This window comes from Methanobrevibacter smithii ATCC 35061 (assembly GCF_000016525.1).
Taxonomy (GTDB): Archaea; Methanobacteriota; Methanobacteria; order Methanobacteriales; family Methanobacteriaceae; genus Methanocatella; species Methanocatella smithii.
Map to the genome: position 1 here is coordinate 57,672 of NC_009515.1, position 57,671 is coordinate 115,342.

A 57,671-nucleotide genomic window follows, 5' to 3' on the forward strand; every position below is an offset into this window, starting at 1 on the left:
CAAAATCTTTTCTCATTAATTCATTTTCCTCATTAATAATTAACATCATTTTTTCTAAATTAAGTTTATCCTCATCTGATTCTTTTTTTAAATTTTCAATTTCATTAGAAACTATCTTATAAATTTCATCTTTTGGAGCATAATTATCTGTAACAAACTTGCTTAAATCAGCATTAGAATATTCCATTGTTAAATTGTCAATTTTATCTTCAAGATTTTTTCTTGAAGAATCATATTTTTTTGAAAGATTAAGTAGTTCTTTTTTAAAATTAGCTTTATCTTCACTAGATTGTATCATAGCCAAATTCACAGCATCATTAACTATTTTACCGACATCTTCTTTAGAATAATAATTATCTGCAATAAAATTTACCAATTCTTCTTTATTATTTTCAGAATAATTGATTTTAAGATCATTAAATTTAGATTCAAAACCTCTTTTTAATTCTTCGTTTTCTTTTGAAAGATTAAGTATTTTATTTTCAAGACTAGCTTTATCTTCACTAGATTGTATCATAGCCAAATTCACAGCATCATTAACTATTTTACCGACATCCTCCTTAAGAATATAATTATCTTCAACAAGATTAACTACCTCTTCTTTTTTACGATTTATTTGTTCCATCTTAAATTCTAACATATTCAACAATTTATTTTCAAATTTTTCTATGTCTTCTTTAGATACTTGACTTTCTTTTTCAATCTGGGTTAAAATATTTGTATCAAAATCAGAATTATGAATAATTTCATTATTATAATCCTCCATAAACCATACAGATATATTAAATATAACTTTTAAAAAAGCTAATGCCACTCTTTCATTTGACGAAGAATCACTATGTCTATCATCATTACGGTATTTTCTTGCTTTTTGAAGCAATTTCTCTGATTTGGAATCAATGACTTTCTTATTTTTTAAATCAATTATTTTTTCAACATATGTTTCTTTAGGATGAATTCTGGCATTTTCAAGTAATATATTTAAAATTCTTTCAAAAAATTTAGAACCTGAATTAATAGCTCCATTAGGGTCTTGTTTAACTTTTTTTTCCATGTCATGAGCCCAATCAAATAAATCAGGATAGTCTTCTTTTAAAAATTCAAAATTTGTTGGCATACTGCACCTATAAATAACCTATTTAAAAAATCAAGTAAAAATTTACTTATTAATCAATAAATATACTTTTGTTAATAAATTATTTATAATTAGCTATTTTTTCCTTAAAGAAGGTGTCCATAATTCAAATTCTTTAATTTGAGGAGGAATTCCTTCATCAATGTAAGATTCCAGATGGCCTTCATGAGATTTAAAATCCTTGCAGCTTACACTAGCTGAATTACAAAAATCAACTAATCCTTTATTTCTAATTATTGAATGAACTGGTTTGAATGTTGATGACCAAATGTAAAATACTTTAAAAACAGTGTCAGGATGATATCCTCCACCTAAATCAACAGATAAAACATCACACTTTTGAGTTAACCTAAAAGCTTCCAGAAGAATCTCATGGCGTCTTACATCACCAGATATAAATGTTAAATTGGAATAATCATCAGCAAGTTTTTCCATTTTCCCTACAGCTTCAGGACTATTATCAATAGCTATTATTTTTACATTGTCAAATTTATCCAAAATTAGTTTTGTAGTGTTTCCTACATGACATCCCAACTCAATAATGGTATTTCCGTCATCAGCTATATTAAATAGCTCTTTTCTATATTCCTTTATATTATAGCTAATGTTTATCATATTTTATACCAATATTATCCAGTTCATATATATTTAAGCCTTCAATATCCATGTTTTTAAAAACATCTCTATTAGATGCAAAGGCAAATACAGTATTTCCAAGCATTGCCATTGAAGAACCTAAAATATCATCCAAAGAATTAAAATAATCAATAAGTTCACTTACTTCATCAGACATCAGATTTGTCTTTTCTGAAAATTCAAAAGAAAAGTCTAAAAAATTCCCAATTGACGGATTTTCTACAAATCTGTTTTTTAACTCCAAACCTGCATCTGAAATTATTTTTTTATATTCTGGATTCTGAATAACAGATGCAGTGTCAATTTCACCAAATGTTTTAGTAGCTATTATGATTTCTTCATCAGGAAAAGATTTTATTTCACCAATCCCCGGAGCTCCAGCCTTTGTTCTTAAAACTATGCCTTTACCCATTTGAGCTATTACATCACCTAACCCGGAACCTAAATTAATTTCTGCCCTGTGAGCTATCTGACCGCATTCCTCTAAAGTATATCCTAAACTGAAAAATTCATTTAAAGCAATAGCCAGACCTAATGCAGATGCAGCTGATGTTCCAAATCCCGCTCCAATTGGAAGCTGAATATCCTGAGTGATTTTAACCGGTTTTTCAATCTTTAAAATCTTCAAAACTTCATTAATAACTGTATAATCTCCCTGATTAACTTCAATTTCCAAAGTATCACAAGAAGAAATATCTGTTAAAACACCTCTGTTTACTAAAAAACCAGCTCCACAGGACCCATTTTTTAAAGGATTTGCATTATTTTCAATGCTAAAAAAACCGGTAATGTGACCCGGAACAAAAACTGAAATATCCATACTATAAAATTACTTTTTAATATTATTTAAATCTCATTACCTGTTAAAAAATTTATAATATTAAGATGTTTAACTCCCATATAAGACATATCAAAATCATCTAATGAAAGAACATATTTTGGATAATTGTCATTTACCTTTAAAAGTGGATCAAATTCTCTTTTATGAATTTCTTCATTAGCTAGAATATAAGTTACCTGAATATAAATTTTTTCAGAACCTTTTCTGCAAATAAAATCAATTTCTTTAGTATTGTATTTACCAATATTAACTTCATATCCTCTTCTAAGTAACTCAAAATAAACAATATTTTCTAAAGACTGACCTATATCCAAATCTTTTTTTAAAATAGATTCTCTAAAACCTAAATCCACAACATAATATTTCTCCAAATGATTTAATATTTTTTTACCAATTAAATCCTCTCTTTTCACCTTATATATCAAACAAGCCTCTTCAAGATAAGAAATATAATTATAAACAGTATTTACAGAAACATTTATCCTATCTTTTTTAAGATATTTAACAATACTATTAGCTGAAACCAACTGACCTATATTTGATACTAAAAAATGAGTTAATCTAATTAACAAATCAACATTTTTAATATCAAACCTTTTTACAATATCATTAAATACAATTGAATCAAATAAGTCCTTTAAATATTGGATTTTATTATTCAATTCAAATGATGCTGGAAATCCCCCAAATGTTAAATATTCCATGAATAATTCTTTTTCGGACAAATTAGAATCTTTGTTGTATTCCAAATATTCAACAAATGAAAAAGGAAATATTTTAATATTAATATAACGTCCTGTCAAATATGTTGCAAATTCACCACTTAATAATTTAGAATTTGATCCTGTAACATAAACATCAAAATTATCTAATGAAAAATATGCATTTACAAGTCTTTGCCAACCTTCAATTCTTTGAATTTCATCAAAAAACAAGTAATATTTATCTGTTTTATTAGATTTGCTTTTTATATATTCATTTAAGTCATTTATTGTTGAATAACTAAGAAAGTCTGGTGATTCTAAATCAATGAAAATAATATTTTCCTCTTTTATTCCATTATTTTTTAAATGATTAACAACCTGTTGTAACAATACAGATTTGCCAGAACGCCTAACTCCTGTTAAAATCTTAATAATATCCTTATCAATTAAATCAATTATTTGATTTAAATAATGTTCTCTTTTAATCATATTTTACCACCATTTCTAATAAAAAAAATATTACCTATAGAAAAAATATTTAATTAAATGAAATTTTTTCTTTGTACTGAAAAAATTATTAAAAAATTTCTTTTTTTTCATTAGACAATATAAATTTTATAATTAAAAGTAGTATTTTAAAATATTTAAAATTATTTAAATTATAAAAAAATATTACATAAAACAGCAATAAATAAAAAAAAACTTTAAAAAAAATTATAAATTATCATTAATCCAACATTTGACTTTGTCTTTTGAACCTAAAACATCACTGCCCTTAATTTCAAGACCATTTCTAATATCTGCACCTTTACATAGCTTTTTTAATTGTTTTTTAGATTTTCCAAAACCGGAACCCTCATGAGTAACAAAAGGTTTTACAACTTTACCTTTAAAATCCAATTTATCTAACTGAGATTCAAAAACAATCGGCATTTTTCCCCACCAAATGGGAAATCCTATATAAACCCCTTCGTAATCCCCAACATCTTCAAGGGTTTCCTTTAATACTCTGCCATTTTTCTCATTTTTAGTTACTTCAGTACATTCCATATAATCTTCAGGATAGGGAATTTCCGGTTCTACCTTAAAAACATCCCCATTAGTTATCTCTTTAATATAATCTGCAACTACTTCAGTGTTTCCTTTTTCAACTACTTTCAAATCACCTTCATAATAATTTTCACCTGCACGTGAAAAATATAAAATCAAATCTCCAGACATAAATATCTCCTTATTATCTAAATATAATTTATATAAAAAACCGTTATTAAGTATATTCCATTTTAAAAAAAATAATGGGCAATATTTATTTATTATATTTGATATAACTCAATAATATAACAATTATACTGGGGAGAAAAACTTTGAATAAAAGAATAGATTTACATATGCACAGTTTATTTAGTGACGGAGAATTATTGCCTTCAGAATTGGCCCGAAGAGCTGCTAATTTAAATCACGAAGTTATAGCTATTACCGACCATGTTGATTACTCCAATGTTGAGCAGATACCTCAAATACAAAAAGCTATTGACGATATTAATGCCAATTGGAACATCAAGGTTGTTTTAGGTGCTGAAGTAACTCATGTACCTACAGAATCTATTGACGGAGTAGCTAAAAAAGCAAAAGATTTAGGTGCACAAATTGTTGTTGTTCATGGTGAAACATTAAATGAACCTGTAATTGAAGGAACCAATTATGCGGCAGTCAACAGTGAATATGTAGACATTCTAGGCCATCCCGGTTTGATTACCTATGAAGAAGCTCAAATTGCAAAAGAAAATGGAATCTATCTGGAAATAAGTGCAAGAAGTGGCCATTGTCTTGGAAACGGTCATGTAGCCAACATAGCCAGTGAAGTAGGTAATAAATTACTTGTAAATACAGATACCCATTCACCGGATAATCTAATTACCTTTGAAAAATCTTATGAAATAGCTCTTGGGGCAGGATTAAGTAAAAAAGAAGCTATGGCTGCTATTGTTGATAATCCTCGGGAATTACTTAAATCTAAAGGGATTTTATGAAAGCATCAAAATTACTTAATGAAATAAGAGAAAACCTAAAGGATTATCCAATTGATTATCTGAAAAACAAGGTAACTGATGATAGATACAAAGATCCCCTTACCAAATCACTGGCCAAATATAATTCTGGAGTTTATGATGAAATCTATGAAAAAGAGCTTGAAAATGATTTCAAAATAAACGATGGAGTCGTTCAAAAAATAAAAGGAGACATTAACTTTTATTTTGACAAATATGCTCCAAACGACAATGAAACTAAAGAATTTACAAAATACATTTCACTGTATCTGGCACTAATAGTTAAAAAACCTCTGCATCCTTATGGAAATGACCCTAAAAAGGATGAGGTTTACATGAAAAATAACAGCTATTACTGTAAAGGAAGAGCAAAATTTATAAAAGACCAGAAATCTCTCTGCAGATATTGCATTTGCAAAAATCCGCCATTTGCATTTATGTTTTAAAAAAATAGCATAAGTGAAAAAAATCACTTATTCAAAACTTTATACTGCAATATTAAGTCATCACCTAATTTAAATGAATCAAAAAGCTCCAGTCTTACCCCTTCATCCATTGTGTCAAATCCTTCACCGTCAAATAATGTATGTGAATCCTTACCCCCAACAACAAAAGGAGCGACACAAATTCTTATTTCATCAATTAAACCCTCTTTAATCATTGAAAAGTTTAGAGTTGAACCACCCTCAAGCATCAGTGTTTTAATACCGCTTTCATAAAGATAATTCATTAAATCTTTTAGGTCAACTCTTTTATCCCCGCTGAAAAAGAAGTCAATTCCCCTTTTAGTAAAATTGGCATATCTGTCACTTACAATAAATTCAAGTTTATAGTCATTAGCTCCCGCTATTATGGTTTTTGCATCCTTATTTGTTATGCGTGCAGCTATTGGAGTTCTGCATTTGCTGTCTACCACCACACGAACAGGATTGTCTTCAGGATTTGCATCTATTTTATGAACCGTTAATCTGGGATTATCTGCAATAACCGTATTGATCCCAACCATTATTCCATCAACTTCACGTCTAAGTTCATGAACTCTTTTCAAATCTTTTTCACCTGAAATATTGGAACTGCCAGTTTTAGTGGCTATTTTTCCGTCCAGTGTCATAGCTGCATTTAAAATAACATACGGTTTCATTCAAATCATCCTAACTGATAAAAGAATTCCTTAATCTGCATGAAATTAGCCAATGTCTGGTTTTGAAGCACATCAGGCATTACTATTGCAACAATTATACCGATTAATCCGCAAACAATTCCAATAGCCCAAATTATTTTAACTGCCTGCTTTTCAGGAATCGGTTTTCGCAGTACAAGCCTGATTAAAGATTTGAATCCGACTTCAGGCCTTACCAGATTTCCATTTTCATCTACCTGAGTCGGTTTGAACTGTTGCCTTTCCATAACTCCTGCACTGTAAAATTTAAGGGCTGCATCAATAATGTTAGGCAAAAGCACAATCAAAGCAATTAATTTTACACGACCTATAAAAGCTATTGAAACAATTGTTGCCCCTATAATTAAAGTTCCAGTATCTCCAGGGAAAATCTTTGCAGGATATTTGTTAAAGTACAGGAAAGCTATTAAAGCTCCAAGCATACTCATACTGATAATTGTAACATCATATTTTCCCAAAATAATACAGGATATTGTTAAAGAGGTAAGTGCAATTATTCCAAGCCCTGATTCAATTCCATTTAAACCTGCCAGCATATTGGTTAAATTGGATCCGATTGAAATAGCTATCGGAATACAAATAAGATATACAATTCCAACATTTGGAGGTGCTGCCCATATTAAAGGAATACCTGCCAAAAACAATAGGAACAGCTTTTCTTTTGATGAAAGCACAAGCAAATCATCAGCAATACCTATAATCCCTACAAGAAGAATTACAATTAAAACAATGCATAACGGAAATGTAAGAATGTCATGCATACATATTCCTGAAAAAATACCTATTATAAATCCAAATAGGATACCAAATCCACCCATTTCAGCCACAATCGGCTTCCATGATTTATGCAGGTCCTTACCTACAATATCTGCCTTTTCTAATTTTCTAATAATTCTAGGCATTGATAATCTTGTTACTAAAAAAGATAAAATACCACAAATTATTGCTATTGCGTACAACGGAAGTTGTGGGAATAACATCATAATAATCACTTTATAAATATTTTTATCACTTATAGAATAATAAATTTATGATAAAACTAGCTAAAGTTCACTATTCCAACTAAATCTATTTAAAATAAATCATATACATTTCCCAAAATAATTTAACATCACTATTTCCATATTACAATTATAATATTTATTTACCTTTAAAATTTTATATTAAGACCTAAAAATTGTTATTTTTAAAAACTAACTATTTTAAATACTAGATAGTTCATAATACGGGATATAACTAATAAAAATAAGAGGTGAAAAAATGGTTCATCAAAGTGAAGATCAATTATTCAAGTATGCTACAAAAGAAGATGGGTTTGGATTATTGAAACTTCTTAAAGAATCAAATGCAAATATAAAAGAAATAGACTTTAAATCCGAAAATTTAACATATAATCCTACAGAATTAGTAGAATTAGGTCCTAAAATATACAAAACAGACATGATACTGGAATTAGATCATTTAATTGTATTAACTGAATTCCAGTCAACAATTGTAAAAACAATAGATGAAAAACGATACAGGTTATACACTGCCCTTGTAGATTATGCAAAAAGAAACAATAAACCACTAATACTAATAGTCATCAGTACTGCTGAGAAAACAAAAATAAAACAGTACAAAATAAATAAAGACTGTGTTTTTACAATTCCAATAGTATCACTAAAAGACTTTGATGGTGATAAAATTATAAATAATATAGAAAATAAAATAAAAAATAATCAAAAAATAACCCGACATGAAATGCTAAATTTAGCTTTAGCTCCATTTATGAGCTCAAAAAAACCATTAGACAAACAAATAGAAAAAACCGTGAAAACACTAGATGAAGTAAGAAAATCAATGAAATGCAGCAGTGATTTTGTATTTGGAATAGAATTATTAATAGTGGAAAAATTCATCAAAAATGAAAGACAGCACAAAAAATTAACAAACATACTGAGGGATACCATGAAAATAATAGATGAATGGAGACAAGAAGACTACGAAAACGGAAAACAAGAAGGAAAAGAAGAAGAAAAAATAAATACCGCAAAAAATATGCTAAAAGAAAATTACACCATAAAACAAATAGCAACAATAACTCAATTAAACATTGAATCAATTAAACAAATAAAAGCAGAATTTGGAAAATAAAATAAAAAACTTTTAAAACCAAAAAATAACACAACAAAACTAATTTAAAAGGAGATCTTATTCTCCTAAAACTTTTTTTAATAACTAAAAAAAACCTATTAGTAATACTTTACCAAATTTACACCAGAAAATATTCGTTCACCAGACTTTCGCAGAATATTATTAAATCAACAATTTTTCTTTAAATAAATCTATTAATTCGTTTAAATTTTTATATACTGATTTATATCTATAAACATTGTAATATTCTTTGTACTCATCAGTATTTATGCAATTTCAGAAAGACATAAATGTTTTTCAATTTTATTATTAAATTTCTCTATGAATTACTATATCTCATCATATTCATCGCGAAAAAAATTCAGACTCTCAAAATAATTTTATATACTTATGAATCACTTAATCAAAATCATCACTGTCATCAAAGTCATTCCCCCAATCCAGACTATCTGATAAGTCAGATCCACATTCATCACATATTGCTCTTGATGAATCATTCAGATGGCCACAAACATTACATGTAATCATCATAATACCTCCATTAAATTAGTTTAAAAACTATTTCAGGATATTTATCTATTAAAATAACTGTGAACTAATCAATTAAATAACCTTTCATTTCCCCATAATTATCAAAATATAAAATAATCATAACTGATATTTATAATATTATATATGGAAGAACAAGTTTATATTTATTAAGTTATTGTTGTCCTATTGATTTTAAGATAATTTAAACATTATTTATCTTCATCAAGTCCTTTCCGATTATTAAAAAATAAAATAGCTATTTATTATTTAAAATATAATAAACTGTTCTAAGAGGAATATCTAATTTTGAAGCTATATCCTTTGGTTTTAAACCTTCTTCTTTTAAAGATTTGACTTCCTCATGATCATGTTTTTTAGAATAATTACTGAATTTAATTCCCTGTTTATTTTTTCTAAGGAGATAATAAACTTTATTTTGAGAAATATCCAATAAACCTGCAATCTCCTTTGCCTTTTTACCTTTTTTAACTAAATCCAATACATCTTTTTCCAATGATGAGTATTTAGATTTAGCTCCCCAGTTATACTTTTTAGAAACAGTAATATCAAGCTGGTCCAAAGCATCAATATAATTCTTGGAAATCCTATTAAAAATACTGGGACAACAGGTAATCTCTTCCAGATTGGGATATTCTTCAATTAAATCCAAAATAGTTGAAGAAGTTAATCCTTTTGTTATATGTACAGAAGTAACATCCTCATCCATAAACATCACTTCTTAATTAAATCTAAAAATTTCTTGGATTTTGCACTTTTCGGTTTTCTGATATGATTAATATTTTTAAGTTCCTTTTTAATTTTAGAATCATTAATATTTAATACATTTCCAATAGTTTCTATTTCTATATTACCATGTTCATGTATTAAACCAGCACCTAAAGCAGGATAGTTAAATAAAATATTTGAGTTTTTGGACTGTTTTTCAAACTTGAATTTTTCATATAAAATAAGATCCATATCTGGAATTGAAATTATTTTTAAGTCTGTAAACTCATTTAAAACCTTGATAACCTTTTTAAAAGTAGTCTGGAACACTTTACGTTGTTGACGATCAAGTTCTGCTCTAATATATGGAAATGGACCATTGCTAATCTTACGGTTATTGTGTGATGTTGTTAAGTAATATCTGAAAATATCCCACATCATTAAAGTAGGAGCCATATTTTCAAATATGGTTTTTTCAATATTTTCCCTTATTTTTAAATCTCTTTTTAAAGAACGGTTGTAATTACCGAATTTATCAATGAAATGAAGCTTTTCAAATTCTTCTGTAATCTTTGACTGTCTCCAGGATTCTAACTCTCCAATATCATATTCTTCGATAAATCCTGGAATTTCATTTTCATATTTATATCTGATAGCATCATATTTATTAATTCTTTTAAAATCAGACAGTTTCCTTTTTAAAATAGAATCTTTAATGCTGGAAATAATGTCTTCACTATATTTAACATAACTGATAGCCAGTGCATTTCTGACATATTTATCATCAATAATAGCAGGTTTGGTTCTGTGGAATCTTAAAACTTCAATTCTGACATCTTTTCCGTATCTGTTTCTAACCTCTTCCTCATAATTACTGATATATTCTGAATCCAGAGTTACATTCTTACGAATCCAACGTCCATTTTCATCTCTAAAACGGATAACTAAAGAAATAGTTTTTACAAGACCTTTACGTTCTTGTTTAAGAATATTTAATACTTTTTTAAATGAATTTCTTCCATAACCTGACAATTCACTCATCAACACCAAATAATTGCCGGACAAAGGCAAATATGGAATAATTTCCAATCTGTAGGTTGCATCCTTATTTATTTTAAAAGAGAAGTTTTCATGACCGCAGCTGCATTTTTCACCTTTAAGTCTGAACTCGCTGAGGGAATATTTTTTATAACATGAATCACATTTAAGATAACCGCATTGTTCCAAATGTCCAATTGCAATTTTATGAGCATCAATAGCTGATTTTACTCTGTCCAGAACATTTTTTTTAGCATTAGCTTTCATTCTAAACATCTGATTATGTCTACTGTTTTCACTCATTTCCTCAAGTGAAACTTCAGCTATTGCTTTTGTACCATATTTATTTAAGGATGTAAAAGGAGTGGTGTATCCCTGTGCATCCATACTCTCTTTTAATTCCTGTAAACTGTTTAATCTGTCATCTAGTTTATAGTATAATCTTTTGAAATTTTCAAACTCTTCAATATTATCCAATCTAATACTGTCATTTGAAATCTCTTTGAGATATTTTTCAGCCTTTGCAACTAGAGCAGATTCTTCCATTAAAATCACTGAATTAAATTAAGATTATTGTATTCTTTCACCGACTTCACATTCGTCTGGAGATAATAATGCTGCACTTTCTCCAGTTGCAAGAATCATTCCTTCAGATAAGGTTCCGAATAATTTTGCAGGTTGCAAGTTAACAACAACAGCCACTTTTCTGTCAATTAATTCTTCAGGAGCATACTGTTTTGCAAGACCTGCTACAATTTGTCTTGTTTCATCTCCAATATCCACCTGTAATTTTAATAATTTATCGGATTTTTCTATTTTTTCAGCTTCTTTTACCTGTCCAATTTTAATAACTACTTTGTCAAAATCATCAATACTAATTAAATCACTCATATTTTCATCCTCACTTTCTTTTAAGTTTTTCTGCAATTCTTCTTTTTGCTTGTTAATTACATCATCTTCAATTTTTGTAAATAACGGTTTAGCTTTATTTATTTTGTGTCCTTCAGCTAATGGGACTTTAGCATCTTTCCACTCATCAGGAGTGGTCAGATTAATAATTTTAGCTATAGCATCAGCTTTATTTGGAATATAAGGTTTAAGTACATAAGCCAATGTTTTAGCTAGTTGATTTGATAAATATAAACAGTTGGCTGCTTTTTGCATATCTTCTTTAACAGCTTTCCATGGTTCCTGATCATTGAAATATTTATTACCAATTTTAGCTACCCTATAAATCTCAAGCAAACCGTCTCTAAATTCAAAATCTGAAATATATTCTCCAACAGTATCAGGAAGTTTTTCAATGATTTCTTTGAATTTGTTATCTTCTGCAGAGGGATTTTTATATTCAGGTATTTCACCGTCAAAGAATTTATGGGTAAATGTAAAAGTTCTATGTAAAAAGTTACCTATAACATCTGCCAATTCATCATTGTTTCTTCTCTGGAAATCATCCCATGAGAAATCAGTATCTTTGTTTAAAGGTGCATTTATAGTTAAGTAATATCTAAGTAAATCAGGGTCAAATTTATCAACAAAATCTGCTATCCAAACAACCCAATTTTTACTGGTGGACATTTTTTCTCCTTCCAAAGATAAAAATTCTCCAGCATATATGTTATCAGGCAATTTACATCCGTATGCCTTAAGAAGACCTGGCCAAAAGATGGAATGATGGTAAATAATATCCTTACCAATGAAATGGATTGCAGTATCATTCCAATAATCTTCCCATTTAATGCCAGTTTCCCTTGACCATTGTGCAGCTGATGAGATATAACCCAAAAATGCTTCAACCCAAACATAAAGTACTTTGCCTTTAGCTTCATCAAGAGGTAAAGGTATTCCCCAATCCATATCTCTTGTTAAAACCCAGTCATTTAATCCTTCTTTAAGCCAATTTTTAGCATAATTTCTAACATTGGCAGGAAGATTTTCATTATTATCAATATAATCTTTCAAATCATCTTCAAACTCGCTTAACTTAAAGAAGTACTGATAAGTATCCTTAATAACAGGAGTGGAACCGCAGGTTAAACATTTAGGTTCATCAAGTTCAGTAGGTTCCAAAGCCCTTCCGCATTTTTCACAATGGTCACCGCGTGCTTCAGATCCGCAAACAGGACATATACCTTCAACATAACGGTCAGGTAAAAACTTATTACACTTTTCACAGTACAGCTGCTGAATATCCTTTTTATAAATTAACCCCTTATTATATAATTCTAAAAAGAAATTCTGAGCAATTTCATAATGTAAATCATCAGTGGTTCTTGTAAAGTTATCCAGGGAAATATTCATTGACTCTACATCACGAACAATCATGTCATGATATCTTTTAGCAATTTCAATCGGTTTTTTGTTTTCTTTATCCGCTTTAACAGCAATTGGAGTACCGTGTTCATCAGTAGCACAAACTAACAGAACATCATTATCAATCATACGATTATATCTTGCATAAATATCAGCAGGCAAGTAAGTAGAACGAATATGACCTAAATGACAGGGTCCATTTGCATAAGGAAGCGCACATGAAATAAAAATTTTAGACATTAATTTTTCTCCTAACTTTTTTAAGCATTAATAATTATGTCATTCATATAATATAAAATTAATATATGCGAAGTTAATTAAGAAATATTTTAAAACAAAATGATTTAAAAGATAATTTAAATCCAAATATTGAATTTCCAAATTAGCTATTTTAAAATAAATTCAAATATCCCAAAATCGTTAAAAATGAAAATAGAAAAATGATAAATAACCTCAGGTCAGATATTAAAAATCAGTTATATCTGTTTAACAGTATCATTTTCTTTATTTTTTAAGCGTATCATCCAGAATAGCTACAGCTTTAGATTTGGCATATTTATCTGTTTTTTTAACACCAATCATTTTAGAAAATCCCGGAAAATCCAAATCGGCCTCATCACTAAACCAGACTTTTCTTAAAAAGTACCATGAATGACCTTCATCATCTACAAAACACCATTGATTCATAGTTTTGGGATTGATGTTTTTGAGATATTTAGTTAAAGCTTTTTTATTTGACATATAATCAAAAAACGGACATATTTTCATGGTTTTGGATAAATCCTTAAATTTGTCCCTAACTTTATCTTTATTGAATTTCCATATTCCGCTATCAGTAATTTGACCAAATCCATCATTTACATTAAAAATGGAACTGAAATATTCTTCAACATACTTACATGGGAATTCAGCAGGATTTGAATCTCCGTATCTGCAACAGTAATCCCTAGACAATCCGTTATTTTCTTTTTCCAGAGCACATGAAAATACGTCACAGACCTCATCAAGGATTACTTCTTCCCCGTCAAGCTTAATTAAGATATTTTCATTATTTAAATTGTCTATTTCATTTTTCAGATGTTCAAAATCATTAATCATTAATTTATCTGATTTAAAGTTCTCTTTACCATTTTCATCCAGGTTAAATAACTCCAGTTTAATTTTATTTTCTTTAAATCTGTTTACAAATCTGGACAATGAGTTATTGGATTTATTGAAAGCAAATATTTCAACATTAAAGCCTAAATTCAATAAAAAATCAATCCATAGCACTTCCAAATCATCAAAGTGTTTTTTAGATTCATTCCACATGAAAACAAAAAGTATATCTTCCCCATTGAAAGCTAAAAACGGATTAAAAGAGTTGAAACTTTCCTTATTTAAATTCATTCTGTTGATAATTGACAGCAGTTGGTCTTTGGAAAATTTGGAAAATATGGAGTTTACCACATCCATTGCAGAAAACTTTACCTTGATACCGTGTTTTTCCAATTCCTTATCAATGAATTTAAAAAACTTATTACCGAAATATCTCTCGAACATGATAAAATAATCATACCTTTTTCTTTCATCATAATGGGCTTTAAGATATTTGAAACCGTGGGAATGCAGAAAAGATTTTCTAACCTTTTTATTTTGTTTATCGAAAAAGACTTCCATAAAATTTTCAAACAGGCTCAACTCTTTTACATTTATCATATTGAACAAAGCATGCTCATTAAGATTTGATTGAACAGTGATTATCTTAGAAAATGTGTCAATTCTTTCGGAAATATCTTTTATATCACATGACAGAGGAATCTTATCTTCATAAAACTGAGAAGGAATATTCTTAAAATCACTTTTGGAAAATTCGCTGCCAGTTATATCCTCCCAAAAAATACAATCAAATAGACTTTTCCAAAAAGAACTATTTAAAAAAGTATAATAACCAGAATAAGTATAATAATCAGTTAAAACCTGAACATCATTTTTAATGTCGCCATCAACATCATAAGCCTCATAAACTTCATTATAATCACATTCAAATGATTGAAATGTTATATTTCCTTTACATACCATGTATACTACCCTTAAAAATCTTAATTATTATTTTAATAAACCGTAATATTAACAGTTTTCTATTAAAAAAGCAAAAATGACCTTAAAAATAAGATAATTTTTTAAAACATGAAATAAAATATAAAAAACATGGTTGAAGTTTCATTTATTAATCCATTGTCCAATGAAGGAAGACAAATTGTTAAAGAGTACGGAGACTTAAATAAACTCTTTGATGAAGATGAAACACTTGTAAATGAAATAATGCATACTGCAAATCAGAAAATATCCGACGATTCCTTAATTCCTAAATCCTATAAAGATTTAGCTATAAAAAGAATACAATGGGCAATTGAGAAAAAAAATAATAAAAATTACACTCAAAGTGAATTTGAATACCTGTTAAATAGCAGTTTATACAGACAGGATGTTGTAACATTCCACATCCTATGTCAGGCTATAGCTATTCAGTTTAATGTAACTTCAAGAGAAACCCGACTTTTTATTGAATCCCAGGGAAAAATAATTGAAGAAAGACTGGCTAAAATTCCGCCAGGAAGCAGAAGCGAAATCATTGACGACATCTTAAGAGACATCAAAACCGACGGATTCATTAAATGGAAAGCCCTGAAAGATGTAATAGCCTCTAAAAGATTATCATTAACTGATTTGTTAATCAATAATGGGAATATTATTTTAGAAGAAGATGAATTTTTGGAAGAGTATTCTGATGAGTTTACAGATAGAAACCCTGACAGAATGTATAATATACTGGTCGGAAATAATATTAAAGAACTGATTCTTTCCAGACTTATTATGCAAAAAACAGAAGAATACATTAAAAGAATCAAAGAAATGTCATCCAGAATTGAACTCCACCCTGCCATTACTGAAATCGGAGAGGAACTAAAAGAGTTCATTCCTGAAGAAATCAGCAAATACAATACTTTCTATGCAGGCAGCGGAGGTATTTACGGTACAGTTAAAGGTGGAAAATTACTTAGAGAAGCATTTCCACCATGTATTAGAAATACCATTGAAGGAGTCTCATCCGGTGGACGTAACGACGCTATTGTACTATTATTAACTTCATTTGCATCATATGCAAGACTATATCCGAGAATCTTTGCAAGTGATGAAAGTGTTAAAGTATCAGATATGGATCCCGATTTATCAATAACAGAAAATGAAATCCTGCCTCTGATTTATGAAGCCGCAGATAACTGTTCACCACCGTTATTTGATGACCAGCCTCAAGAAAAAATCAATATCATATCAAAGTTGGGTTTTGGTATGCACAGTGAAGTTGACATCAATCATGAAGGAGAAACCAAATGGTATACTCCAATGAGCTGTGAAAAAATTAAAATTCATTTACCCCAGTTATGTAAACCTGACAGCTCATGTAAAGGAATTAATAACCCCCTATCATGTTACGGACGTAAAAAATATCAAATTGATAATAAAAAAGATTAAAAATCATTATCCATCTGTTTAAACGGATTATAATCATCCATAATAACATCATAATATTTATTTAAAATCTTTGATTCCCATTGATTGTAGTTGCTCTGTTCATTTTTTTCAAATTTATAAGCTAAAAGACCAATTTTACGTTCATTTTCATCAATACCCTTTTTTTGACAAAAATCAGAAACAATATCCGGAGTGTATTCACAGACTTCATCATCTTTAAATTCCAGGTATTCCTCATACTCCTGAGGTGAAAAAAGCTCTTCAACTTCAATCGGGTCTTCTTCCCAATCAATTGAATACAATTCTATATAAACAGTGTCAACAAGAGGTAACTGATTTAATTCTATCCCTAAACCATATATTTTCCCATTTTCAAGGTTTAAAATAGTATGTCCTGTTCTTTGGCAAGGATACCATTCTTTATAAGCATGTTTAACAATATCTTCAGGGGTTAAAGTAGATAAAACTGTTTTTAAGTGTTCAACACCAATTACTTCTCTTACTTCTTCATTCATAATATGAATTATAGTTAAATTTATTATATAATACTGTGCATTTGCACACCATAACTATTATTAAATACTTTAAAATAATAATCATAATATATCTGATTATTATGTTTTCTAAAGCTACACTTAAAGAAAGAAGGCAGTATTACCGTGAGGAATGGTCCACTAAAGACATGCCTGACTTTATTCTTAAAGATTTAAAGAAAAGGGAATTCGGTTTTGACCATAATGGAAAGGGACCAAATGACCGGTATAAAGTATTTAGAGGAAGCGAGTCCTTAAAGAAATTTTTAAGATATAAAGCTCCTTTTGCAGCTTATATCTCTGTAGCTTTTTATAATAATCCAAGAAGACGAGAAGATTGGCAGAAAGCAGAATATATTTTTGATGTTGATGCTAAAGATATTCCAATTAGAAGTTGCCAGTGCGACGGTGTGTGTGAAGTTTGTTTAGGACAGGCTTTAGAAATTGTTAATTCATTAATTGATACACTGCAGGATGATTTAGGCTTAAATAATATTCACTTAGTTTACTCAGGAAGAGGATATCATATCAGAATTCTTGATGAAGAAATGATGACCTCTGGAAGTGAATTAAGATCAGAAGTTTTAAAATATGTGGCAGGTGCAGAAGTTCCAAAATCCAACTTTTTCAATCCAGACATATCAAATAAAAGCTTTAATTTTGAGCATTTCAGCATTCCTGTCGGATACTCCAAAATTTTTACTGATAAATTAAAATATAATATTCAACATTTAGTAGGAAATGAAGAATTAGATGAAATTAATCCTAAGCTAATGAAGGACATCATAAAATATAGGCATCATCTGGATAATGACAACTGGGGATATTTTAAAAGAGATATCGGTCCTAGAAGATATAAAAATTTAACAGAAGCTATGGCAAGAGTTAATTTGTCCACTATTGATGCTAAAGTATCTATCGATTTAAAAAGAATATTAAGGCTTCCGTCATCACTTCACTCCAAAGTAAGTATGAAATGTATGGAAGTTAAAAACAGAGAAACATTTGACCCTCTGCAGGAAGCTGTTCCCAAATTTGTTGAAGAAAGAGGAGAGTAAGTTTTATGGACAATGTGTTAAAAGATATTTTTCGTAAAAATCCGTATTTTAAGGAAATGAATGAAAATAGTTTTATACCGCAATACAGCGAACTGATAATTAATGGAGTAGTACTTCATAAAGTAAATTGGATTACATTTATAGACAAAGAGCTTTTATTTATGAATGAAGATGCTCAAAATATCCCAATCAGTTCAATTAACTTAGAAAACCTTAATTCCATAATGATTCACACCAATGAAGGAATAAAAGAAGTTTTATAGTTTTTCTTTTATTTCATCATTAACTTTAGCTATGCTGTTATCTGCATCTATAATATTCCAGTCGTAAGTAACTTTTTTTGATTTGATTCTGGCTTTTTCAAGCTCTTCCATATTTTCAAACATTTCAGTTTCTTCGCTACGATTATCAATTCTTTTTAAAGATTCTTCAGGACTTACATCCAGGAAAAACATATACTCTGATGTTGGAAGAACAAATGAAACAAATTTATAAATAATTATATTAATAACATTTGGAAGATAAACAACAGACATAATATATCTTGAAAAGATTAAAACATCAATATTATCATTATTATAATATTTTCTAATTGATCTGATTGCATCCAATCCAAAATAAACAGTAGCTTTTAAATGGTTAATTTTACCAGTTTTTAAAAGTGCCTCTTTTGATTTTATACCATATTTATTATCCATAGACGGATGTGAACGTACAACAACATTTTTTCCCTGTTTTTCATACATTTCAGCAAGCAGTTTAACCTGTGTGTCTTTTCCGGAACCATCCAAACCATCTATAACAATGAACTTGTCCATTAAATCACACCATCAAAATATAATACAAAATCGCACTGACAGATGAAACACTTAAATTATCCAGACCTCTTGGAGTAACGGCTTCACAAACAGTAGCTATTAAACTTATAAATGCTACAAATGCAAAATTATACTGTGGAATATCATATCCAATTGCACCGTAAACTAAAAATACCATACTGCACATTACACAAACCATTATGAACATGGTAAGTGAACCTTCAACGGATTTTACATCACCGGTTAAGTTAAAATGATGTCTTCCATATTTTTGACCTATTAAAGACGCAAATCCATCTCCGTAAACCATAGCTCCAACAGCTACTCCCACTATCCACAGTTTATCAGGAAGTAAAAATATTAAAAGTGTCCATATTCCGGCATAGTAAACTAAACCTAAAGCATGCCCAGCATCTGTAACTCCACTCTTAATTTTGATTGGAGAGTATTTAGTCAATAAAAATGCAGCTATTGTAATTGGAAGTGTTAAAAACCACACCATAGCATAAGGGTCATTGAAAAACGGCATTACGAAAATACAGTTTCCCACCATAATATGAACAAAACGGCGGGAAAAAGACGGCAGGTCTTTTAAAAACTTCTCTGAAACAACAAAAATTGCGATAACATAAATATACACTAAAACTAATAAACCTATATCTGCCATATTCATGTTATCATCTTTAAAACTTTATTTTGATACTATTTTCACATCAGAACTTTTAGATTCAATCGGATAAAATTCTGTGTATTTTGAATTCCTCTCAATAGGGTTTCTACCTAAATCTCTAACCATATTACTTAAAGTATCAATAGATGCCTCAACTCCATCAGGTGCTCCTGAAGCTTCAGACAATTCATCTCCACCTAAAGTTCCACCCAAATCATTTGCACCAGCTGTTAAAGATACCTGTGCAAATCTGAAACCCATTTTTACCCAGGATACTTGGATATTTGGAATCAAATCCTTAAGCATTAATCTAGCTACTGCATATAATTTTAAATCCTCAGTACCTGTAGCTCCCAAGTTTTGCTGACCTTCTAAAAAAATTGGAGAATACTCATGCATAAATGTCATCGGAATAAATTCTGTAAAACCGTGAGTTTCCTGCTGAATTTTTCTGATAATATCAATGTGTTCTACACGTTCTTCAGGAGTTTCCACATGCCCGTACATAATAGTAGCTGAGCCTGGAATTCCAACTTCATGAGCTGTTTTTACAATATCAATCCATTCCTGTGTTGTTACCTTTTCCGGACAGATTATCTCTCTGGATCTGTCAGTCAATATTTCTGCAGCAGTTCCAGGCAATGTATCTAAACCCGCACTTTTAAGCCTTTCAAATGCATCTTCAACACTTATGCCTGATACAACACTGGCATCTTTAATCATAGTTGGTGAAAAACCATGAATCATAATATTGGGAAATTCCCCTTTTAACAATTGAAGCAAATGTTCATAATATTCAACATCTGCATCAGGTAAAACTCCCCCCATGACACAAAACTCATGAGCTCCTTTGTCAACAGCCCCCTGAGCTTTTTTTAAAATAGCTTCATCATCTAAAATATATGCTTCAGGGTCATCTGCATCCTTACCAAATGCACAAAAACCACATCTTACAGTACAAATATTTGTGAAGTTAATATTACAATTATTAATAAATGTAACGTTGTTTCCAGCAATTTCTTGCCTGAGATAATCAGCAGTTGCAAGTAAGGGATACAAGTCAGACCCTTTAATATTTATTAAATAGTTTGCATCTTCAGCAGAAATTGGTTCATCAAGAGATTTAGTTAAAATTTTTTCTGTTTTAGAAGATATAGGTAGTTTATCAAACATAAAATAATATAATAATTTAATTAAATAAATATCTTTCCATATAATTGAATCACTGCAAAGTTAACAAAATGAAAACATAGTAAATTCATTCAATATTTTATCCAAAATAATTATATAATTGAACAATACAACATTATATATTAAAAACTATGAAGAGGACAAAAATGGATAGTACTGAAGCTATTTATAATGGATTAAAAGATGCTGAAATTGATTTTGTTGTTAGTGTCCCTTGTGTTAACTTAAGTAAACTGTTAGAAATGGTTGACGAAGACGAAGAAATTATGCATATTCCAGTTACAAGAGAAGAAGAAGGAATAGGCATTTGTGCAGGAGCATATATGGGCGGTCGCAAGCCTGCAATATTAATGCAAAATTCAGGACTTGGAAACTCCATCAATGCACTTAAATCATTAATGGAATTATATAAGTTCCCATTAGTAATAATAATAAGTCATAGGGGAACTGAAGGTGAAACTATCTGTGGACAAATTCCAATGGGAGAATCCACACCAAGACTGTTAAACGCTATGGATTTCCATTTCTTTGAACCGACTAATTCTGAAACCGCATATGAAGATGTTAAAAATGCATGGAAATTATCTGTTGAAGAAGGTAAACCCGTATCTGTATTATTAGAAATTAAATATTGGTGATTTGATGAAAAGAAGAGATGCAATTGCAAAAATAATGAGTGCAATCGATGATGAACTGGTATTGTGCAATATAGGATTTCCTTCAAGAGAATTATACGACATAGATGATAGAAATGAAAACTTTTACATGATCGGTTCTATGGGACTTGTTTCCTCAATAGGCCTCGGTCTTGCACTGGCTAAACCTAATAAAAAAATTGTCATTATAGACGGTGACGGATCATTTTTAATGAACTTAGGATCAGTAATCACCACTTTTGCTCAAAACCCATCTAATTTAACATGGATTGTTATCAATAACGAAGCATACGGTTCAACAGGAAATCAGGAAACCTATGCAAAAAACTTAAACCTAAAAGAAATGGCTAAAAGTGTAGGTATTAAAAACTGTTACAATTACGAAGAAATAGACTTAAATGAAATAATAAACAACAATGAGTGTAACTTTATCTGTTTCAATACAGAACCTGGAAACTCACCAGCACCAATTATCGATTTAACACCAATAGAAATTAAAAAAAGGTTTATAAAAAGTATATAAATTAAATGAATCTATTCAGACTCATTTAATTCCTTAATTTTCTTATCAAAATCATTTAACTTATTTGCCAATCCTGAATAATACGGGATGTAAACTTTTGAAAATGTTATCCTGTCAGGATTTTGATTAACTTCCCTAATCCTTTCTTTGACTTTTTCTATTTTCCTTTCAACTTCATCATACATCAAATCTCCAGGGAATTCACCAATAAATATTCCATCAGCACCATTTTCAAGAGCATGTTTAATGTGGCGAGGCCTTACACGATTTACAGAAAGCACCCTAATGATATGGATGGATTCAGGATAAGACAATCTGTTAACTCCAATATTATCTGCTGCAGTATAACCAATATTATCAAGGAAAACTAAAATCATACGTTCTCCAGGTTCTTTTTTAGCCAATACTCCATCAATTGTAGCTTTTATCTTTTCATCAATATTACCGTTAACTGTAATAGCAAACTGCTTACATCCAACTAAACATTTTCCACAACCTGTACAGCTCATCGGGTCAATGTAGATTTCATCATCCTGAATACTCATTGATTTGAATTTACAACGTTCAACACATTCACCGCAAACAATACATTTTTCTTCATCAATTTCTGCAATGAATGGTTCAATTTCTATTCCGCCATAATTATATTCAGATACTTTGGAAGCAGCTGCAGTAGCCTGCATAATTGATTCTGTAATATCTTTCGGATCCTGTGCTGTTCCACAAACAAAAGTTCCCTGAATATCAGTGGTTACAGGTTTGATTTTTGGATGTGCCTCTTTAATGAATTCATCTTCAGTAGTTCCAACATTTAAGATTTCTGCAATTTCCTTGGTACCTTCAGAAGGTTCCATAGCTGTAGATAATACAACCATATCTGCTTCAATTTCTGAAAATTCTCTTTTAAGAGTGTCTTCAACACGAACAATAAAGTTACCATTTCTTTTAACAACTTCACCAGGTCTTCCACGTATGAATCTTACTCCATTAGCCTGTGTGTGTTTATAATACTTTTCATACATACTAGGAGTTCTCATATCAGTATAACAGATAACAACATCTGTTTCAGGGTGTTTGTGTTTTATAATGTTTGCATTTTTTAAAGCAACACTGCAGCATACTTTGGAACAGTACAAATGTCCGTCGGGTTTTTCATCTCTTGATCCAACACACTGTATCATAACTACCCTTTTTGGAATTTCTCCGTTTGATTTTACCAGTTTACCTTTAGTCGGACCGTTTACTCCTGTAATACGGCCCAGTTCACTTTGAGTTATAACATCATCATATCTGGAATATCCGTATTCCGGTCTTAAATCAGGATCAAAGAGTTTATGTCCTGTAGCTATAATAATAGAACCTACAGAAATCGGAATCTTTTCTGGTTTTACTTTAAAACGGATAGCATTCATACTACATTGTCTTTTACAGTCCCCACACCTGTCACAATGTTCCATATCCACAACATATGCTTCAGGATAAGACTGACCAAAAGGACGATAAATAGCTTTTCTGTTAGATAGTCCGTCATTCCAATCATCGGGAACTTCCACTTCACAGACTTCCGCACACTTACCGCAGGCTATACATTTTTCAGTATCTACATACCTTGGAGATTTTTCAACAATTAGATTATAGGTTCCTGCCCTTCTTTCTGATTCAATGACTTTTGCATTAGTTATAATCTCAATATTTTCATTCCAAACAACTTCATTCAATATTGGATTCAGTAAACACATTCCACACTCTTCAGCTATTTTTACAGGAGAGAAAACTTTTCCTATTTTAGCCATATGTCCGCCGATAGATGGGGAACTTTCTATAATAGTTACTTTAGTTCCCTGTTTAGCTAGTGACAATGCAGCATTCATACCTGCTATTCCACCACCAATTACTGCCACTTCATTTGGTGTTTGACAGTATATCGGATTAACAGCATCTGATTTTTTTACTTTTTCTATTGAAGCATTAATAAGAGTTATGGCTTTTTTGGTTGCCCCATCTTTATCATTATGAACCCATGAACACTGTTCACGAATATTTGCCATATCCATCAAATAAGGATTTAATGGCTGAACATAATCCTGAAAAGTTTTTTCATGACTTATTGGAGAACATGCCGCAATTACAACACGGTCCAAATGATGATCAAAAATTGCATCCCTAATGATTTTTCTTCCATTTAAAGAACATAAATTTACAAATTGCTCTACAACTTCCACATTCAGTGAATCCTTAACTTTTTGAATATCAACAGTATCAGAGATATTTCCACCGCATTCACAGATGAAAACTCCCACTTTTAAATCTTCAGGCATTAGTCAACCTCCCTTAAATCATTAATGACTGAATCTATTGGTACAGTATGTGCTTTTGCACCGATTACTTCATCAAAGTCACCACCCATTGCAATAGCTACAAATTGAGCTACATTTAAATGAATGGTGTTAAATTCTTCACCACATTTTTTAGATATTAAATTCTGATATCTGTCAAATTGAACATGACAGTTAGGACATAAATGAACTAGAATTTCCACCCCGTCCTCTTTAATAGAGTATAATTTATCTTCAGTTACCTCCATAGACATATCTTTATTAGAGTATCTTTGTCTAAATCCGCTTCCACAGGTTTGGCGTTTATGGTCATACCAGCCAACCGTTTTACATCCGCAGGCTTCTATTATATCATCAATGATATTGGGGTCTCTGACTCCCCCTATTGTATCATCATAATGAACTTTACAGTAATGACATCCGTGATGAGTAGCTATTTTATAGCCGCTTAAGTCATATTTAATGTTTTTAGAGATTTCATCACGTTTATTGTATAAAATATCCACTACATGAAAAATATTTTCAGATGAATCAACATCTCCAGATTCATATTTCAAATAAGACAATTCTGATTTATCAAAAACTTCATTTACTTTATCTCGAACATCATCCTTTTTATTTAAAATATTTGCTACCTTTTTATTAATTGCATAACATGTTGCACACATCATTACCAAATTTGGCCTGTTCAAATTACTGGCTACTTTAAAGTTACGTGCTCCAATAGCTGTTGTTGTAAACTGATCAAAAACATCAGAGTAATGTCCAAGACCTGTACAGCAGGTTTGCTTATCTGAAATATCATAATCAATACCAATTTTATCAAAAACAAACTTAGTGGATGATTCAATACCCGGATATTCCACACTTACAAGACAACTTTTAAACAAAAGAATATTTTCATCAGGAACTTGCTTCATCATTACCCTCCTTTGACTGTCTTATTTTATCCATTCTGTCTTTAAAACCAGTATTGGTTAAAATTAAAGAGACTTCATCAATAACTTCCTGAGGAGGTGAAACCGGACCTAAACCCAATTCTTCCCTGATTTCACTCAAGTGCTGTCTAAATTCCCACCATCCGTCTACATCTTCACTAATTTCCTCATAAAAATTAGATGGGATTGCACCGATAGCTGCATTAAAGTAGCTATCTGCAAAGCCTAAATAATCATATAGCTGCTCATATGCAATTCCTTTTGATATGGCGAACTGTTTAATAATCTGATTAACTTCACAAACACTGTTTCCAACAGGACATGTACTATGACATGTATAGCAATAAAAACAGTTCCATAAGTCTTCATCTTCAAGGAGTGTTTCATCTCCTTCAAAGACCCTCTCCATTATTTCACGAGGATTATAATTGGAATGACGTGCTGCAGGACATGTTGAAGTACACATTCCGCACTGAACACATTTTAAGACACCATCATATTTTGAACTTTTAATATCTTCTTTTATAGCCTCGGCAAAATCAAGAGGTGTTTCACTGATTTTCTGAGTATGCATATCAATAACCTCAATTATAATTTAAATTCATGATTTTTAATCATTTTCTTTAATTTTAAAGATAATTTATTAGCTCTTAAGGCATCGGACTGCCTGCATATAATTGGAATATTATGTTTTTTACCGCCTATTTCCAGGTCAACATTGCCTGCATCCATTGTAAAGCTATTGTTTTTACAGTAATGCACACACATTCCGCAACCAAAACATTTAGATAAATCCAGTCTTTTATTTTTAAATGCATTTGTTGGACATACATCCTCAACTGTACAACTATCACAGCCGCAGTTATCTGAAACATATTTTGGCCTTAATTCATGATTATCCCACATTGCACCATAATCAGTTTGTGTCAGTGGCAAATGACGGCCTTTAATATCAGCTACAGTTAATGGAATGTCACTATTTTTAATTAATAAATTATTATATATTTCTTCATTTAAAACAGGAATTGGAATAGCCAATGTATCGTAGACTTCTCCGCCTTCACCGGTTTTAAATCCGCCAACATAATTTGCTTCCATATCTTTAAGATTTCCTGAAACCATTAAATTTGGTTTTTCAGGTGAACTTCTTGTTCCTTCCCCTAAAACAATAGCTTCAGCACCGTTTAATAAAACTTTAGTTCCGTTTCCAATTATTAAATTATTCGGATCATTTTGAAGAGGGTTTAAATCCCCACATCCTGAAAATGTCAGACCTTTTAAGTTTCCTTCCAGAGGAATAGCTGAAAATATTGATGAAACCTGTTCTGCAGATGGATTTACAAATGCTGTATAATTTTTAAATGCCATACGTGTTCCAATCATTTGTGCTCTTGTAATTTCGCCAATGTTTGTTGTTGATTCAATAATGTCTCCATTGATTGCTTCAACTTTAACGTCAATATCTTTTCCTTCAAGAATGTCTTTTAATAGGAATCCTCCACCATATGATGAGTCTTCTACTGATTTAGAGGTTCCATGAAGAATTAAATCTACAGAACCCAACCATTCATTAGGACATGGGCCAATATTAGCTGGAACACCATTTAAATATATATTTTTTGCCCTCATAAACACTCCTGGCTCTGATACTGTAAAGTTAAAGATAGCTGCAGTACCGCTCATAACTCCACAGGTTCCTGCAGTTACTACATCCACTTCTTCAAAGCTTGGAGCATTGTCTTCTTTTATAAGCTTTTTAAACTCTTCTGCTGTATATATTTTGGCTTCATTATTTTCAATCTTCTTATTAATTTGGCCAATTGTTCTCTCTTTCAAATTAAATACCTTCTTTTAAACTTTCTTACGGTTTAAATTTTTCCTACAGTATCTCCCCTTAAACCTCTTCTTAAGGTTTCAAGGGAAGTGATATCGTCAGTTGATACATTACCTAAATTAACATCATTTCCAAGTTTTAAAATGAAAAATACTTGCTGGTCTTTGTTTGGAGCTTCCCAAAGGATTTTATTTCCATCGAAATTATCTAAAATATAATCTATTTCATCTTCTTTTGCATTTCCTGCCTTGTCATAAATTCCAATGTTTTTTCCACCTTCTCTTGCTTCCACAATGATTAATGATGAACCTGCTTCCAATTCATTTTGCATATACTCTATTCTTTCATCTAAAGACAATTCTTTATCCAGTCCTGGATCTTTTTTACCTACTTCGGACAATACTTCGAATCCGTCTTTTTTAGCTGATTCTATGCATTCTAATTTTTTGTCATGAGATATTGTTGTTGATCCGTCAGATACTTCAATAGCTTCAAAACCTAAGTCATGAGCTTCCTGGAAGAATTCTTCTAATTTATCATTCATATATGCCAGTTCAAAGAGAGTTCCACCAGTATACGGAGTTATGTTGTGTGATTTATACATGGCAACTTTATCTTTGATTATATCCTGTTCATGTACAATTGATGTTCCCCATCCAAATTTTAAGTAATCTACATAATCTCCGGAAATATTCATTAAACTTTCAGCAGTTTCCAGTCCTAGACCTTTGTCCAGAACCATTGTTATACCTTTTTGTCTTGGTTTTTCTTCCCTTTCTTTAAGTAAAAAATTAAAAGATTTCAATTATATCACATCTGTTATAATTTCTATTTATTAGCTTAATTAGTATATTAACTTATATACTTTTTAATTTATCGTCACTTTCAAAAACTTGTGTGATTTGAATTTTCACTAGTTTTTGAGTCACGAATTTTTTTCGTTCTATTTTTTCTTTATTTTTAATTTAAAAGCAGTAAAATTAATATATTAAGTGGAGCTAATATATTAATATGTCTAGTATCAAAATAAAAGCTCCATATGAATTTATGGAGTCAAAACAATTTAAACTTTTCGATTTTGTTCCTGAGTTTTCTGAATTCCGTCAATTTGATGATCTTTCTCGATTTGGTTGCGAAAATATTGAGAATAATCTTATCAGATTGGAAAAAAGAGGTAAAATACATTTTGAGAATAGAGTTGCAATTTGTCCATCTTGTAAATCACATAATGCTGTTAAAAATGGTACTTATGAACGTAAACTTATTTTTTTAAGAATTGGAGAACAAATTTGCACTATTCAAAAATATAAGTGCATAAAATGCGGTAAAGTCTTTTATACTGATTTATTATCTCTTGTTTATTCAAATTCAAATATTACATTGCCTGTTATTGAATGTATTGAGAATTTATATCAAATTTATGGAGCAGGGCTCCATAAAATACGATTTGATTTAAAACAACAACATAACATTGAAATCTCACATCAAAGCATTGAAAACATCTTATTGAACTCTAATTATCAATTTAACTATGATAATTGGACTTATTCTGGATATTACTTATTTGATAGTCTTTGGGTTAAAATTAATGGTGAATGGAACTATATTTTAGCCTTATTCGACGTTAAATTGAATACTCTCGTTTCCGTTAAATTGGTCGAATCAGAAGATTCTAAGACCATTTATCAATTTTTAAACGAATCTCTAAGAAATCAGAAAAAAATATCAATAGGCACAGACTTAAAACACGAATATCGTGAAGCCATCGATAAATTAAAAGTAAAACACCATTTCTGCAAATTTCACGTGAAACAAGCAGTAAACAAAAGATTTAAAGATTACTTTGACAAAAATCCATTATCTGAAGACGAAAAAGACATATTAAATTGTTTAAAACAGGACATTTATAAAATATTGGATGCAAAAGACTTAAATACTGCTAAAGAACTTAGAAACGAATTAATAAACAAAAAATATACAAAAAACAAGTTCACAAACAAAATTCTTTGGAAATTCATCATTCCTTACTTCAAAAAATTAACGACACACCTGGAAAACACGAACATCCCATCAACAAACAATAAAATCGAAAATATCTTCCAAAAAGTATTCCCAAAACACATAAAAAGAACAATGAAAATAGAACAAGGACTTCTAGCCAGATTCATGCTAAAACTAAATTATTGGAATTTAAACAATGAAAAAGAAAAAAATCACACAAGTTTTTGAAAGAGCCAATTTATCCACTAACAATAGTTATAAAAGAAGATAATTAAATAATAATAACATTATGGAATTCCAACATATTGATTTAAATCAGACCCATATCAGACTAACAACAGACTTGAAAAATAACAATTTGGAAAAATACATATTAAATCTAAGAAAAGAACTGGAACATTATATAACTAAAAATAAAGATTTTCAATTATCTCTGGAGCCTGTTAATCATGATGAAGAGGATTTGAGTGAAATAATAAAAAGAATGTATACAGCTTCCAGTTACTGTGATGTAGGTCCGATGGCTTGTGTTGCAGGATGCATATCTGAAATGTCTCTTGATTACCTAATTTCCAAAAAATCCGAATATTCCATTATTGAAAACGGAGGAGACATAGCTATTGTAAACAATAAAAAAGCAGTATGCGGAATTTACTCAAACAATCCCATATTAGGAAATAAAATCGGGTTTGAATTAAAAGCAAGAAAAACACCGTTGGGAATCTGTACATCTTCAGGTAAAATAGGCCATTCAATAAGCTTCGGTTATGCAGACAGCGTTACAGTGCTGAGTAAAAAAGCATCAGTAGCTGACGGGCTTGCTACCAAAATAGCCAATGAAGCTGTTGGGCAAAACAGTGAATATAAAGTATCAAATGCTCTTGAAGCTAGTGAAAACTATAAAGACCTGTTTGAGGGAGTTTTAATCATTTCCCAGGATAATGTTGGAAGCATTGGAAAACTTCCAAAAATTGTTGAAACTGAAGAATTTAATGTTAAGATGTGAAATATATGAACCTCGGAATTATTGGATATGGAAATATTGGAGAACTTCTCAGCCAAAATATAATCAGTCATGATTTTTGTAATTTAAATAAACTCTACATTGCAAATAGAACACTATCTAAAATAAATCACTTAAAAGACATTGACCCGCGCATATCAATTACAGATGATAACATAGAAGTTGCAAAAAACTGTGAAAAAATAATAATATCAGTAAAAACTCCCGATTTGGCAAATGTTTTAGACCCGCTAAAACCACATATAACTAAAAATACACAAATCATACATACCTGTGCAGGAACAGACTTGGAATTTAAAGACTGTGGTTTAAGCTGCGTTATTCCAACAATATCTTCTACATATGATGAAGACAATCCTAAAAAAGGTGTTTCCATTATTATGCATGATGAAAATGTTTCTGGCGAAAATAGAGAATTTGTCGAAAAGCTATTTTCAAAATTCAGCCAGATAAAAGTTGTTGACAGTCCCATGGATTTGGAGATAGCTACAATAGCTGCCAGCTGCATGCCTGCATTTATAGCTCTTGGTTTAGATCTTTTTGCTGGCGAACTTGAAGAGAAATGCAATCTTTCAAAAGAAGAAACCTTTAAAATACTTGCAGAAACATTAAACAGTACGGCATACATATTAAAAGAAGATATTTACTCACCTGATGAACTGATTAATAAAGTTGCAACTAAAAACGGAATAACTCAAAAAGGATTAGATGTTTTAGACAAAGACCTGCCAGATATTTATAAAAGGTTAATATCTAAACTTCTGTAACCAATGCAATATTTAAATAAGATTAAAAATAATAATATTAATTAATATTAATAATTAAAACTAATTATTTATTTCATTTAAATAATTTACTTAAACTCTTAATTATAGATACTAGGTCAGATACACATGTACAAAGATGAAATGATACAATTACATCAATTTTTAGTTTATATTTTAAAATATTTAGCAGAAAACGATCAGATAAAAAACGATTGCAGTGAATACATATCACTTAAAATAAGCCCACACCACATCCACAAAACAAAAGCAGAACACAAACATGCTATTTTTGTTCTTTGTAAAATAATTGCACAGGTAATAAACGAAAAAGATGAAAATTCAATACCTGACAATGTGTGCAATTCATTAACCGACCTTGTTGAAAGGTCTCAAAACTATATAAAAATGGCTTAAATATTAGCCCATTTTCTTCTTTTTTATAAATTCAAATATTTTTAATACTATTACTTATCATAAATACTAATTGATTAAATTCTAATTGTGATTAATATGAAAAGTATTAGTAAAATGCTCTGTTTAGTTGACGGAGAACATTACCTTCCAGTCACCCAGGAATCAATCGATGTTTTAAATAATTTAGAACATATCGACATAGTAGCTGCTGTTTTCATTGGAGGAACTGAAAAACTAAGAGATGACTCTGAAGAATCATATTCCAAGGTTTTAGGCGTTCCTGTACAGTTTGCAAAAAATGAAGACATTCCATATGACATTATTGTAGAAATGATTAACAGATATGATGTAGATACTGTGATGGATTTAAGTGATGAACCTATCCTGGATTATCCTAAACGATTTAAAATAGCCTGTAAAACACTTGCACAAGGCGTAAGCTATCAGGGTCCTGATTTTAAATTTGATCCAGTTACACAATATGAAATAATGGAAAAACCTTCAATAAAAATAATTGGAACTGGAAAAAGAATAGGAAAAACTGCTGTTTCAGGATTTGTATCCAGACTAATTGATAAAAACGGATATGAACCATGTGTAATAGCTATGGGAAGAGGCGGACCTCAAGAACCGGAAATAGTTCATGGAGAACAGCTTGAAATAACACCTGAATTTTTATTAGAACAGTCTGAAAAAGGAGTTCATGCAGCAAGTGACCATTGGGAAGATGCTCTAATGAGCAGAATCTTAACAATAGGCTGCAGACGTTGCGGAGGTGGAATGGCAGGTGAAGTCTTTTTAACCAATATGAAAAAAGGAGCAAAACTAGCTAATCAGGTAGATTCCAAATTTGCCATATTTGAAGGTAGCGGAGCTGCAATTCCTCCAATTAAAACAAATAAAAATATTGTACTTATTGGTGCAAATCAACCATTGAATAATATTATAGACTATTTCGGACCTTACAGGATTGGTCTTGGTGATTTAATTATTTTGACAATGTGCGAAGAACCAATGTGCAATGAAGAAAAAAGAGAATACATTGAAAAATTCATAAAAGAGATAAATCCAAAAGCAAAAATAATTTCAACAGTATTCAGACCAAAACCATTAGCCGACATTTCCGGTAAAAAAGTGCTGTTTGCTACAACTGCTCCAAAAAGTATTGAACATGAATTAGTTGACTATCTGGAAACCAATTATAACTGTGAAATCGTTGGAACAACACCTCACCTATCCAATAGGCCTCTTTTGAAAAAGGACATAGAAAAATATATGGATGAAGCAGATATAATGCTCACTGAACTTAAAGCTGCTGCTGTTGATGTAGCTACTAAAGACTCAATAAAAGCTGGTTTGGATGTAGTATACTGTGACAATATACCTGTCCCAATAAATTATAAATATCCTGATTTATCCAAATCCGTTTTAGAAATAGTTGACGAAGCTATTGAAGATTTCAATAAAGATTAATTTCTTTATTTTTTACTTTTTTTACAACAAAATTTATAACCTCTTTAATACAATATATTAATACTAAAATAATTGAGGAAATGAAATGAAAAAAGATAAGAAGAAACTTATCGTCATGCTGTTAATAATTGTTGTTATCCTACTTTTAACACTAATAACATTAATGACTAATTTTGGAAAGGAATCCAGTGAAATAAATATTATAAGCAAGGATACTTTAAAAAATGGAGACACAATTTCAATTACACTAAAAGATTCAAATGGAAATCCCATAGCTGATCAAAAAGTAGATATAATAATTGAAAATGAAAAGAATCAACAAGTAACAACTGATGAAATGGGCAATGGTGTGCTGCAACTTAACAGAATCAGTGACGGACAATACACTGTAAAAGTCATTTACAACGGGAACGACAAATATTCCAAAAGTGAAACTACACAATCATTAACAATATCTGACCAAGCCACATCATTAAGTAATAATGAAAGTAGTTCCAGCGATAAAACTGAAAGCATAATGAGTGAAGACGGATATTCGTATAAAACTGGATATGGACCTGATTATGATTGTTTAGGAGTTAGTCGTGAAGAAGCAGCTGCTAAAGGATGGCACTATATTCCAGGTATGGATGATGAAGGAAATGATATGGGAGCATATGTTCCATATGATTATAATGCAGGATGTTACCATACATAAAAATTTAAGATTTAAAAAAAAAATAAAGCTCAGGAATTAGAATAATCCTGAGTCTTTTAATGCTTGTTCAAATTTATTAGCTACATTATCAAATTTTTCTTTAATGATAATTGTTACAAGCAATGATGCAATAATCATAGCTATCATTGCATAAACACCAGTGAAAAATGTTGGCCAATAAACACCAAGTAATGCATTTCTAAGTAAACCTATAGCATAAGTCATTGGTAAATATGGATTTAATGCTTGGAAAAAGTCATTCATCACATATACAGGATAAATACCATTTGTTGTAGATATTTGAAGTACCAACATAATAATAGCCAATGCTTTACCACCATTACCGAACAGAGATAATAATGAATAAATCAATACCATGAATGCAATGGTTATTAAATAAACACAGCCGATGAACAGTCCGGGATCAGAAACCTCAATTCCTAACCAGAATGCACCAATTAGGGTTACTGTTGATTGCAATAATCCTATTACTAAGAACAATCCCATTCTACCGAAGTAAAGTTCTAATGGTTTGTATAATGATTCACCTAAGTATCTTGCTTTAATCAATGCAACTGAAATTACACATCCAACCCATATTGAAAGTACAATGTAAAATGGAGATACTTCTGAACCGTAATTATCTACAGGATTTATTTTTTCTTTTGTAACTTCAGTTGGAGAGTAGAAATAGTTATCTACACCACTTGAATTCATGTAGGATAATTGTGATAAGCTTGATTGAGGTGTTGTTTGACCCATTACTGATAATTGGTTAAATGCTACACCGTTTACAGTTTGAATAACCTCATCATTTATTTTACTTTGTATCTGATTTACTGCATTGTTACTCATTCTTGAAGCAACAGGGTTTGTTTTCTCATTGATTAAATATGTTAATTGTGCTTGTTTTGGGTTTTGATCATTGATTGATAATAAATTTGAGGAGAAATTCTCAGGTATTATTATAGCTGCATAATACGTTCCATTTTCCACCCCGTCCCGGGCATCATCCTCGTCTACAAAATCCCATGCAAAATCATCATTGTCTTCCAATTTATCAATTACCTTATCTCCAAAGTTATATGAAGCATTGTTATATGTTGCGTTTTGGTCATTGTTTACTACTGCAAAATCCAAATTATCTGTATTTCCATAAGGATCCCAACATGCATCAATATTTAAAAGTGCATATAAGGAAGGTAAAATAATAATTGCTATTATTGTAATAACAACAGCCGGATTTTTAAAGATTGCTTTTGAATCTTTTTTCATTATATGAAATATTTTATCTATTGACATTAGTTCCACCGTTTTAGTTAGTTATACCGTTAATAAATATATCTAAAAAATCATCAAGATACTTATTAGTATCATCATTGGAAACTTTTGATTCGAATTTCCAGAATATTATCCCTTCAACAATTACACTAAAGACAGTTAATGCAGCTGCGGAAGGATTGATTTTACGTATTTTTCCTTTATCAATCTGTTCTTGAAAAATATTGGTTAGATTTTTAAGAACTTCATCTGAAAATTTTGAAAATATTTTTTCCTCTTCAGGATTGGACATCAGCTCGTCTAAAGCTATTTTAATAATATCCAGATTGTTATCTAAAAAATTAACAAGTTTCCCCCATATATGCTTTAATAATGATTCCAAATCTGTATCTTCGTAATTAATGAAAATATCACTTATTTTCTCCAGGAAATAATCTGAATAATAAATCTTAGCTATTTTTAAAAGATTATCTTTAGATTTAAACTTTCTAAAAACAGTAACTTCACTAACTTCAGCTTTTTTAGCTATTTTTTTAGTTGTTGTGCCGTTCATTCCTTCTTTATCTAAAAGGAATATTGTTGCATCAACAATTTTCTGTTCTGTTTTATCTAGTTCAATTTCCATAATGTAAGTAAGTACTTACTTACATATAAATGTTTAGTTTTTTCTTATTAAAAAATAGCTATAAATAACATTACAATAAATAATTAAAATTAATGATAACTATAGCTGTTGGAGTTGGAGAAAATAAAAACATCTTAGAGGCTTGTGATATTTTTAAAACACAAAAACCAAATGTCAATATTGAATTAATCGAAAATGACAAAAAACTTGCCAAAAGCATTTCAGACAAAAATATAGATGCAACAATACGGGGTTCACTAGCTGCATCCAATGTTTTAAAACAACTAAAAGAAAGTTATCCCAAAATATCAAGAGCAACATATATCCATGGGAAAGGTCATGAATTTATAATAAGCTCCGTCGGCATTGACGAAGGAAACACCCTAAAAGAAAAGCTCAATATAGCTGTTCACTGCATAGATTTTATGAAAAAACTTAAAAAAACTCCGAAAATAGCTACACTTTCATATGCAAGACCCGGAGATTACGGCAGAAGCGAAGAAATCAACCAGTCACTGGATGATGCCAAAAAGCTCACCCAATTAATTGAAAAGCATACAAATCAGAAAATTGAAAACAGCTGCGTATTAATTGACCAGGCTATAAAAAACAAATGCAACATATTAATAGCTCCAAACGGAATTGTAGGAAATACTATTTTTAGAACACTTGTTTTATTAAACTCATGGCCAAGCTTTGGAGCAATAACCTTCGGCATTGATGACATATACATCGACACCAGCCGTGACCAAAGTAGAGAAGGTTATTTGCGCAGTTTAGAATTGGCATATAAATTGGCCAAACTTTAAAAGCATCAAATAATATATATTTATTAATAGAGAATCATTTACTTCAGGTAGTTATTATGGGTGAAAATTTTATTTATAAAATATATGAATGGTATATTTCCAGAAATTTAGAAACCTCAAAAATGCCCAAACATGTAGCAATTATCATGGACGGCAACAGACGCTATTCTAAGATTCAGGGAAATATGGATGTTGTAAAAGGACATGAAATTGGAGTAGACACTCTGGAAAAAGTTTTAGACTGGACAATAGAACTTGGAATTGAAATAGTAACAGCATATGCATTCTCAACAGAAAACTTTAACAGACCGGAACACGAAGTGGAAGGACTGATGAATTTATTCTTCAAAAACTTTAAAAGACTGGTTGATCATGAAAAAATCCATAAAAACGAAGTAAAAGTCAAAGTAGTGGGAAGAATCGATTTATTGCCTGACAATGTAAAAGAAGCTATTAACGATGCAGAAGAAGCAACTAAAAACTATAACAAAAGACAACTTAATTTAGCTATCGGATATGACGGCCGTTTAGAAATCGTAGATTCAGTTAAAAAAATCATCAGAGATATTGAAAAAGGATTAATAACAGTTGACGATGTTGATGAAGATTTAATAAGTAAAAACCTTTATACTGCAGGATTGGACGACCCCAATTTAATTATCAGAACAAGCGGAGAAGAAAGATTAAGCGGATTCCTACTCTGGCAATCATCATACTCTGAATTATACTTCTGTGAAAGTTTATGGCCAGAACTTAGAAAAGTAGATTTCTTAAGAGCCATCAGATCATACCAAGAAAGAGAACGTAGATTTGGAGTATAAAAAATATGATAGATACACACTGCCACATAGATTTTGAAGACTATAACAACGATAGAACAGACGTAATTAAAAGAGCAAAAGAAAAGCTGGATGCAGTAATTAACTCCGGAACAAATCTTGAAGGAAATCAGACTGTTTTAAATTTATCAAAAGAAAATGAAGGATTTATTTATCCGACTTTCGGATTCCACCCTGTAACTTCACAGGAATGTACCGCTGAAGAACTGCACGAAGCTCAAAAACATTTAATTGACAATATCAATGATATTGTAGCTATTGGTGAAGTGGGAATGGACTTTTTTTACGTAAAAGACAAATCCCTAAGGGCAAGACAAAAAGAAATATTCACCAGCTTTATTGAAATAGCCAATGATTATAAAGTTCCTTTGCTTATGCATGTTCGCGACTGCGAGAAAAAAGCATTGAATCTCATCAATGAATACGAAGACCTGCCATATGCAGTATTTCACTGCTTTAGCGGAAGCCTAAAAACAGCTAAAAGAATAATGGAGCATGACAACTATTACATGAGCTTTTCCACAATGCTTTGCTACTCACAAAGACATCAGGAACTAATAAAAGACATTCCATTGGATCATGTTCTGACTGAAACAGACAGTCCCTATTTAGCCATGACAAAAGAAGAAAGAAATGAACCTGCAAATGTTGTTAAGGCCTGTGAAAAAATAGCTGAAATTAAAGAAATGGATTTGAACACTGTTGATGAAATAACAACCAACAATGCGAAAAGAGTATTTAACATCTAATCTTTTAACAAGAGATTTAGATTCAATACACTAAATCCTTTATCTACTTCTGTATAAATAACCAATGTAAATTTATCCAAATCTTTTAAAAGAGCATCCAATTTTTCAAAAGGAATATCAACAGCATTTAAATAAACATTAAAATCTTTTTGAGCGAATCTTACCGGTTTTCTGCAAAACAATTTAAATTCATAAAGATACAATTCAATTCTGTCTCCCAAATCTTCAGGATTTCCGTTTCCGTTTAACAGAAAGTCAATAATGTCTTCCTGCAGAATCTTACCTTCATTATCCATATCTATCTGAAGACTTTCCATTTCCTTCAGCTCATTTAAAAGCTCATCTTTTTCATTCTGACTATACATAAAGATTAATTATTTTTAATAATATTTAAACCCATACTACATTAGCTGTTGTAAAGACATAATTATTGGAAAATACCGGATTGTACAGTTTATTTGTAGAATCTGCTGTATTAAAACTCATAGCTACTGATTTTCTCAAATTATAATTAATCCTATCTCCGATTGAATCCAGTTCTTTTTTATTATAATCAACACTTGCTTTTGCATAGACTTTAAACTGTATTTTTTGCTTTCCATAATTTTCATCTATTCCTGATGAATTATAACTAACATTCACAATACTTACACTGCAGGGGTGTTTTAAGCCTTCCCTGTCATCATATTCATTAAATGTTTCCTTCGGATATATTGCACTTGATGATGATGCAACACCTTCATCAGCACCTGATTTTGCAGCTGCCATTGCTATGTTAAGTTCATTTTCATTAGCTATCATGAATATTGAAATCATTAAAACAACTATTAAAGACCCAACCAGCAACATATATTCTCCGCTGAGCTGGCCTTTTTCATCATTCATATTATCACAATCTCCCCATCTCGATTTTCGATTAAATAACTCCGTCCACCGTACAACTCATAATTTCTATTAATATCTGCCGGCAAAATAGACACTTCACCTTTTTTATTTGAGTATTCAATTGTTAATTTGCTTTTTTCAACTGTAATCTTATATGCATACTCTTTTTGAGGCAGCAAAACTTTTTTGGAAAACCCTTCACCATTTGAGTTAACCTGATTTATACAGTTAGCCAGATTATCCAAAATCAACCTGTGGCTGAAACTTGATTCGATATTTTTATCTGATTCCAAATTTGACTGTACATAAAAGAGTATTGATGCAACTATCAATAATATTATAAAAATAGAAAAAATGGCTTCTAGTGATATAACTCCTTTTTTATCCATATTTTTTAATTATCCTGATAATTAATAAACTTTGTTTAAATTAAAGTGAAATATTGATGTTAAATTCTTTTTTACTTTCATAATTATTAAATAGAAGTTAAATCAAAAAATTGTATTATGAAAGGTAAAGTAATCTTTATTGGAGCAGGTCCCGGTGACCCGGATTTAGTAACTGTCAAAGGAAGAAATGTTATTGAAAAAGCAGATGTTATTGTTTATGCAGGATCTTTAGTTAATAAAGAAGTTTTAAATCCAAGAAAAGAAGATTGTGTTGTTTACAACAGCGCTGTATTGAATTTAGAGGAAACAACTGAAATTTGCCGCGAAGCAACTTCCAAAGGACAGTTAGTAGCTAGAGTCCATACTGGAGACCCTTCCATTTATGGAGCTATCGGTGAGCAAATCAGAGAGTTGCAAAAATATGATATTGAATATGATATTATTCCGGGAGTAAGTTCATTATTTGGTACAGCCAGCGTACTTGAAACAGAATTGACATTACCTGAAATTTCACAAACAGTTATTATTACACGTCCCGAAGGCAGGACTCCCAAACCACGTAGTGAAAGCATTTCCAGCTTATCCAAACACCAGGCAACTATGTGTATCTTTTTGGGAATTGGTATGATTGATAAAGTTGTTGATGAATTGCTGGTCGGATATAGTGAGGATACTCCTATAGCAGTTGTAAAAAAAGCAACTTGGGATGACCAGGAAATAATTAGAGGAACCTTAAAGAATATTGCACAAAAAGTAAAAGATGCTAATATAACAAAGACTGCAATGATTGTAGTTGGAGATGTGTTAAACCCTGGAGATTTCACACCATCTAAGCTATATGATCCAAACTTTAAACATGAATATAGATAATTTTTAACTATATTCATCTTTTATACTGTTCATTAATTTAAGCTTATTGAAAGCTACATCCTTAGTAGCTCTTCTTAACCCACAGTCAGGGTCTAAAATCATATTATCTTTTCCAAGAATTTCAACACCTTTAGCTATCAGGCCTTCAATTTTTTCTTTTGAATCAACTTCATTTATGGAAGTGTCAAGACAGCCAAAGCCTATTTTTTTATTCCTGATTAAAGATGAGTTTTCTTCTAAAATTTTAATGTTAATGTCGTTTCCTGCAAATTCACAGTCCAAAATATCAATATTGAATTTAATCAAATCTTTGAAAACATTATCCAAATTACCGCAAACATGCATAGCTAATGGAACACTAAGATTTTCACCAATTATATCAATAGCTTTACTGGCTACTTTCAAATCAACCAGACCAGTAGATAAAAACGGTTCATCAACTTGAATATAAACCGGATTAATCTTTTTTTCAATAGCTTCAACTTCATGTTTAAGACTTCTGGCCAAATCCAAAATTGCATCTTCCTTATGTTTATAGAAAGACTCAATTCTTGATGAATAAACAATTGTGGAAGGACCAGTTATGATTCCCTTAATTCCTTTACCTTCAGGAATATTTCCATTAAAATAATCATTCATGACTTTTTTAGCATATTTTAAATCATCAATGGAAATTTCTTTTGTAGGCTGTCTGATTTTAGAAGTGATAACAGTATTATTGTCTTCCAACTGCATTCCCGGAATAAAATTAGTAAAAGTAGAAACCATATCTCCACGAACCTGACCATCAGAAATAATGTCAACTCCAGCATCAAGTTGTGAGATTACAGTTTGTTTTATAGACTCCTTAAAAGGATCATAAGCTCCAAATACATTTAATATTTTATCTTTTGCAGTAGTTGGAGATTTTATTTCAGCAGGAAAACTGCCAACAACAGTAGAAATCATAAACTCATCTATTTGATATTTAATGTTCTTATTTTTTCAATCTCGGCCATGTCAACCGGCAACTCTACAACTGCAGTACCATAACATGGTTTGGTATATGGAATAAGTACAGTTCCTTTTTTTGAATCAACACCAATAGGAATCGGAGTTATACCAATAACACGAGATCCTAAAATTTCTTCTCCAGCATTGACATAAACGATTTCTGGAGCTTTAAATCTGATAAGTCTGGCACAATCTTTAAAGCCTGCCTGTGATGCCAAAATTTCATAATTATCAGACTGCTGAAGATAAGTATCTAAACAAAAAGACATTTTATTATAACTCCTTCAATACTTTATCTAGGTTAACTTTAATTGGATTTGGATTATGAAATGCTCTTACAGAAATAACTTCTGCATCAGTATTTTCACTGACAATTTCAGTATATTCCTTTAACAACTCAGAATCCTTTTCAAATACAAGTGCAATAGATTTGGTTTGTAGAAGCTGATAGAAAGTTACAAAATAGGATGCTGCTGCATCTTTATGTACAAATCCTAACAACAAATCATATTCCCCTTCCTGAACATTAGCTAAGCAGTCGTCCAAGTCAACCATTTCCTGAATATAATATTTTTCCGGATCAGAAACTTTAACTAATTTGGAAGCTGCAGGATTGGCAGCAATTGTCACATCATAACCTTTTTCAGATAATTTATAAGACGCATAAATTGACATAGGTGTTTGTGATGGGGTTTCCGGACATCCCAATAATATTAATGCTTTCATCTCTTTTCAACCTCTTTAAATATTCTTATTAGTTCTTGATTTAAGTGTAACAACATTAGCCAATATCAATGCTCCCAAAAAGATAAATGAAAGCAACGCTAATCCGTTAATAGATCTGTTAAATATAAACATACCGATTAATGCCTGTGCAATAAATGCAGTTAATGCACCTGTCAATAACACTTCCCTACCTAAGTATTTCTTATTATTATTTTCTCTTTTTTCCCTATACATGGTCAATATTTTTAAACCAATTATGATAGTTCCTAAAACAAAAACTATTAAACCGACAAGACCTAAATAACCAAAGTCAAATCCATATCCGAAAATACCTGGAAGCATATAATCGATTGTATCTTTCTGATTTACAAGCACTCCGCAGAACAATGGGAATGGCAAACCAAAGAATATGATTAATTGCATCGGCAGGGTAATATATCCTTCAGCAAATGCTGTTCCTTCAGTACCCCAGAAAGAAGCAGCACCATTATGTCCGATTAGCTGGATGTTATTTAATACCATTTTAATACTGGATGAAGAGTACTGTTCAATTCTTCCTAACCTTAACAATGGAGAGAAAATAGTCATTCCAGTTATTCTAGCTACTATTTCAAGTCCGAAAAAACCTGCAAGAGCTGCTCCGAAAAACATTAAAATCCTTTTAAGTGTAAATACTGATTTTTCTCTGAAAGATTTGGAAATTATGATGTATCCAATAAACAAACCTAATATCCATAATATTAAGAAAGATCTGTGCATTAATCCACCGAAAATGGTAATACCTGCAAGGAACAATAAAACAACTTTTCTAAGAGGTCGTACATCCACTCCCGAACTCTTCATCACCTTCAGCGATGCAAATGCAGAAACAATAGCCATTAAAGCAATTGGCCCAAATGGATGTGTAAATTCATTCTGACTAGATGAAATTATTAGTAAAAGAATATCTGCTCCAAAAAGAAGTGTGAACCCACCAGCTAAAAAGAGAGATAAAAACGTTACAACACTAAGTGACAATGGAATTAAATTAAGACAAAAGACTAATGTAACAAATAACATTGCCCCTACTTCTAAGATTAGTTGTAAATGATTCTGAGCTATTAACATCATAATTTAATCACAATTTTAAATTTTATTTTTTTGAAAATTTATAAATGGACTGACCGGGATTTGAACCCGGGGCCTCCGCCATGCCAAGGCGACGATCTACCATCTGAGCTACCAGCCCATAATAATAAAAACTAAATATAATATATAATATTTAGTTGTTTTTAATATAAAACTATTTACCTTCATTACCCAAATCATAAATATTATCTATGATAATTTGGAATAAATCATCAGTTTTGAAATCAATTTTTTCATGAGGATTAACAATAAAAGCCAAAGCTTTCTGTATAACTTCATCTATATCATTGGATCTAAACATTAAACCCTGATCGATATAATACTGATCTACAGCTAATGTTTTACCTGGATAACATGAAATAACAGGAGTCTGCAATATGGCTGCTTCCCTATTCATAGTTCCCCCTGCTCCAATTACCAAATCCGCTTTTTTCATTAAGCTTGAAGTATCGACAGGAGGCTCTAAAATAGTAACATTATCAATGCCTTCAAAGATTTCTGCCTGTGCTTTGAATCTTGGCAATATCAATATATTAGCATATTCTTTTAATACATCAACAATTGGAGATAAAACTGATTTATGACAATCTGCATCTAAATAAGATGCTAAAGATGGTTCAGGTCTCATCAAAATAGTTTTTGGATATTTCAATTTAAGGTCCAGATCATCAAAAATATTGTCGTTATATTCAAAGCTCTTAAAATGCATCAATTCAGAAGTTCCGTTATATGGAATGATACTGTTAGGGTCTGCTCCAAATTGCATTAATTTCCAGATATCAATTTTATTTGGTGTGATAATTCTGTTACATAACGGGAGAGTTAATTTATTTGCAGCTAATGCATGTTCATTATCCAAAACATACAAACTTGGAATTCCCAAACCAAATGCTATTCTTGGAAGTTCAATAGAATGCTTGCTAAGTGCAACATCCACCTTTTCATCATTAATAACATCTACAAGTTCATAAACACGTGAAGTACTTTCTTTAAGCTTATCATATAAACTTACTCCATGTTTTCCAACAGAAATAAAGTCTATATCATACATATTCATCAGTTTATGAATATCTCCAAAGTCTCTGGCTGTAATTATTAAATCTTCTCCTTCAGATTCCAAATATTTAATGACATCTTTAAAAAACCTTACATGAGGTGCATTTGAAATATCAATCCATATTTTCAATGAAACCACCTTAACTATCTTTTTGTTTATTAATAGCTGAGATGATTTCTGATAAACCTTCACCCTGTTTTAAACTAGCTTTAATAACTTGAACATCTGGATTTAAACGTTTTGCATCATTAACCATCTTATCAGCATCTGCACCAACAGCATCAGCTAAATCCACTTTATTAATAACAACTAAATCAGAAGTTTGGAAAATCAATGGGTGTTTTTCTACAGTATCATCACCTTCAGTAACACTTACAACAACAATTCTCATGTGAGAACCTAAGTCAAAATCAACAGGACAGATTAAATTACCTACATTTTCAATAATAACCATGTCCAAATCGTCTAACGGTAAATCTCCAAGTCCATGACCTACCAAATGAGCATCTAAATGGCATTCTTTACCTGTGTTTAAACCAACTACTGGAGCATTATGTTTTTCTATTCTGCCTGCGTCAAATTTACTAATTACATCTCCTGCAATTACACCTATTTTATCATCAGTATTTTCAATAATGTTTTCAATTAATGTAGTTTTACCGGAACCAATAGCTCCAACAAAATCAACACAGAAAATGTTTTTTTCTTCAAGATTTTCTTTATTTCTATTTGCTAATCTTTTATTAGCATCCATGATATTTTTTTGTACTTCTACATCAGCTACATTATGCATAATCAATTCCTCCTATCTAATCATCATCAGGTTTCTCAATAACAATATTTTTAACAACACAATCTTTTCCGTTTAAAATAGATATTCTTTTATTTCCACATTTCGGACATTCTACAATTGGAGCATAGTGATCTTTATCATCCAGTTCTGCTACTCCTTTAAATCCGCATTCAGGACAATTAATTTCAACAGGTATCTCTTCAATTTTAATATCGGCATCTTCAACTATGGTATTTTCAACTAAAACGCTTAACATGAAACGTAACTGTTCAGGGTTTATCATAGCCAATCTGCCAATTTCAATACCAACTTCAGTAACTTCAGTTGCATTGTTACTTTCTGCAGTATCTATTACTGCATTTATTATTCCTTGAGCCATAGATAATTCATGCATTTTATTTCTCCTACATATTCAGAAAAAAATCTTAATATTATAATTATAGTTAGGATGATTAATAAATATTGTTAATTAATGTGAAAATCAGCAAAATTTATGTTTTAAAAAAAATAAGTTTTATAAAAAAAAATAATGGATAAAAATTAATTTATCCCATATTATAAGCATCGTATGCAGCATATACAGCATATATTAAGTAAATAATATTACCAATGGTACCTAATGCGTAAGCTAAAATAATTGAAATAACAATTGCTGCAACAAACATTATTATACCTTTCTGGGTTTCACCTTGTACTACTTGACCAATACCAGGGAAGAAGAAAGAAATAATAGCTGCTACTATTGGACTAACCATTAATACCCCTCAATAATTCAATTAAAAAATCAATACAAAATATCGTATTATGTTATATAGACTCTTTCAAAAACTTTGTTGATTTTCAAAATCCTTTTTGCGATTGTCATTCCAAATTAGATCTCTGCGATATATTCGTTTTAAAACGCCCCGTTTGGTCTTGAATGTTCGTTTTCTGGATTTTGGCATTGTTTTTTGAAATGCATTTTCAATTTTGTTACTTGTTTTTTCAATTCGTTTATCTTTTAAGTGACGAATGAAGCTTTTATATCGTGGCCTGATTGATTTTTTGATTATTTTATAAATAACTGGATGAAATTCTTCTTTGCGATGAATTAAAGATGTTACTTCTTTTTTGAATTCATCGTAATCATTTAAATCGAATAAATCTTTGATTATTTTCAGTTGTTTGTGACATTCTTGATATTCTTCATCAGAAATGCGATTTTTGTCTTTAAAAGTTTTTAATTGTTTATTTAAACTTTTTTTAGTATGAAAAATACATAATTGATGTTTAAAACCTAGTTTTGGGATAATTGAAGCATATTTTTTATCTAAATCTGTGGTAATTGCAATTTTATTTTTATTTACCGTTGATTCTCTTAAAAACTTCTCAACAGTGTTTTCATCTTCAGTATCGTAAATTGCATCGGCTACGATACAATTTGAAATAGAATCAAGTAATATGTGTCGATATTTCCATTCTCCGTTGATTTTTATCCATTCTACATCGAAGACATAATAACCCGAGCAACGTCCTAAATCAAATTCTAAAATGTTTTCATTAACAAAAAGCCAATTTTCAATTGTTTGATGTAAAACAGTGATTCCAAAGAATTTTTTAAAAGATTTACAAACATTTTTCAAGCTTCCCAAATAATCTGAAATCAAATGTTCAGATTCACTTTTCAATTCATTTGTAAAATTACTGTTTTTATCAACAAGACTTGTTAAATCAGTTTGAAAGGTTTTACTGCATCGTTTACAAATATAACGCTGAACCTTCACTTTAGTTTTACCAATTTCTTTAAATACCAATGTTCTTTTTGTAAAACCATATTTAACAACATGACGAGTTCCACAATGTGGACATCAATCTAAACTCATTTTAAAATAAGGAACATCCTTCTTAAAACTTAAATCAAAAGATTTTAAAACTTTTTGACAGGATTTAAAAATTTTCACAAAACGAGGATCTGAAAGGACTAATCCATCATTTGAATCGCAAAATATATATTGTTTAACATCTAAAATACTATTTGGAGTAAATTTTTTTTGATTTGGCATGATAAAAACTTTTACTCCACCTATTTATTAAATTTAACTATTTTTAAGCAAAATCAAAAATTCACAACTAATTTTCATGAAAAAATTTCAAATCAACAAAGTTTTTGAAAGAGTCGTTATATATTAACATTGAAAATATTTAAAGTTTCCTACTGTATTTCCATTTAATATTCAAAAAAAATGTAATAGGTTAAACGAAGAAAAATAAAATAAATTATTTTAATTCTAACCATAATTCATTAGCATCTTCGTTGGCAGAGTCAATTTTTAGAGCCCTTTTTGTAAACATTTTGGCTCCATTTCTGTCACCCTGTTCATATAATATTCTACCAAATAAAGCCCATGCATCAGCATATTCATCATCAATTTCAACCAGCTCATTTAATGATTCTTTTGAGTTGAAATAATCTCCTTGTGAATATAAATCATAAGCTTCTTCATATAATGTTTCAAGAGTTATATCATTAGTAGAAATCTCTTCAATTTCATTTTCCTCAACTTTTTCAATAGCTGTTTCTTCAGGATTTTGTGAAATCAGATTGCACATATAATTTAAAATATATTCAGTTGCTTTTTTGTGAAGTGGCTTATTATCATTTCCGCATTTCGGAGAATAAATACATGAAGGGCATCCGTCATGACAGCTACAATTTTTAAGCAAATCTCTTGTAGATTTTAACAAATCAACAAATACATCAACAGCTTTTTGTGTTATTCCAATTCCACCTTCATAAGCATCATAAATGAATATTGTAGCTTCCTGAGTGTCTTCATGATAATTTGTAGATAATCCTCCAATGTCAAATCTGTCACACATTACATGAAGCGGAAACAAACCTATTAATGCATGTTCCGCACCGTGAAGTCCACCTTCAAAGACTTCCTCTTCACCTTTATATAAATCTTCAAGATTATTTTTAACTTCACGTGGAACTGTAAACCATAATCCTTTTGTTCTGAATTTTAAAGGTGGCAAATCTAAATTAAACTGTCCGATTACTTTTGAAAAATGCATTTTCTTATATCTGTAATAGTCTTCCTCTACAGTTAATTCACCGAAATGGATTTTTAAATTGCCGTATTTTGTTTTGGATAATTTTTTCTCAATATTGATATGTACCTTATTTAAAACCATGGTATGATAATCTACAGTGTTTTTAGAAACATTTACAAAATGACTGGCTAAATTAACACTGTCTACCTGATATGTTTCACCTTTATTAATTAAAATAGCTCCTTCATGTGCTTCCCTATAAACCTGTGAGCGTTCCATAACCTCTAAAAGTTTACCATTATTCATTACTCTGAATTCATCATTGGATAACTGATCAAGAGAATGTGACATTGCAGGATTGTCATCATATGGGTAAATATAATCTCCACGGGGATTTTGATATAAATCCTTTTTAGAAACCAATTTGCCCAAGACTTCTTTATCCACTCCAAAATAATCCATAGCTTCATCTTTTTTAAGAGTTAATTCTTTAGCGGCACACAATAAATGGGCTTCCTGCAATATATGGTTTGACAAATCAATTATTACATTTTCATGAGGTTTATCAAAAAAGAAATCAGGATTATTCATAAAATACTGATCTAGCTGATTTTCAAAGGCAACCAAAATAGCTAATGATTTCTGATTGCTTCTGCCTGCCCTTCCGCTTTGCTGCCATGTGGAAATCATAGTTCCGGGATATCCTGAAATAATAACTGCATCAAGTGAACCTATATTGATACCTAATTCCAAAGCATTTGTACATGTAACTCCAAGATATTTACGTGATTTCAATCCGTCCTCAATTTCACGTCTTTCATCTGCCTGATAACCTGCCCTATATGCAGTTATTCTGTGGGTCAATTTTTTCTTAATATTATCCATGTCTTTTTTAGCCCACATAGCTATTAATTCAGTTATTTTACGTGAAACAGTAAAACATAATGTTTGAATGTCTTTTAACATCAGGTAAACAAATATATTTTCTGTTTCAATGTGTACAGAAGGTGCCTCTTCACTGTTGTGTTTTTTTCTTCTGTAATTTCTGAATGGATTGTACAATATAAAATCTTTTTCTCCGCTTGGAGATGTATCATTATCCACTAATCTGAACTTCTCACCTGTTAATCTGTTAGCCAGTTCCAATGGATTGGCCAATGTTGCAGAAGATAATATAAACTGAGGATTTGCTCCGTAGAAATTAGCTATTCTTTTTAGTCTTCGAATAAGATAAGCCACATTTGAGCCGAAAATACCCTTATAATAATGGGATTCATCAATGACAATGAATTTCAGATTGCTGTAAAAACGTTTCCACTGGTGATGCCAGGACAGAATAAGATGCAGCTGATAGGGATTTGTTAGAATAATCCTTGATTTTTGACGAATATCATATCTTTTGGATTTTGGAGTATCCCCGTCATATGTATTAGGATTAATTTTAATGTCCAGGGATTTTTCAAGATTTTCCAAAACATGGAGCTGATCGTTTGAGAGAGCCTTTGCAGGGTAAATATATAATGCTGTGGCATCTTCATCTTCAATCATTGTTTCCATAATCGGCAAATTGAAAGCCAATGTTTTACCTGAAGCTGTAGGTGTTGTAATGATTACATTTTCATCATTTTGAATGGCCTCATAAGTTTCTGATTGATGTTTATATAATTTAGCATTTTTTGACTTTAAATAATCAACAATTTTAGGATTTAAATTATCAACTTTTTTATAGCTAGCTTTTCTGGCAGGAATAGTTTCTACATGAGCTATTCTGTCCCTGTACCTCACATCATTTTTAAACATATCAATTGTTGATTTGGTCATAATAATCTTGAAAAAAAGTTATCCATTAATAAATAATATATGAATAAATTAAATATTTAAATTATTCGTGTAAATGATACTTATCAAATGCTCTGTAGAGTATTTTATATAGTTAACATATATAAATAATAAATAATTAACAAAATGAGGACAACAATGATTAGTTACGAAGAATTTGAAGATATTGTTGTAAACACACTGAAAAGGAACATTTCTTCAAATGAAGATCAAAAAAAAGCCATTTCATCTCATGCAAATGAATCTCTTTTCATAGTAGCAGGACCAGGATCCGGAAAAACTACTGTAATTGTACTTAAAATACTTAAATATATTTTTGTTGATGATATTGCTCCAGATGAAATTTTAGCAACTACTTTTACTAGAAAAGCAGCAAATGAACTGCATTCACGTATTTTAAGCTGGGGAGATCAAATTAAAAACTATCTTTTAGACAACATTGTTGAAGATGATCCTGTTAAAGAAATGGAATTAATGGATTTCATTGAAAAAAAGATAGATTTAAACAAAATCAATATTGGAACTACTGACAGTGTAGCTGAAGATTTACTGAGAATTCATAGAGAGCCTGGAACGAATCAGCCATTGGTAATTGAAGATTTCGTTACAAAGTCTGCTATGACAAATATTCTTCTTAAAGACAATATATACTTAAATGAAAATTTAAAGGAATATCTTAAAAGCTTTACACCTAAAGAAAAACTGGAAGAACCTTCAAAAATGGCAGAAATCATTCTAAATATGAAAAACAGAATGTACTATGACCAGGTGAATTTTGATGAAATCTATGATAAATTTGAAGAAGGCAGCGGAGCCAAATTAACTCTCAACTGTATAAAAGATTACGAAGATGAATTGAAAAAAAGAAATATTATAGATTTCCCAATGCTTGAATTTAAATTTCTAAATAAACTTAAAAATCATAAATTGGACATTTTTTTAGACAACATAAAAATCATTTTAATTGATGAATATCAGGACACCAATCTGATTCAGGAAGATATCTATTTTACAATAGCCGAATACGGTCTAAAAAATAACGGCAGCATAACTGTTGTAGGTGACGATGACCAGTCCCTTTATCGTTTTAGAGGAGCTACTGTAGACTTATTTACAAATTTCAAAAAACGTGCACATGACAGGTTGGGAATTAATGTTGAAGAAATTAATTTAAAAACCAACTACAGATCCAGTGAAAATATTATCAATCACTGCAACCATTTTGTAGAACTGGATAAAGAATATCAAAAAGCCAGAGTAGATGAAAAACCTAAAATCATTGCTCCCGATTTTGACAAAGATAAAATGCCCGTTTTAGGAATGTTCAGAAATAACCCTCAAATGTTAGCCAGAGATTTAACCCTGTTAATTAATAATCTCATAAACAATGGAGAAGCCTCTCTAAAAATCAGAAGAATATTGAATAAAGATTATTATGACACATTAAATGGCAATTCCAACTTACAATCCATTAATAAACAAAAACAGAATAATGCTAAAAAAAGCAAAAATTTAGAAAAAATTACATTAAAATTAGATGAAGAATACGGCTCTGCATCAGACATAGCTATTTTATCATATTCTCCTAAAGAAATGAAAGGAAGCAATCCCACATTTAATTTTTACTTAAGGAAAAATCTTAAAAAACTGAAAAAACCTATTGAAGTTTTTAATCCAAAAGGAAGAGACCTGCAGGATGTAAAACAAGTTGAAATATTTTGCGGATTAATTCTAGAATGCATTGATCCTCAAGGAATAATCCAAAAATCCGATAAGCAAATCCAGAATTTAGCTGACAGAAATATGAACCGTTGGAGATACCGGGCAATAGACCACATTAAATCAAAACCTGAACCAAACGAACCTGTTTCATTATCTGAATTTGTGATTTCATGGCAAAACCGCCACCCTAAAAACCGTGACAAATGGCCAGAAAGTGCAAGTTTAATGGAATTAGCATATAAATTGATTACATGGATTGAAGAACTTCAGGATGATGTTGAAGGAATTGTATACTTAGAAGCTATTACAAGGTCAATTAAACAAACGGGATTTTTCAATAAATATTCTGGAAATATTGTATTTACCAATTCAAAAACCGAAAGGGAATCTGTTCTTGAAGCTATATGGAATATTTTCATTCCAATAGCTACCGGAGGGGTTGGAATTGATGAAGATCTTCTTGAAACACTGCCTGATGACAGAATAAACATAATGTCTATTCATCAATCTAAAGGATTGGAGTTTCCTTTAGTAATTGTTGATGTAGGCAGCAGATTTAAAAAGAACACAGTAAATACTCAAAATTTAAGATTTCCGAAACTGGAACCTAAAAACAGAAGCATAGAAGATAGTGTGCGTTGTTTCAGTTCTCTTGGAGAATCAGAAAGAAGTGAAAAGGACAGATCATTTGATGATTTAACAAGACTTTATTTCGTTGCATTTTCCAGAGCTGAAAATGTTTTACTTCTTATTGGATTATTGCCGTCACTTGACGGATATGCAGTTAACAATAACCTTAAACAAATTCCTAATGTTGCCCTTGGCTGGAACAGAGATGAACAATTAGTCGGATTTGATGAAATATATTTAATATGAAAAAGGAGACTTAAAAAATGAAATTATCTTCAAGATCTAAAGCATATATGATTCCGGAATATAGTTTAACTGGAGATTTGCTCTCCTTTTTAACCTGTAATTTACAGTACAGATATCAAAATAAAGGTACTCTTCCTCCGTCAATGCCTATCCAATTATGGTTTGGAGAATTTATACACGGAGTAATGGAAGAAGCTTACCTGCAGTGGGAACTGAATAAAACACCGTTTCCATGGGACTGGAAAAAAGATATCAGACCTATTGAAAATATGATTGATGCAAGGCTGCAGGTAAGAGGGCTTTATCCTCCGAAAGAACATTTCTTTTCAACAAATCATCCAAGTAATGAAAATGTTGATGTCAATGAAAGAGACCATAAAAAATTAGCCAGCGCAAGAGCCGAAAGAGCTATTAATTACTGGGGTCCTCATTTATTCCCGCTGATTGATTCTGCAGAATTGCTGATAAAAGGAATCAGAAATATGCCCCATTACGATAAAAACACTAGCCGTTCCAATTATTATGGAATTAATGGTGTTATTGATGTTTTAAGCTCATTGAAAATTAATGAAACAATTGAAAATACCAGACAAACCACATTGGATTCCTACAGAAATAAAATCATTGAATATTTAAAAAATGACAAAGAGTTCCAGGAACATATAAACAGCATTGATGGTGATGAATACGAAGTAATCATTGATTATAAGGGAATGAGAAGACCTTCAAATCAAAAGGAAGATGATGAAACATGGATTCGCCACAAATGGCAAATTTTAACATATGCCTGGCTTAGACGTCAGCAGGCAGATGCCAAACCAATTGTTGCAGGAATTATTTTCTATTTAAATGAACTTGTTCCGTCAAAAGAAGATCTGATTGTTGTTCAGCAGGATATTCACAATAACCTGACGGACATTCCAAAAGAGGGTGAATTTAAAAAAGATGTTGCATTAATTGAAAACTGGGATGAAGACGCCAAGGTTCCGGAATTAAGTTCAGAATTTAAAACAGCAAGATCAATCAGAATAATTAATATTAACAATGAGGAAATTGAAAAAGCTTTAAATGAATTCGACAATGTTGTGAATAATATTGAATCATCTTTAATTAAAGAAATCAAAGGCTGTAAAATTCAAGACGCATGGAAAGCACAGGGAGATGAAAGAACCTGTGATGCATGTGATTTCAAAACATTCTGTAAAAATAAAAAAACAAAACCAAAAGAATTTACTATTCCTTAAAATAATATATAAATAAGTGATATTATGAGTAGTTTAGAAACCAATCAAGAGTATAGTAAGATACTTGAAGACAATGTTAAATTAACCTGTAAAGCTGTAGCTGTTAAATTATTAGCCAGTGAAGAAGAGCTTCCTGAAGGCTATGATTTAATAGATGAAAAAGTCAGACATTGTGAAATGATTAGAAAAGCATCATATGGAGAAAAATTTTACAGTACCATTGAACAGCAATCCTGTTTAGGCGGAGCTGGAGCTATCGGTCTTAGAGATATGCCTCCTAAATTAGCTAGTGGAGAAAAATATTTTGAATTAGGAAGATTTAAAGATTTAAAAACAGCAAAAGCAGCTACTGAAAAACTTTCAATAATCAAAGAAAGATACTGGGGAATTGTTTATTCACCTTTAGATGAAGCTACTTTTAAACCTGATGTAGTTTTAATAATTACAGAACCTGTTGGTGGAATGAAATTAGCTCAAACTATTGTTTATTCTTCCGGAGATAAAGTAAGACCTAATTTTGCAGGTATCCAATCCCTTTGTGGTGACGCTTTAGCTAATCCATTTATAACTGGAGGAGTTAATTTTACTTTAGGCTGTGACGGTTCCAGAAATGCTGCCGATATTAAAGATAATGAAATGACCATTGGAATTAGTGGTGAAAAATTAGAAGAAGTTATTTCAAACCTACAAGCTATCTAATAACTTTAAATAATCATCATAATGATTTATATTTAATAATTCCAGCTCATTTTTTTCTTTTATTCCATAAAAAGTGTAACCATCACCAAATATTTTTCTTAAAATCGGATTTAAATTATCGTTTTCATTTTCTAAATATTTTATCATATTATCCTTAAATACTACAAAAGGCATTCCCAATCCTTCAGCAGTGTCTAGCAAACCTGTTTTTCTACGTCTTAAAACAGCTATTGTTTTTTCAGGATTATCTGAATTTTTACAAACATTAATCATTTCATTAAATGTTTCACTTGATACTGTCGGCTGGTCTCCAGTTATGCAAAGTGCAAAATCAGAACTGATATTTTTTAAACCATTTAAAAGAGATACTGATAAACCTACATCAACAGGATTATTTTCTATAAACTTTACAGAATCTTTATAATTATCAAAAACAACCTCTTTTATTTCATCACTGTAATGACCTAATACAACAATACATTCATCTACATTTGAGGATAATGCATTATCAATAGTTGTCTCTAAAACACTTTTATTTTGAAACGGAAGAACAAGTTTGTTTTTTACTGAAATATTTCGGGAAATCTGATCCTTTCTCATACGGGAATTTTTACCTGCAGCGGTAATAATAGCTGAAACTGTCATAATAAACACTAAAAAAAAAGTAAAGTAAAAGATAAATAATTATCTTCAACTTGGAATGAATCTTTCTATCTTACCATAAATTGCCATGCCTGTACCTGAACCTTCAGTCCACATTACTATTTTGACTGGATAATCATGATTATTTGTAACTTTAATATCTTCAGAAGGATTAAATCCAAATAATACTGCATCATTATCTCCACACATACCTACCGGCAATCCAAATCCTTCAGCAAGAACAGCTGCTCTTAATACTCTAGCTGGTGGACATACACCATGAGAAGCACTGCCTCCAGGAGCATTACTATCAGAAGCAGAACCAAAATCAATATATGCTTTTCCATTTCCACTTGAATTTGGTGGAATTACTGTATTATTCCATGCATCTACAAAAGATCTTGCATTAAATTCTCTTACTCCGTCTCCATATTCAGGGTGAGAACCTAAAGAAGTAGAATAAACTTCACCATCTTCTTCTGTAACATTACCCATATACAATACAATAGGAGTGCCGTCAGGATATGCTGCCACATAATCGGACACATTATCACCAAATATGATGGACACATTACCCGCACTTATATTGTTTCTTCCGTCAGAAAAGTTAACAATTCCGCGTTCCAGTGTGAAGTTAGATTTGTCGGAATCATAATTATACCAATTTTGAATAGTTGTAGTATTGTAATACTTGCCTCCAAAATCAGTATTTTTAATTTCTGAAGTAGGAATTGATTCAACAACAGTACCATTTTCCACAACATCAACACCATCAGATGTTTTGGTTAAAATCTTATAAGGTGCACTGTAACCCCATACATAAGTATGCGGAGCTTTAACAGCTAATTGATTACCTTCATAAGTCAAATAACCAGGACCTTCAAATCCCTGTGCCTTACCATAAGAATCTATACCTTCAGTGGATATTGTAGTAAAGTCAAATGGAACAGTTCCAGTTGTTAAAGTTATTAGTATACCCTGCAAATCAAGACTTTTAATCTGATGAGCCATAAAAGGCAAATTACCTAACAAAGGTAATTGAATTGATTGATTTTCACCTAAAATGGAATCCCCTTCAAACATAGACTGACCAATAGGCAAATTATAATCCTTTGCAAAAGATTCACCAGTGTATGCAGTATGATTTACAAAAGAAAATGCGAATAAAAGTAAAGAAATAAAGAATAATGCCAATATTATCTTAATAGATGTACTTCTCCATTCATAACTCATATTATTTAACACCTTCAATAATAATATAACAATAGTATATTTAGTTACTATTATATTTATATATTTTTATTCTAATGAATACAAACTAAAGGTTTTCAGACAAGAGCCTTATTCTTTCTTGAATCTCAATAATAGCTTCCTGACCGTTGCCTCCAATGAAAAGTGCATCTTCATGAGAAAATTCAGCGATAAGAGCAATTATTTCATCTAATGAGTTAGCTACCTCAATTCTACCCTCATAACCAAGTCTGTTTAAACGATAAAGTCCCATATCAACAGTATCATCTAATCCCGGAAACAGAACAATAACTTCAGGATTATATTTAACCGCTTCATCCAAAATACTTAATCTATGTTCTTCATTAGCCCTTGGAGTACCTATAAATAAAGCATAGAAATCATTCTCATTTAAAACTGAAGTTAATGCATCTGAATTATCAGTTTTACCTACAAAAATTGAAGCATTATTAATTTTATAAACATTCATTCTTCCTTCAACTGCTTTAAAATCAGCTAAAGATCCCATGATAATGTCCTTAGGTATTTTAAGCTCAGTAGCTATAGCTGCAACCAAACCAGCATTTAATGCATTGAATCTGCCCCAAACTTGCAATTTTTCATCATATTCAAAGAAAGGAATAGCTTTACTGGCCACTTCTTTAAAATCAGCATTGAAATCCTGATTAAAAGCTGTAAAAGCCGTTTTGCCTTCAAAGAATCTTACCAAAGTATTTTTATAATTGGCTATTGTCTTATGAACATCCATATGATCATTGCCAATATTGGTAAGGCCCACCATATCGAAATCAAAGCAATAATTGCAAAAATCAAGTGTCATATCACAAACTTCAACAAGTAAAATATCATAATCATCATTTGACGCTTCTAAAATTAAATCATAGTAACCTGAAAAGCCTCCACCACCATTTCCGCCAACTAAAACTTTTTTGCCCGCATTTTCCAAAATACTTTTTAACATATGGACACTTGTAGTTTTACCGTTAGTTCCTGTAATGCCAATAGTAAAAATGTCTTTATGTTTAGTTACAACATTGCTTAACAGTTTGCCTTTTTCAAGCAATTTATCTGCAAAAGCTCCTCCGTACATACTGGGACTAATAGCTATTGCATCACATTCTTCAATTGCACTTGAATTTGAAAAACCTAAATCAACAGTTAAATTATCAGAAACAATGGAAACAGTTTCACCACCACTGACCAAATTCATTGAAATCATAGGCAATTCCAAATCTGATAAATCAACATTACTATTTAAATCAGTGGCATAAACCTCCCAACCATGACTTAAAAGAGAATTGACTGCCTTTTTTCCTTCCACACCTAAACCTATAACTGCTGCTTTCATAAAAAAAATACCTTTATATTTTATAACAGTATAAACTATTGTTATTCAAGTATAAATATTATAACATTCATAACTCATTTAAAAGGTGAAATAATGTTTGAAGAGGAAAATGACAATAAAATATATCGTCTTA

Annotated in this window: 62 protein-coding genes and 1 tRNA gene (2 of these 63 cut by a window edge); 22 read left to right on the forward strand and 41 right to left on the reverse strand. The window is 30.7% G+C overall.

Annotated features, from left to right (window positions below; all coding sequences use genetic code 11):
* From MSM_RS00275 to MSM_RS00295, 5 genes are all read right to left on the reverse strand, one after another.
* Positions 1 to 1,117 carry the 5' end (the start) of a UvrD-helicase domain-containing protein gene (locus MSM_RS00275; protein WP_011953653.1) on the reverse strand. It extends 3,401 nt beyond the left edge of the window, so the window shows 1,117 of its 4,518 coding nt (coding positions 1-1,117); it begins with the start codon at positions 1,115 to 1,117; its stop codon lies off the left edge, out of view.
* 93 nt (positions 1,118 to 1,210) lie between these two features.
* Entirely contained in the window at positions 1,211 to 1,750 is a 540-nt protein-coding gene (locus MSM_RS00280; protein ID WP_011953654.1) for a class I SAM-dependent methyltransferase, read from the reverse strand.
* Positions 1,737 to 2,591 (reverse strand): pantoate kinase, encoded by an 855-nt coding sequence (locus MSM_RS00285; protein ID WP_011953655.1) that lies wholly within the window; start codon positions 2,589 to 2,591, stop codon positions 1,737 to 1,739. Before MSM_RS00285 ends, MSM_RS00280 begins: the two co-directional genes overlap by 14 nt.
* Before the next feature lie 26 nt (positions 2,592 to 2,617).
* Positions 2,618 to 3,805: an ATP-binding protein gene (locus tag MSM_RS00290; RefSeq protein ID WP_011953656.1), complete on the reverse strand. Its 1,188-nt coding sequence runs from the start codon at positions 3,803 to 3,805 to the stop codon at positions 2,618 to 2,620.
* Between the two features lie 225 nt (positions 3,806 to 4,030).
* Positions 4,031 to 4,537, reverse strand: coding sequence for a flavodoxin (locus tag MSM_RS00295; protein WP_004033947.1), 507 nt, complete (start codon positions 4,535 to 4,537; stop codon positions 4,031 to 4,033).
* A 143-nt stretch (positions 4,538 to 4,680) separates the two neighbouring features.
* On the opposite strand from MSM_RS00295, the gene MSM_RS00300 reads away from it, so the two are divergent.
* Together MSM_RS00300 and MSM_RS00305 are read left to right on the forward strand one after the other, a co-directional pair.
* The gene (locus MSM_RS00300; protein ID WP_019266115.1) at positions 4,681 to 5,346 is read left to right on the forward strand and encodes a histidinol phosphate phosphatase domain-containing protein; all 666 of its coding nucleotides are present in this window, start codon (positions 4,681 to 4,683) and stop codon (positions 5,344 to 5,346) included.
* On the forward strand, positions 5,343 to 5,810 hold the full coding sequence (locus MSM_RS00305) for a DUF2115 family protein (protein ID WP_004035057.1): 468 nt from the start codon (positions 5,343 to 5,345) through the stop codon (positions 5,808 to 5,810). The genes MSM_RS00300 and MSM_RS00305 overlap by 4 nt, the downstream gene beginning before the upstream one ends.
* 23 nt (positions 5,811 to 5,833) lie before the next feature.
* Here MSM_RS00305 and MSM_RS00310 read toward each other — a convergent pair whose 3' ends face one another.
* Together MSM_RS00310 and MSM_RS00315 are read right to left on the reverse strand one after the other, a co-directional pair.
* Positions 5,834 to 6,505, reverse strand: coding sequence for a 2,5-diamino-6-(ribosylamino)-4(3H)-pyrimidinone 5'-phosphate reductase (locus MSM_RS00310; RefSeq protein ID WP_004035055.1), 672 nt, complete (start codon positions 6,503 to 6,505; stop codon positions 5,834 to 5,836).
* A 5-nt stretch (positions 6,506 to 6,510) separates the two neighbouring features.
* Positions 6,511 to 7,527: an MraY family glycosyltransferase gene (locus tag MSM_RS00315; protein WP_004033951.1), complete on the reverse strand. Its 1,017-nt coding sequence runs from the start codon at positions 7,525 to 7,527 to the stop codon at positions 6,511 to 6,513.
* Positions 7,528 to 7,804: 277 nt separating this feature from the next.
* On the opposite strand from MSM_RS00315, the gene MSM_RS00320 reads away from it, so the two are divergent.
* The gene (locus MSM_RS00320; protein ID WP_011953658.1) at positions 7,805 to 8,680 is read left to right on the forward strand and encodes an RpnC/YadD family protein; all 876 of its coding nucleotides are present in this window, start codon (positions 7,805 to 7,807) and stop codon (positions 8,678 to 8,680) included.
* Positions 8,681 to 9,079: 399 nt separating this feature from the next.
* Here MSM_RS00320 and MSM_RS09370 read toward each other — a convergent pair whose 3' ends face one another.
* From MSM_RS09370 to MSM_RS00340, 5 genes are all read right to left on the reverse strand, one after another.
* Positions 9,080 to 9,211 carry a hypothetical protein gene (locus tag MSM_RS09370; protein ID WP_255359940.1) on the reverse strand — a complete coding sequence of 44 codons (132 nt, stop codon included), beginning with the start codon at positions 9,209 to 9,211 and terminating at the stop codon, positions 9,080 to 9,082.
* 256 nt (positions 9,212 to 9,467) lie between these two features.
* Complete coding sequence (locus MSM_RS00325) at positions 9,468 to 9,938, reverse strand: hypothetical protein (protein ID WP_011953660.1); 471 nt, start codon at positions 9,936 to 9,938, stop codon at positions 9,468 to 9,470.
* Positions 9,939 to 9,943: 5 nt separating this feature from the next.
* Positions 9,944 to 11,521, reverse strand: coding sequence for a DUF530 domain-containing protein (locus MSM_RS00330; RefSeq protein ID WP_011953661.1), 1,578 nt, complete (start codon positions 11,519 to 11,521; stop codon positions 9,944 to 9,946).
* A gap of 24 nt (positions 11,522 to 11,545) precedes the next feature.
* Positions 11,546 to 13,528 carry a methionine--tRNA ligase gene (gene metG / locus MSM_RS00335; RefSeq protein WP_004033969.1) on the reverse strand — a complete coding sequence of 661 codons (1,983 nt, stop codon included), beginning with the start codon at positions 13,526 to 13,528 and terminating at the stop codon, positions 11,546 to 11,548.
* A 264-nt stretch (positions 13,529 to 13,792) separates the two neighbouring features.
* Entirely contained in the window at positions 13,793 to 15,349 is a 1,557-nt protein-coding gene (locus MSM_RS00340; protein WP_011953662.1) for a hypothetical protein, read from the reverse strand.
* Positions 15,350 to 15,478: 129 nt separating this feature from the next.
* Between MSM_RS00340 and priL the strand changes: the two genes are divergently transcribed.
* Positions 15,479 to 16,804, forward strand: coding sequence for a DNA primase large subunit PriL (gene priL / locus MSM_RS00345; protein ID WP_011953663.1), 1,326 nt, complete (start codon positions 15,479 to 15,481; stop codon positions 16,802 to 16,804).
* Here priL and MSM_RS00350 read toward each other — a convergent pair.
* A complete protein-coding gene (locus MSM_RS00350; RefSeq protein WP_004033978.1) occupies positions 16,801 to 17,319 on the reverse strand; it encodes a hypothetical protein in 519 nt (172 codons plus the stop codon). The two genes, priL and MSM_RS00350, sit on opposite strands and share 4 nt — an antisense overlap.
* A gap of 101 nt (positions 17,320 to 17,420) precedes the next feature.
* On the opposite strand from MSM_RS00350, the gene priS reads away from it, so the two are divergent.
* Both priS and MSM_RS00360 read left to right on the forward strand, forming a co-directional pair.
* Positions 17,421 to 18,395: a DNA primase catalytic subunit PriS gene (gene priS, locus MSM_RS00355; RefSeq protein ID WP_011953664.1), complete on the forward strand. Its 975-nt coding sequence runs from the start codon at positions 17,421 to 17,423 to the stop codon at positions 18,393 to 18,395.
* A gap of 5 nt (positions 18,396 to 18,400) precedes the next feature.
* Positions 18,401 to 18,658, forward strand: coding sequence for a hypothetical protein (locus tag MSM_RS00360; RefSeq protein WP_004033982.1), 258 nt, complete (start codon positions 18,401 to 18,403; stop codon positions 18,656 to 18,658).
* On the opposite strand, the gene MSM_RS00365 is transcribed toward MSM_RS00360, so the two are convergent.
* The 3 genes from MSM_RS00365 to cofH are packed head-to-tail and all read right to left on the reverse strand — an operon-like array spanning position 18,653 to position 21,056.
* Complete coding sequence (locus MSM_RS00365) at positions 18,653 to 19,213, reverse strand: nucleoside/nucleotide kinase family protein (protein WP_011953665.1); 561 nt, start codon at positions 19,211 to 19,213, stop codon at positions 18,653 to 18,655. The two genes, MSM_RS00360 and MSM_RS00365, sit on opposite strands and share 6 nt — an antisense overlap.
* A 4-nt stretch (positions 19,214 to 19,217) precedes the next feature.
* Complete coding sequence (locus MSM_RS00370; protein ID WP_011953666.1) at positions 19,218 to 19,886, reverse strand: diacylglycerol/polyprenol kinase family protein; 669 nt, start codon at positions 19,884 to 19,886, stop codon at positions 19,218 to 19,220.
* An 18-nt stretch (positions 19,887 to 19,904) separates the two neighbouring features.
* On the reverse strand, positions 19,905 to 21,056 hold the full coding sequence (gene cofH, locus MSM_RS00375) for a 5-amino-6-(D-ribitylamino)uracil--L-tyrosine 4-hydroxyphenyl transferase CofH (RefSeq protein ID WP_011953667.1): 1,152 nt from the start codon (positions 21,054 to 21,056) through the stop codon (positions 19,905 to 19,907).
* A gap of 149 nt (positions 21,057 to 21,205) precedes the next feature.
* Between cofH and comD the strand changes: the two genes are divergently transcribed.
* Both comD and comE read left to right on the forward strand, forming a co-directional pair.
* Positions 21,206 to 21,712, forward strand: a complete 507-nt coding sequence (comD, locus tag MSM_RS00380) for a sulfopyruvate decarboxylase subunit alpha (RefSeq protein ID WP_004035030.1) — start codon at positions 21,206 to 21,208, stop codon at positions 21,710 to 21,712.
* A 4-nt stretch (positions 21,713 to 21,716) separates the two neighbouring features.
* Entirely contained in the window at positions 21,717 to 22,253 is a 537-nt protein-coding gene (gene comE / locus MSM_RS00385; protein ID WP_011953668.1) for a sulfopyruvate decarboxylase subunit beta, read from the forward strand.
* A gap of 11 nt (positions 22,254 to 22,264) precedes the next feature.
* Here the strand turns inward: comE and hdrA are convergent, their stop codons facing one another.
* From hdrA to comA, 5 genes are read right to left on the reverse strand one after another with little or no spacing between them, the layout of a single operon-like run.
* Entirely contained in the window at positions 22,265 to 24,571 is a 2,307-nt protein-coding gene (gene hdrA, locus MSM_RS00390) for a ferredoxin:CoB-CoM heterodisulfide reductase subunit HdrA (RefSeq protein ID WP_011953669.1), read from the reverse strand.
* A complete protein-coding gene (gene hdrB, locus MSM_RS00395) occupies positions 24,571 to 25,512 on the reverse strand; it encodes a ferredoxin:CoB-CoM heterodisulfide reductase subunit HdrB (protein ID WP_004033996.1) in 942 nt (313 codons plus the stop codon). The genes hdrA and hdrB overlap by 1 nt, the downstream gene beginning before the upstream one ends.
* Positions 25,493 to 26,101: a ferredoxin:CoB-CoM heterodisulfide reductase subunit HdrC gene (hdrC, locus tag MSM_RS00400; RefSeq protein ID WP_011953670.1), complete on the reverse strand. Its 609-nt coding sequence runs from the start codon at positions 26,099 to 26,101 to the stop codon at positions 25,493 to 25,495. The genes hdrB and hdrC overlap by 20 nt, the downstream gene beginning before the upstream one ends.
* A 14-nt stretch (positions 26,102 to 26,115) precedes the next feature.
* The gene (locus MSM_RS00405; RefSeq protein ID WP_011953671.1) at positions 26,116 to 27,363 is read right to left on the reverse strand and encodes a methanogenesis marker 16 metalloprotein; all 1,248 of its coding nucleotides are present in this window, start codon (positions 27,361 to 27,363) and stop codon (positions 26,116 to 26,118) included.
* A gap of 32 nt (positions 27,364 to 27,395) precedes the next feature.
* Complete coding sequence (gene comA / locus MSM_RS00410; RefSeq protein ID WP_004034004.1) at positions 27,396 to 28,166, reverse strand: phosphosulfolactate synthase; 771 nt, start codon at positions 28,164 to 28,166, stop codon at positions 27,396 to 27,398.
* Positions 28,167 to 28,372: 206 nt separating this feature from the next.
* Here comA and MSM_RS00415 point away from each other — a divergent pair, with 206 nt between their 5' ends.
* The 6 genes from MSM_RS00415 to MSM_RS00440 all read left to right on the forward strand — a co-directional run bounded on the left by MSM_RS00415 (position 28,373) and on the right by MSM_RS00440 (position 33,737).
* Entirely contained in the window at positions 28,373 to 29,590 is a 1,218-nt protein-coding gene (locus MSM_RS00415; protein WP_011953673.1) for a DDE-type integrase/transposase/recombinase, read from the forward strand.
* Positions 29,591 to 29,651: 61 nt separating this feature from the next.
* Complete coding sequence (locus MSM_RS00420) at positions 29,652 to 30,368, forward strand: UPF0280 family protein (protein ID WP_011953674.1); 717 nt, start codon at positions 29,652 to 29,654, stop codon at positions 30,366 to 30,368.
* Positions 30,369 to 30,373: 5 nt separating this feature from the next.
* A complete protein-coding gene (locus MSM_RS00425; RefSeq protein WP_011953675.1) occupies positions 30,374 to 31,153 on the forward strand; it encodes a pyrroline-5-carboxylate reductase family protein in 780 nt (259 codons plus the stop codon).
* A 126-nt stretch (positions 31,154 to 31,279) separates the two neighbouring features.
* The gene (locus tag MSM_RS00430) at positions 31,280 to 31,567 is read left to right on the forward strand and encodes a UPF0058 family protein (RefSeq protein ID WP_011953676.1); all 288 of its coding nucleotides are present in this window, start codon (positions 31,280 to 31,282) and stop codon (positions 31,565 to 31,567) included.
* 96 nt (positions 31,568 to 31,663) lie between these two features.
* Positions 31,664 to 33,040, forward strand: coding sequence for a P-loop NTPase family protein (locus MSM_RS00435; protein ID WP_004034011.1), 1,377 nt, complete (start codon positions 31,664 to 31,666; stop codon positions 33,038 to 33,040).
* 85 nt (positions 33,041 to 33,125) lie between these two features.
* Positions 33,126 to 33,737, forward strand: a complete 612-nt coding sequence (locus MSM_RS00440; RefSeq protein WP_011953677.1) for an Ig-like domain-containing protein — start codon at positions 33,126 to 33,128, stop codon at positions 33,735 to 33,737.
* A 36-nt stretch (positions 33,738 to 33,773) separates the two neighbouring features.
* Here MSM_RS00440 and MSM_RS00445 read toward each other — a convergent pair whose 3' ends face one another.
* A complete protein-coding gene (locus MSM_RS00445) occupies positions 33,774 to 35,039 on the reverse strand; it encodes a YhgE/Pip domain-containing protein (RefSeq protein ID WP_011953678.1) in 1,266 nt (421 codons plus the stop codon).
* 13 nt (positions 35,040 to 35,052) lie between these two features.
* Positions 35,053 to 35,643 carry a TetR/AcrR family transcriptional regulator gene (locus MSM_RS00450; RefSeq protein WP_011953679.1) on the reverse strand — a complete coding sequence of 197 codons (591 nt, stop codon included), beginning with the start codon at positions 35,641 to 35,643 and terminating at the stop codon, positions 35,053 to 35,055.
* Positions 35,644 to 35,735: 92 nt separating this feature from the next.
* Here MSM_RS00450 and mtxX point away from each other — a divergent pair, with 92 nt between their 5' ends.
* Genes mtxX through MSM_RS00465 form a run of 3 tightly spaced genes read left to right on the forward strand, consistent with a single transcriptional unit; the run spans position 35,736 to position 38,040 of the window.
* Complete coding sequence (gene mtxX / locus MSM_RS00455) at positions 35,736 to 36,452, forward strand: methanogenesis marker protein Mmp4/MtxX (protein WP_004034018.1); 717 nt, start codon at positions 35,736 to 35,738, stop codon at positions 36,450 to 36,452.
* 56 nt (positions 36,453 to 36,508) lie between these two features.
* Positions 36,509 to 37,273, forward strand: coding sequence for a polyprenyl diphosphate synthase (gene uppS, locus MSM_RS00460; RefSeq protein ID WP_004034020.1), 765 nt, complete (start codon positions 36,509 to 36,511; stop codon positions 37,271 to 37,273).
* A gap of 5 nt (positions 37,274 to 37,278) precedes the next feature.
* Positions 37,279 to 38,040, forward strand: a complete 762-nt coding sequence (locus tag MSM_RS00465; protein WP_011953680.1) for a TatD family hydrolase — start codon at positions 37,279 to 37,281, stop codon at positions 38,038 to 38,040.
* On the opposite strand, the gene MSM_RS00470 is transcribed toward MSM_RS00465, so the two are convergent.
* The 3 genes from MSM_RS00470 to MSM_RS00480 are packed head-to-tail and all read right to left on the reverse strand — an operon-like array spanning position 38,037 to position 39,314.
* Positions 38,037 to 38,405 (reverse strand): hypothetical protein, encoded by a 369-nt coding sequence (locus MSM_RS00470; protein WP_004034024.1) that lies wholly within the window; start codon positions 38,403 to 38,405, stop codon positions 38,037 to 38,039. The two genes, MSM_RS00465 and MSM_RS00470, sit on opposite strands and share 4 nt — an antisense overlap.
* 25 nt (positions 38,406 to 38,430) lie before the next feature.
* On the reverse strand, positions 38,431 to 38,925 hold the full coding sequence (locus tag MSM_RS00475; RefSeq protein ID WP_011953681.1) for a class III signal peptide-containing protein: 495 nt from the start codon (positions 38,923 to 38,925) through the stop codon (positions 38,431 to 38,433).
* The gene (locus MSM_RS00480) at positions 38,922 to 39,314 is read right to left on the reverse strand and encodes a hypothetical protein (RefSeq protein ID WP_011953682.1); all 393 of its coding nucleotides are present in this window, start codon (positions 39,312 to 39,314) and stop codon (positions 38,922 to 38,924) included. The genes MSM_RS00475 and MSM_RS00480 overlap by 4 nt, the downstream gene beginning before the upstream one ends.
* A 117-nt stretch (positions 39,315 to 39,431) precedes the next feature.
* Between MSM_RS00480 and cobM the strand changes: the two genes are divergently transcribed.
* A complete protein-coding gene (gene cobM / locus MSM_RS00485) occupies positions 39,432 to 40,184 on the forward strand; it encodes a precorrin-4 C(11)-methyltransferase (RefSeq protein WP_004034030.1) in 753 nt (250 codons plus the stop codon).
* Between the two features lie 3 nt (positions 40,185 to 40,187).
* Here the strand turns inward: cobM and MSM_RS00490 are convergent, their stop codons facing one another.
* From MSM_RS00490 to MSM_RS00545, 12 genes are all read right to left on the reverse strand, one after another.
* A complete protein-coding gene (locus MSM_RS00490; RefSeq protein ID WP_004034032.1) occupies positions 40,188 to 41,132 on the reverse strand; it encodes a methionine synthase in 945 nt (314 codons plus the stop codon).
* Between the two features lie 8 nt (positions 41,133 to 41,140).
* A complete protein-coding gene (locus tag MSM_RS00495; protein ID WP_004034043.1) occupies positions 41,141 to 41,446 on the reverse strand; it encodes a DUF1894 domain-containing protein in 306 nt (101 codons plus the stop codon).
* A 4-nt stretch (positions 41,447 to 41,450) separates the two neighbouring features.
* The gene (locus tag MSM_RS00500; RefSeq protein WP_004034044.1) at positions 41,451 to 41,903 is read right to left on the reverse strand and encodes a DUF1890 domain-containing protein; all 453 of its coding nucleotides are present in this window, start codon (positions 41,901 to 41,903) and stop codon (positions 41,451 to 41,453) included.
* 15 nt (positions 41,904 to 41,918) lie between these two features.
* Positions 41,919 to 43,013: a hypothetical protein gene (locus tag MSM_RS00505; protein WP_011953683.1), complete on the reverse strand. Its 1,095-nt coding sequence runs from the start codon at positions 43,011 to 43,013 to the stop codon at positions 41,919 to 41,921.
* A gap of 45 nt (positions 43,014 to 43,058) precedes the next feature.
* A tRNA-Ala gene (locus tag MSM_RS00510) sits at positions 43,059 to 43,131 on the reverse strand.
* A gap of 54 nt (positions 43,132 to 43,185) precedes the next feature.
* Positions 43,186 to 44,226 carry a DUF354 domain-containing protein gene (locus MSM_RS00515; RefSeq protein ID WP_011953684.1) on the reverse strand — a complete coding sequence of 347 codons (1,041 nt, stop codon included), beginning with the start codon at positions 44,224 to 44,226 and terminating at the stop codon, positions 43,186 to 43,188.
* A gap of 1 nt (position 44,227) precedes the next feature.
* Positions 44,228 to 44,881, reverse strand: a complete 654-nt coding sequence (gene hypB, locus MSM_RS00520) for a hydrogenase nickel incorporation protein HypB (RefSeq protein WP_004034047.1) — start codon at positions 44,879 to 44,881, stop codon at positions 44,228 to 44,230.
* Between the two features lie 16 nt (positions 44,882 to 44,897).
* Positions 44,898 to 45,275 (reverse strand): hydrogenase maturation nickel metallochaperone HypA, encoded by a 378-nt coding sequence (gene hypA, locus MSM_RS00525; RefSeq protein WP_011953685.1) that lies wholly within the window; start codon positions 45,273 to 45,275, stop codon positions 44,898 to 44,900.
* Between the two features lie 151 nt (positions 45,276 to 45,426).
* Entirely contained in the window at positions 45,427 to 45,636 is a 210-nt protein-coding gene (locus MSM_RS00530) for a hypothetical protein (protein WP_011953686.1), read from the reverse strand.
* A 66-nt stretch (positions 45,637 to 45,702) separates the two neighbouring features.
* Entirely contained in the window at positions 45,703 to 46,644 is a 942-nt protein-coding gene (locus MSM_RS09275; RefSeq protein WP_233144491.1) for a hypothetical protein, read from the reverse strand.
* Positions 46,645 to 46,728: 84 nt separating this feature from the next.
* Positions 46,729 to 46,923 carry a hypothetical protein gene (locus tag MSM_RS09280; protein WP_011953688.1) on the reverse strand — a complete coding sequence of 65 codons (195 nt, stop codon included), beginning with the start codon at positions 46,921 to 46,923 and terminating at the stop codon, positions 46,729 to 46,731.
* 214 nt (positions 46,924 to 47,137) lie between these two features.
* The gene (locus MSM_RS00545) at positions 47,138 to 49,738 is read right to left on the reverse strand and encodes a DEAD/DEAH box helicase (RefSeq protein ID WP_011953689.1); all 2,601 of its coding nucleotides are present in this window, start codon (positions 49,736 to 49,738) and stop codon (positions 47,138 to 47,140) included.
* Positions 49,739 to 49,894: 156 nt separating this feature from the next.
* On the opposite strand from MSM_RS00545, the gene MSM_RS00550 reads away from it, so the two are divergent.
* The 3 genes from MSM_RS00550 to MSM_RS00560 are packed head-to-tail and all read left to right on the forward strand — an operon-like array spanning position 49,895 to position 54,297.
* Positions 49,895 to 52,354 (forward strand): ATP-dependent helicase, encoded by a 2,460-nt coding sequence (locus MSM_RS00550; protein ID WP_011953690.1) that lies wholly within the window; start codon positions 49,895 to 49,897, stop codon positions 52,352 to 52,354.
* A gap of 17 nt (positions 52,355 to 52,371) precedes the next feature.
* The gene (locus MSM_RS00555) at positions 52,372 to 53,598 is read left to right on the forward strand and encodes a PD-(D/E)XK nuclease family protein (RefSeq protein WP_011953691.1); all 1,227 of its coding nucleotides are present in this window, start codon (positions 52,372 to 52,374) and stop codon (positions 53,596 to 53,598) included.
* A gap of 24 nt (positions 53,599 to 53,622) precedes the next feature.
* Positions 53,623 to 54,297, forward strand: a complete 675-nt coding sequence (locus MSM_RS00560; RefSeq protein WP_004034062.1) for a DUF169 domain-containing protein — start codon at positions 53,623 to 53,625, stop codon at positions 54,295 to 54,297.
* On the opposite strand, the gene MSM_RS00565 is transcribed toward MSM_RS00560, so the two are convergent.
* The 3 genes from MSM_RS00565 to MSM_RS00575 form a co-directional block, all read right to left on the reverse strand.
* Positions 54,283 to 54,942: a nucleotidyltransferase family protein gene (locus MSM_RS00565; protein WP_011953692.1), complete on the reverse strand. Its 660-nt coding sequence runs from the start codon at positions 54,940 to 54,942 to the stop codon at positions 54,283 to 54,285. The two genes, MSM_RS00560 and MSM_RS00565, sit on opposite strands and share 15 nt — an antisense overlap.
* Positions 54,943 to 54,987: 45 nt before the next feature.
* Positions 54,988 to 56,172 (reverse strand): hypothetical protein, encoded by a 1,185-nt coding sequence (locus tag MSM_RS00570; RefSeq protein WP_011953693.1) that lies wholly within the window; start codon positions 56,170 to 56,172, stop codon positions 54,988 to 54,990.
* An 85-nt stretch (positions 56,173 to 56,257) separates the two neighbouring features.
* Positions 56,258 to 57,538, reverse strand: coding sequence for a Mur ligase family protein (locus MSM_RS00575; RefSeq protein WP_011953694.1), 1,281 nt, complete (start codon positions 57,536 to 57,538; stop codon positions 56,258 to 56,260).
* A 93-nt stretch (positions 57,539 to 57,631) separates the two neighbouring features.
* Here MSM_RS00575 and MSM_RS00580 point away from each other — a divergent pair, with 93 nt between their 5' ends.
* Positions 57,632 to 57,671: the 5' portion of a hypothetical protein gene (locus MSM_RS00580; protein ID WP_011953695.1), read on the forward strand. Its footprint extends 362 nt past the window's final position; only the first 40 of its 402 coding nucleotides appear in the window; its start codon is at positions 57,632 to 57,634; its stop codon lies beyond the right edge, outside the window.

Excerpts from the sequence above, each read along its gene's own strand:
- MSM_RS00430 (WP_011953676.1), top strand. The coding sequence starts at position 31,280 with ATGTACAAAGATGAAATGATACAATTACATCAATTTTTAGTTTATATT.
- MSM_RS00295 (WP_004033947.1), bottom strand. The coding sequence starts at position 4,537 with ATGTCTGGAGATTTGATTTTATATTTTTCACGTGCAGGTGAAAATTAT.
- MSM_RS00545 (WP_011953689.1), bottom strand. The coding sequence starts at position 49,738 with ATGACCAAATCAACAATTGATATGTTTAAAAATGATGTGAGGTACAGG.
- MSM_RS00280 (WP_011953654.1), bottom strand. The coding sequence starts at position 1,750 with ATGATAAACATTAGCTATAATATAAAGGAATATAGAAAAGAGCTATTT.
- MSM_RS00490 (WP_004034032.1), bottom strand. The coding sequence starts at position 41,132 with ATGATTTCTACTGTTGTTGGCAGTTTTCCTGCTGAAATAAAATCTCCA.
- priS (WP_011953664.1), top strand. The coding sequence starts at position 17,421 with ATGTTTTCTAAAGCTACACTTAAAGAAAGAAGGCAGTATTACCGTGAG.
- MSM_RS00320 (WP_011953658.1), top strand. The coding sequence starts at position 7,805 with ATGGTTCATCAAAGTGAAGATCAATTATTCAAGTATGCTACAAAAGAA.
- MSM_RS00500 (WP_004034044.1), bottom strand. The coding sequence starts at position 41,903 with ATGAAAGCATTAATATTATTGGGATGTCCGGAAACCCCATCACAAACA.
- cofH (WP_011953667.1), bottom strand. The coding sequence starts at position 21,056 with ATGTTTGATAAACTACCTATATCTTCTAAAACAGAAAAAATTTTAACT.
- MSM_RS00310 (WP_004035055.1), bottom strand. The coding sequence starts at position 6,505 with ATGAAACCGTATGTTATTTTAAATGCAGCTATGACACTGGACGGAAAA.
- MSM_RS00565 (WP_011953692.1), bottom strand. The coding sequence starts at position 54,942 with ATGACAGTTTCAGCTATTATTACCGCTGCAGGTAAAAATTCCCGTATG.
- MSM_RS00415 (WP_011953673.1), top strand. The coding sequence starts at position 28,373 with ATGTCTAGTATCAAAATAAAAGCTCCATATGAATTTATGGAGTCAAAA.
- hypB (WP_004034047.1), bottom strand. The coding sequence starts at position 44,881 with ATGCATAATGTAGCTGATGTAGAAGTACAAAAAAATATCATGGATGCT.
- MSM_RS00325 (WP_011953660.1), bottom strand. The coding sequence starts at position 9,938 with ATGGATGAGGATGTTACTTCTGTACATATAACAAAAGGATTAACTTCT.
- MSM_RS00505 (WP_011953683.1), bottom strand. The coding sequence starts at position 43,013 with ATGATGTTAATAGCTCAGAATCATTTACAACTAATCTTAGAAGTAGGG.
- MSM_RS00450 (WP_011953679.1), bottom strand. The coding sequence starts at position 35,643 with ATGGAAATTGAACTAGATAAAACAGAACAGAAAATTGTTGATGCAACA.
- MSM_RS00315 (WP_004033951.1), bottom strand. The coding sequence starts at position 7,527 with ATGATGTTATTCCCACAACTTCCGTTGTACGCAATAGCAATAATTTGT.
- metG (WP_004033969.1), bottom strand. The coding sequence starts at position 13,528 with ATGTCTAAAATTTTTATTTCATGTGCGCTTCCTTATGCAAATGGACCC.
- MSM_RS00370 (WP_011953666.1), bottom strand. The coding sequence starts at position 19,886 with ATGAATATGGCAGATATAGGTTTATTAGTTTTAGTGTATATTTATGTT.
- uppS (WP_004034020.1), top strand. The coding sequence starts at position 36,509 with ATGGGTGAAAATTTTATTTATAAAATATATGAATGGTATATTTCCAGA.
- MSM_RS09370 (WP_255359940.1), bottom strand. The coding sequence starts at position 9,211 with ATGATGATTACATGTAATGTTTGTGGCCATCTGAATGATTCATCAAGA.
- MSM_RS00475 (WP_011953681.1), bottom strand. The coding sequence starts at position 38,925 with ATGAATGATGAAAAAGGCCAGCTCAGCGGAGAATATATGTTGCTGGTT.
- MSM_RS00305 (WP_004035057.1), top strand. The coding sequence starts at position 5,343 with ATGAAAGCATCAAAATTACTTAATGAAATAAGAGAAAACCTAAAGGAT.
- MSM_RS00570 (WP_011953693.1), bottom strand. The coding sequence starts at position 56,172 with ATGAGTTATGAATGGAGAAGTACATCTATTAAGATAATATTGGCATTA.
- priL (WP_011953663.1), top strand. The coding sequence starts at position 15,479 with ATGGTTGAAGTTTCATTTATTAATCCATTGTCCAATGAAGGAAGACAA.
- MSM_RS00440 (WP_011953677.1), top strand. The coding sequence starts at position 33,126 with ATGAAAAAAGATAAGAAGAAACTTATCGTCATGCTGTTAATAATTGTT.
- MSM_RS00445 (WP_011953678.1), bottom strand. The coding sequence starts at position 35,039 with ATGTCAATAGATAAAATATTTCATATAATGAAAAAAGATTCAAAAGCA.
- MSM_RS00575 (WP_011953694.1), bottom strand. The coding sequence starts at position 57,538 with ATGAAAGCAGCAGTTATAGGTTTAGGTGTGGAAGGAAAAAAGGCAGTC.
- MSM_RS00495 (WP_004034043.1), bottom strand. The coding sequence starts at position 41,446 with ATGTCTTTTTGTTTAGATACTTATCTTCAGCAGTCTGATAATTATGAA.
- MSM_RS00465 (WP_011953680.1), top strand. The coding sequence starts at position 37,279 with ATGATAGATACACACTGCCACATAGATTTTGAAGACTATAACAACGAT.
- MSM_RS00425 (WP_011953675.1), top strand. The coding sequence starts at position 30,374 with ATGAACCTCGGAATTATTGGATATGGAAATATTGGAGAACTTCTCAGC.
- MSM_RS00340 (WP_011953662.1), bottom strand. The coding sequence starts at position 15,349 with ATGGTATGTAAAGGAAATATAACATTTCAATCATTTGAATGTGATTAT.
- comE (WP_011953668.1), top strand. The coding sequence starts at position 21,717 with ATGAAAAGAAGAGATGCAATTGCAAAAATAATGAGTGCAATCGATGAT.
- cobM (WP_004034030.1), top strand. The coding sequence starts at position 39,432 with ATGAAAGGTAAAGTAATCTTTATTGGAGCAGGTCCCGGTGACCCGGAT.
- MSM_RS00560 (WP_004034062.1), top strand. The coding sequence starts at position 53,623 with ATGAGTAGTTTAGAAACCAATCAAGAGTATAGTAAGATACTTGAAGAC.
- MSM_RS00530 (WP_011953686.1), bottom strand. The coding sequence starts at position 45,636 with ATGGTTAGTCCAATAGTAGCAGCTATTATTTCTTTCTTCTTCCCTGGT.
- hdrA (WP_011953669.1), bottom strand. The coding sequence starts at position 24,571 with ATGCCTGAAGATTTAAAAGTGGGAGTTTTCATCTGTGAATGCGGTGGA.
- MSM_RS00290 (WP_011953656.1), bottom strand. The coding sequence starts at position 3,805 with ATGATTAAAAGAGAACATTATTTAAATCAAATAATTGATTTAATTGAT.
- MSM_RS00470 (WP_004034024.1), bottom strand. The coding sequence starts at position 38,405 with ATGTATAGTCAGAATGAAAAAGATGAGCTTTTAAATGAGCTGAAGGAA.
- MSM_RS00350 (WP_004033978.1), bottom strand. The coding sequence starts at position 17,319 with ATGAATGAAGAAGTAAGAGAAGTAATTGGTGTTGAACACTTAAAAACA.
- MSM_RS00420 (WP_011953674.1), top strand. The coding sequence starts at position 29,652 with ATGGAATTCCAACATATTGATTTAAATCAGACCCATATCAGACTAACA.
- MSM_RS00555 (WP_011953691.1), top strand. The coding sequence starts at position 52,372 with ATGAAATTATCTTCAAGATCTAAAGCATATATGATTCCGGAATATAGT.
- hdrC (WP_011953670.1), bottom strand. The coding sequence starts at position 26,101 with ATGCATACTCAGAAAATCAGTGAAACACCTCTTGATTTTGCCGAGGCT.
- MSM_RS09280 (WP_011953688.1), bottom strand. The coding sequence starts at position 46,923 with ATGCCAAATCAAAAAAAATTTACTCCAAATAGTATTTTAGATGTTAAA.
- MSM_RS00330 (WP_011953661.1), bottom strand. The coding sequence starts at position 11,521 with ATGGAAGAATCTGCTCTAGTTGCAAAGGCTGAAAAATATCTCAAAGAG.
- hdrB (WP_004033996.1), bottom strand. The coding sequence starts at position 25,512 with ATGATGAAGCAAGTTCCTGATGAAAATATTCTTTTGTTTAAAAGTTGT.
- MSM_RS00480 (WP_011953682.1), bottom strand. The coding sequence starts at position 39,314 with ATGGATAAAAAAGGAGTTATATCACTAGAAGCCATTTTTTCTATTTTT.
- comD (WP_004035030.1), top strand. The coding sequence starts at position 21,206 with ATGAAGAGGACAAAAATGGATAGTACTGAAGCTATTTATAATGGATTA.
- MSM_RS00435 (WP_004034011.1), top strand. The coding sequence starts at position 31,664 with ATGAAAAGTATTAGTAAAATGCTCTGTTTAGTTGACGGAGAACATTAC.
- MSM_RS00360 (WP_004033982.1), top strand. The coding sequence starts at position 18,401 with ATGGACAATGTGTTAAAAGATATTTTTCGTAAAAATCCGTATTTTAAG.
- MSM_RS00285 (WP_011953655.1), bottom strand. The coding sequence starts at position 2,591 with ATGGATATTTCAGTTTTTGTTCCGGGTCACATTACCGGTTTTTTTAGC.
- mtxX (WP_004034018.1), top strand. The coding sequence starts at position 35,736 with ATGATAACTATAGCTGTTGGAGTTGGAGAAAATAAAAACATCTTAGAG.
- hypA (WP_011953685.1), bottom strand. The coding sequence starts at position 45,275 with ATGCATGAATTATCTATGGCTCAAGGAATAATAAATGCAGTAATAGAT.
- MSM_RS00365 (WP_011953665.1), bottom strand. The coding sequence starts at position 19,213 with ATGGACAAGTTCATTGTTATAGATGGTTTGGATGGTTCCGGAAAAGAC.
- MSM_RS00550 (WP_011953690.1), top strand. The coding sequence starts at position 49,895 with ATGATTAGTTACGAAGAATTTGAAGATATTGTTGTAAACACACTGAAA.